Source organism: Rhizobium sp. PP-F2F-G48 (assembly GCF_004342335.1).
In the GTDB taxonomy this organism is placed as follows: domain Bacteria; phylum Pseudomonadota; class Alphaproteobacteria; order Rhizobiales; family Rhizobiaceae; genus Ferranicluibacter.
In genome coordinates, this window is the sequence record NZ_SLVH01000004.1 from 340,820 (window position 1) to 392,165 (window position 51,346).

Consider the following 51,346-nt stretch of genomic DNA (forward strand, 5'->3'; position numbering starts at 1 on the left):
CGGCCATGCCGAGCGTGGCGCGCAGTCCCGCGCCGCCGGCGCCGACGACGATCACGTCGTAGGAATGATCGACATACTGGTAGGCCTTACCGTTGATGGAAGTCGGGCCGTTGACGGACGGTGCTTCGGTCGATGCCATGGTTTTATCCTGCAAAGGCGAGCTTCAGGATGGCGAAAAGACAGAGCCCGCCAACCGCGATCGCGAAGAATGTATTGAGCATGAGAAGGACGATCTTGATGCCTTCGGCGTGAACGTAGTCCTCGACGATCACCTGCATGCCGATCCGCATGTGGGTCAGGGCGGAGATGACGACAAGGGCCATGATCACCGCGACGAACGGATTGCCGAGTGCTGCGACCACATCTGCGTGAGGCGCGCCGGCATGGGTCATGATGAAGATCACGAAGAAGACGAGAAGCGGCACGTTGGCGACCGCCGTCAGGCGCTGCCGCCAGAAATGGTCCGTGCCTTCCTTGGCCGAACCGAGACCGCGGACCTTGCCGAGGGGTGTGCGCATATCCATGGTCGAGGCCCTCAGCGAACGATGATGACGACGAGCCACAGAAGGACCGTCACGGTGATGGAGGCGATGGCACTGGCGATGGCGAGCTTGGTCGAGAATTCCTTCTCGTAGCCATAGCCCAGATCCCACATGAAGTGGCGCAGACCGCCGAACATGTGGTGGATCAGCGCCCAGGTATAGCCGAACAGGATGACCTGGCCGATGATGGTGCCGAAGAACCAGCTGGCCCAATCATAATAGGCCGGACCGCTGGCAGCCGCGATCAACCACCAGGCGACCAGAACCGTGCCGAAATAGAGTGCCGCGCCGGTGATGCGGTGCACAATCGACATGAGCATGGTCGGAATGAGCTTGTAGATTTGAAGATGCGGCGAAAGCGGCCGGCTTTTGGTGACATTCGTCATCTGAACCTCACGGAACGACCGGGCAATCGTCCAAAAACTAGACTCTTTATATCCGGTTTGCGCAGGGATTGCGCAGCATTCAGTTGTGGCGAGCTTTAATCTTCGGCAGGGGTCTTAACAAGCCTGTTTGCAGCGCGAAAAGAAATTAATCGATTAGAGACGGAGGTTTATCGGACAGGCGCTCGCGTTGCATTTTACACGTTAAACATATCCGGCGAAATTTGCGCCGACTGCCTGACTTTCGCGGCGTCCTGCGCCAGATTGGTCTTAACGCTTTGTTAAGATCCGTCGGAGGTTCATGATGTATCGGGAGATTTCCCTGCGGCCGATCGCCGTCGCCATCGTTCTCGCTGCAACCGCGATCGGCAGTGCCGAGGCCGGGGACGAAGGCTATCGCGGACAGTACGACCGCACGTATTCCGCGCAGGCGGAGCAGAGGGCACAGCGGTCCGGCGTTCGGCTTCGGGGCGGGCCCGTTCAGGGAAGCCTCTTTCGGGAAGGACCTGGCGCCGTACCGGACTACCGGGTCGTGCGCGGCTATTTCGATGGGGAGCGCCGGTATCGGCTGAGGCAGGATGCGACACGATGGGGCGGTGAGGGGGATGCGCGCCGCGACGCGCAGGCGCCATCGGCCGTCATCGTCGGGTCGGGCCGGTTCTCCGGCAATGCGAATGAATTGTATCGCCGGGGGGCCGGCAGCTATTTCACGATCACCACCTATGATGAGAACACCAGCTATGGCGCTTTCCAGCGCACCGCGTCGCCGGAGGTCGGCGGCTCCCGGAGCCGCGTCGTCACGGTGGGGCGCAGTGCGGTCCGGCGCAACGACGACGCCTGCAGCTTCGAAGCCGGCGTCTGCGTGATCCGCGGGCGCTGAGCCCGCAAAAGGGCGCGCTTGCCTGTCACGATCGTCCGAGAAACCGCCAGACGGTCGTCTTCTTCACCTCGCTGTCTTCGAGCGCACGCGTGACAGGCACCGCATAGGTGGCCAGCGCCACCATGCGGTCGCGCGGGCAATAGGTGCGGCCGGGGTCGCCGACGATGACGTCAATGCCGGCCAAAACCAGATCCTCGAACCAGGGCACCAGCCTGTCGGCAAATGCCTTGTCGTAGAACACGTCGCCTGCGAGAAACACGTCGCACGCGGTCGGCTGGCCGATCCGGTCGGCGTTCTCATGGGTCACGACAACATCGTTCCGCTGCGCGTTGAGCCCGATTGCGGCTGTCGTCCACGGGTCCGTGTCCATTGCGAGAACGGATGTCGCGCCGGCCTTCATGGCGGCGATCGCCACCAATCCGGAGCCGGAGGCAAAATCGACGACGGTCCTGCCGGCGACCAGATCGGGATGATCGAGCACGTATCGGGCAAGCCCCTGGCCACCGGCCCAGGCGAAGGCCCAGAAGGGCGGCGGCAGGCCGATCGCGTCCAGCTCGTCCTCCGTCTTCAGCCAGAGATCATGCGCCTCGCTCGCCAGGAAGAGGTTGACCTCGGGAACATGCGGTGGCGAAAGGATGCCGGTGTTCTCGCGGATGAAACGCTCGGGATCGGTTTTCACGCTGCGGACGAGAGCGGCGGGTTGTCGAGGCCGCCCATGCGGCAGACTTCGCGCCATTCCGCTTCCGTCACGGCCTGGACCGACAGGCGCATGGAGGTGACGAGCTGCATGTCCTTCAGTCGCTCGCTCGCCTTGACGTCCTTCAACGTCACGGGCTTCGGCAGATCGCAGACCGCGCGGATATCGACGCAGTCCCAGCGCGCATCGCCCTCGGCGGTCGAATCCGGGTGCGAAAGCGCGCAGACCTCGGCGATGCCGACGATCTCCAGGCCTTCGTTGGAGTGATAGAAGAAGCCTTTGTCGCCGATCGTCATGGCCCGCATATTGTTGCGGGCGAGGTAGTTGCGCACGCCGGTCCATTCGGTGCCGGCCGCGCCCGCATCCTTCTGCATGACCCAGGACCACTTGAACGGTTCGGATTTCCAGAGCCAGTAGCGCATGCCCGTCACTCCGGCTTGTTGAAGACCCAGTTCCAGGCCTTCACCTCGACGGAGGCGAAGAGGCCGGCTTTGGCGTAGGGGTCTTCGGCAAAGAGTGCGGTGGCCGCCGCTCTGGTTTCCGCGTCGATGATGACGAGGCTGCCGGTCGGCTTGCCGTCGTCGCCCAGGAACGGGCCGGCGACCTTCAGGATGCCGCGGGCGTTGAGGTCGTCGAGATAGGCGACATGGGCAGGCCGCGTATCGAGGCGGATCTGAAGCGCGCCTTCCTTATCGGTGCAGAGGGCTGCAAAGAGCATGGTCGTGCCTTTCCAAAGCTATTCGTGTGTGATGGGGCGGGACATGAGCTGTTCGAGCGCGGTTTCCACGTCGATCGCGCCGTCGATCATGGCCGCGACGGCAAAGGTCAGGGGCATGTCGAGACCGAGGCGACGGGCCTGCGCTGCCGCGACCGAGGCCGCAAGCGCGCCTTCCACGAGGTCGGCGGTCGGGCTGGCGGCGTGGCGTTCGCGCCCGAGCGCGATGCCGTATCGCAGATTGCGCGACTGGTGGCTGGTGGCGGTGAGCACGAGGTCGCCGAGACCGGAGAGGCCGCGCACCGTGTCGCCCTGACCGCCGCAGGCCGCGACATAGCGCGAGAGTTCGGCAAGGCCGCGGGCGATCATGGCGGCCCGGGCGGATTCGCCGAGGCCTGCGCCCTCGACGATGCCGCAGGCGATGGCCAGCACGTTCTTCAACGCGCCGCCGAGCTGCACGCCCGTGCGGTCGGCCGAGGGATAGAGGCGGAATGTCGGGCCGGACAGAGCGGTTGCAAGCCGTGCTGCGCGTTCCGACGACGTGGACGCGATGACCATGGCGGTCGGCAGGCCGGTGGCGATATCGGCGGCAAAGCCGGGTCCGGAGAGGACGGAGACGGCGTGGTCGCCCAGTTCCTCGGCCACCACCTCGGTCAGAAGACGGCCGGAGCGGCGTTCCAGACCCTTGGCGCAGATGACGATGTCGGCGTCCTTGGCAAGATAGGGCCGGAGCGCCTGCGCTGCCTCGCGCTGCGCCTGCGACGGCATGGCGAAGAGCACGATGCCTGCTGCCGAAACGGCGCTCGGCTCCGTCGTTGCAGACAGGGCTTTCGGCAGGTCGATCCCGGGCAGGGCCTCCTCGTGCCGGTGCCGGGTCAGGATCGCGTCCACCACGTCGCGTCGCCGGGCCAGCAGCGTGACCTCGGCGCGGCCTGTGCGGGCGATCACGGTCGCAAGCGCGGTGCCGAAGGCGCCGGCGCCGACGACGGCCACCTTGTCAGGGGACGAGATCGCCGTCGCGCTCATGCTTTTGCGCCCCGTTTGCCAAAGCCGAGCAAGGTCTGGGCATTGCCGTCGAGCGGCCAGCGCGCGCGGGGCGATACGGAGAGATCGTCCGCGGGCAGGCCCGCGGCCACGCGCTCGGCACCTGCCCAGGCGATCATCGCGGCGTTGTCGGTGCAGAGATGGAGGGGCGGCGCGACAAACGCAAAGCCGTTCCGCTCGCAGAGGCTGTCGAGCGTTGCGCGCAGCGCCTGATTGGCGGCGACGCCACCGGCAACGACGAGAGAAGGCTTGCCGACATCCGGATAGGTCTCGCGGAAACGCTGGAGACCGCGTCCGATCCGGTCCTTCAGCGTCCGCGACACCGCTTCCTGGAAAGAGGCGCAGATATCGGCGATGTCCTGGTCCGCCACCGGAGCGATCGACTGCGCGGCCTGCCGCACGGCGGTCTTGAGGCCGGAGAAGGAAAAGTCCAGCCGGGCCTCGCCGACCAGAGGCCGGGGAAAGGTGAACCGTGCCGGATTGCCGGTGCGCGCCGCACGTTCGACGGCGGGGCCGCCGGGATAGGGAAGGCCCAGGAGCTTTGCCGTCTTGTCGAAGGCCTCGCCCAGCGCGTCGTCGATGGTCGTGCCCCAGCGCTCGTAGTCGCCGGTGCCGCGCACCAGCACCAGCTGGGTATGGCCGCCGGAGACCAGCAGCATCAGATAGGGAAAGGAGAGGCCATGGGTCAAGCGCGCGGTCAGCGCATGGCCTTCCAGATGGTTGATGGCATAGAGCGGCTTGCCCGCTGCGCGCGCCATCGCCTTGCCGGTCATGAGGCCGACGATCAGCCCGCCGATGAGGCCGGGACCGCTGGTTGCGGCGATGGCATCGACCTCAGACAGCGACATTTGCGCGCGGTCGAGCGCCTCGGCAATCAGGGTATCCAGCGCTTCGACATGCGCGCGGGCCGCGATCTCGGGCACCACGCCGCCATAGAGGCTGTGTTCCTCGAGCTGGCTCAGCACCACGTCGCCCAGGATTTCGCCGCGCCCGTCCGGCTCGCGCAGCACGACGGAAGCGGCGGTTTCATCGCAGCTCGTCTCGATGCCGAGAATACGCAGGGGCCGGTTCATGGGTGGTCTACTCGAAGATTGCGGACGGGAATAAAGGGGGGTACACGGACCTCCGGTAACAATGGATCGTAGCGGATGCAAACGAAACCTTTCCGGATCGGCACGCGCGGCAGCCGGCTCGCGCTGGCTCAGGCCCATGAAACGCGCGACCGGCTGATGCTGGCGCATGGCCTGCCGGAGGAGATGTTCGAGATCGTGCCGCTATCGACGGCGGGCGACCGCATCACCGATCGCGCGCTGTCGGAAATCGGCGGCAAGGGACTTTTCACGCAGGAGCTGGAAGACCAGCTGCTGGCGGGTACGCTCGATTTTGCCGTCCATTCGGCCAAGGACATGGCGACGCGCCTGCCCGACGGCCTGTTTCTGTCCGCCTTCCTGCCGCGCGAGGACGCCCGCGACGCCTTTATCGGCGGCACGGCGCCGACGCTGCTGGCTTTGCCGGAAGGCGCGACGGTCGGTTCGGCATCGCTGCGCCGGCAGGCGCTGATCCGCCGATTGCGACCTGATATCAACGTCATCGTCTATCGCGGGCTGGTCGAGACCCGGTTGCGCAAGCTGGCCGAAGGTCAGGTGGACGGGACGCTGCTCGCCCTTGCCGGGCTGAAGCGGCTCAACCTCGAAGGTGTGGCGACCGAAATCCTCGACCCCACCTATTTTCCGCCGGCACCGGCACAGGGAGCGATCGCCGTCGAGAGCCGGATCGGCGACGGCCGGATGACCGCGTTCCTGTCGGCCATCGATGACCCCAGGACGCATGAGGCCGTGACCTGCGAACGCGCGTTTCTCGACACGCTGGACGGGTCGTGCCGGACGCCGATCGCCGGCTATGCGGTCTCGGACGGCGAGCAGATCTCGTTTTCGGGCATGATCCTGACGCCGGATGGAACGCAGCATCACCGGGTTTTTGCCGAGGGACGGGCCGCGGATGCGGCGAGAATCGGCGCGCAGGCGGGCGACGACATTCGCGCCGATGCGGCCCCCGGCTTCTTCTCCAGCTGGGCCTGAGCGGATGCGCGTCCTCGTCACGCGCCCGGAAACCACAGCGGACAGGACGCTCCGGCGGCTGGCGCTGGCCGGCCACGACACGCTGCTGCTGCCGCTGAGCGAGGCAGAGCACCTGCCGATCCGGGCGGGGCCCCTGTCCGCCTCGGCCGTCGTTGCAACGAGCGCGGAAGCGTTCCGGGCGCTGCGGCACTCTCCCGAAGCCCTGCCGTCGCTCGTCTCCCTGCCGGTCTACTGCGTCGGGGATGCGACCGCGGAGGCGGCGCTTGATCTCGGCTTTTCCCAGGTGCGGGTCGGGCCCGGAGATGCAGCCGGACTTGCGGAATTGATCCTTCATGATCGGGGGGCTGCCACGGGCATTCTGCTCTATCTCGCGGGCACCCCCCGGCTGCCGCAGCTGGAAACGCGCATGACCGTTGCCGGTGTCCCGCTCCAGGTTCGTCTCGTCTATCGCATGCGCCCCGTCGTTCGGCCGCCCGGCGCTTTTTCGGCGCAGGTTCGGGCCTTTTCTCCGGACGCGGTGCTGTTCTACTCGCGGGAGGCGGCACGACAGTTCTTTTTCGAGGTGGCCCCGGCAATGCTTGCCGATGCGGTGCGGATCCTCTGCCTCGGGCCGCGGATCGCCGACGCCGTGCCGCCCGGATGCCGGCATGTGGAGATTGCGCCCCGGCCGGATGAGGATGCCCTGCTTACGCTTCTCGACGCCTGAATCACGCAAATCGACCGGTGGGGCCTTTCCCTCGCCCAGGTCGGTGTCTAGGTTTATGCTGTTGACCTCACGCATAGAGAAGAGAGCATGGATCCGGAGAAACCGCCGCGCCGCACCAAGCCCGACCGGCAGCCGCTGACGATCGATCTGCCCGCCACGCCCGCTGCATCCGATGCGGCGAGACCGGAGGACACGGATGCTCGCCCAGATGCACGGGGGCCTGTCTCGTCCGACGTGGTCGTGCCCGATGCCGTCCTTGTGCCCGATAACGCTGTTGTGGCCGATGTTGCGAAGGACGCCGGGATCGCCGCTTCAGCGAATGATCCGCTGGAGAGCATCCCGTCCGATCGAGAAACGCCGCCCGATCCGCTGAGCGAAAAGGCCCGGGAGGCCGAGGCTGCAGAGGAGACGCGCGCCGAAGCGGACGCCGCCGCTTTCGCCGAGGAGCCTGCATCGTCGAGCCGGTCGGCCCGGACCTCCGTCCCGCCGACGCAGCCGGCCGGCGCATCGGCGACCATGCGCTCATCCGAACCTGCACATTCTTCGCGTGCTTCGAGCCCGTCGCGCGCGGGTGCTCTGGCGGCGGGCATCGTCGGTGGTCTGATCGCGCTTTCGGGCGCCGGCGTCCTGCAATATGCGGGCGTCCTGCCGGCGATCGGTCCATCGTCCTCGACCGGTGCTGCGTCGGGACGCGATCTCGGTGCCGAAATCGATGCCTTGAAGGCGCAGGTTTCGACAGGGGGATCGTCATCTAGCGAAGGCCTTGAGCAGAGGCTTGCCGCTCTCGAACAGACGATCGGCGTCAATGGAAGTGCATCCGGCGCGGAGGACCTGAAGGCGCAGGTCGAGAGCCTGACGCAGGAGCTCGTGAGCGTGAAATCCGGTCTTGCCGACCAGAGCCGCGCGACGCAGACGGCGACATCCGAGCTCTCGACACGCATCGAGGAAGCGGAAAAGAAGCTCGACGAGCCCGCCAGCGACGTGCAGCTCGCGCGCGCCATCGCGGTTACCGCGCTGAAGACCGGGATCGACCGTGGCGGACCGTTCCTTGCCGAGCTCGATGCCTTGAAGACGATCTCGCCGGACGACCCGGCCGTTGCCGGCCTTGCCGACATCGCACCGCGCGGCGTCTCGTCGCGCACGGATCTGACACGATCGTTCCCCGACACGGCCGACGCGATGCTGGCCGCCATTCGCGGCGCCGATCCGAACCAGGGCATTTTCTCGCGACTGATCGGAAGTGCGGCGTCCGCCGTGCGTGTCCGTCCTGTCGGCAGCGTCGAGGGTACGGGTCCGGAAGCCGTCGTCGCCCGGATCGAAGACCGCCTGACCAATGGCGACCTCAAGGGCGCGAGCCTCGAATGGGACGGCCTGCCGCAGCCTGCCAAGGATGCCGGCGCCGCGTTCCGCACGAAGCTCGATGAACGCATTGAGGTCGAAGCATTGATCGACGCCGCCGTGGCCGGAGCCGCAGCCGGCTCCGCACCCGCCAAACAGGGCTGAGGAGAGCCGATTTGATCCGTATTCTCATCTTCGTCCTGATCGTGCTTGCGCTCGGCGCAGGTTTTTCCTGGCTTGCCGATCGGCCGGGCGAGCTGTCGCTGGTCTGGATGGGCCAGCGTATCGAGACCAGCCTGATGGTCGGCGCCACGCTGCTCGTGGCCTTGATCGCGGCCATTCTGCTCGTCGTCTGGCTCGTCCGTCTCATCTGGTTCTCGCCGCACTCGATCGCGCGCTACTTCCGCGTTCGCAAGCGCGACCGGGGCTATCAGGCGCTGTCGACCGGGCTGATCGCCGCCGGTGCCGGCGATGCGATCCTCGCCCGCAAGATGACGGCGCGCACGCGCGGGCTTCTGTCGGCCGATCAGGAGCCGCTGATCCATCTTCTCGAAGCGCAGACCGCGCTGATCGAGGGCAAGCATGACGATGCCCGCCGCAAGTTCGAGCGGATGGCGGAAGACCCGGAGACCCGCGAACTCGGGCTCCGTGGCCTGTATCTCGAAGCCAAGCGTCTGGGTGCCAACGAGGCGGCGCGGCAATATGCCGAGCGTGCGGCCGACAAGGCGCCGCATCTGGCCTGGGCGACGCTTGCGACCCTCGATGAGCGCAGCCAGGCGGGACGCTGGGACGAGGCCGTGCATCTTCTCGACCAGAGCCGCACCAGCCATGTCATCGACCGCAAGGAGGCCGACCGCAAGAAGGCCGTGCTGCTCACGGCCCGGGCGCGAGAGCGGCTGGATGCCGACCCGAAGGCGGCGCGCGACGATGCGCTGGCCGCGCTGAAGCTCGACTCCACGCTGGTGCCGGCTGGCCTCATTGCGGCGAAAGCCTTGTTCCGGGAAGACAATCTGCGCAAGGCGGCGTCGGTGCTCGAAAAACTTTGGAAGCAGGAACCGCATCCCGACATCGCCAAGGCCTATGTTCGGGCACGGAGCGGCGATTCGGCGGTCGACCGGTTGAAGCGCGCCCGCAAGCTGGAAGCGTGGAAGCCGAACAATGCGGTGTCGCTGATGGCGGTTGCGGAAAGTGCGCTGGAGGCTCGCGAACTGGCGCTGGCGCGCTCCATGGCCGAGGCCGCCGCCCGCATTGCGCCGACGGAGAGCGTGTTTCTGCTGCTTGCCGATATCGAGGAAGCGGATACCGGAGACGAAGGGCGTATCCGCCACTGGATGAACCAGGCGCTGAAGAGCCCGCGCGATGCGGCCTGGATCGCCGACGGCGTCGTCTCCGAGGAATGGCTGCCGGTCTCTCCCGTCAGCGGCCGCCTGGATGCATTCGAGTGGAGGATGCCGGTCAACACGATCGACGGCCCGCTCGAGGAGGGTGGCGTCAGCCGCGGAGAGGCAGCGATCCGCAGCCTGCCGCCGGTCGCAGCGTCCGTTGTTGCTGCAACGCGCGACGCGCCGGAAACGACGGTGGCGACACCGCCGGCGCCGCCGACCATGCCTGCTGAGACGGTGGAGCGCCCGGCAGCGATCGCCGTCCCGGTTCCGACCGAATCGGTCATCGTTCACGAGCCGATCGAGCCGGCGCGGTCCGTGGTCGTCACGGACGCTGACGACGCGACGCACACGGCATTGGTCAAGAAGGATGAGGGGGCCGTGGCCGTCAAAGCGCCGGCGCAGCCCGTCTCCGGCGCGACATCTCCGGCCAAGCCGGCGGAGGCGCCGGTCGAGCCCTTCTTCGGCCGGCCGCCGGACGATCCCGGCGTTCGCACCGATAGAGTTGCAGAAAAGACGACATTCAAACTTTTCTGACGGTTCGGGGGCCCTTCGGGGCCCCTTTTCGCATTTGCGAAACGAATAGGGCTGGACCCGGCTTTGCGGCTCGTCTTTCCTGTCGGCATCAACGACCCTCCTTTCGTGAGCGCCGCGCAACCCATGTTTGACCGTATCCGCACCTTCATCGACAGTCTCACCGGTGCCGAGCACCCGAACCCGATCGAGGCGGGCGATCCGCGCATTGCGATCGTCGCTCTCTGCATCCAGGTCATGGAAGCCGACGGCCATGCCGACGACGTCGAGCGCCGCAAGGTTCGGTCGATGATCAAGGAGCACTACACGCTCGACGATGCGGCCCTCGATGCGCTGATTGCCGCCGGCGAGGACGCCGAGAGCGAGGCGATCGATTTCTTCCGCTTCACCTCCGACATCAAGCGGCACTTCAGCGAAGAGCAGCGGATCGATCTCGTCGGCATGCTGTGGGAGATCGTCTATGTCGATGGCGAGCGCAGCGAGATGGAAGATCACGTGATCTGGCGGATCGCCGACCTGCTCGGCGTCTCCGGCCGCGACCGCATCATGAAGCGGCAGGAAGCCGCGGCGAAATCCGACATCGTCGAGACGGCGGAGCACTGAGGCCTCTCACCCTCGCCGCTGGCGAAACGGAGTGAGCCTACCGTTTCGTCTCGGGTGCATCCAGCGTGTCGATCCGGCGCAGTTGCGAGAAGCCGAGCGACCAGATCACCGCCACCAGCAGCGTGCCCGCCCCGCCGATGACGACGGCGGGAACCGCACCGATGGCCGACGCCATCATGCCGGCTCGAAATTCTCCCAGCTCGTTCGACGCGCCGACGAACACCATGTTGACGGCGTTGACGCGACCACGCAGCTCGTCCGGAGTCCAGAGCGTGATCAGCGTTTCCCGGACATAGACCGAGATCATGTCGGAGGCGCCCATGATGACGAGCGCCACGATCGAGATCCACGGCGTGGCGGACAGCCCGAAGACGACCGTGCCGAGGCCGAAGAGAGCGACGCCCACGAACATCAGCACGCCGGCGCGGTGACGGATCGGGTGGGCGGCAAGCCACATGGCCATGCCGACCGCGCCGACGCCGGGGGCCGCGCGCAGGAGACCGAGGCCCCAGGGTCCGAGATCGAGGATATCGCGGGCGAACACCGGCATGAGCGCGATGGCCCCGCCGAGAAGAACGGCGAAGAGATCGAGCGAGATGGCGCCGAGCACGACCTTTTCTGCGCGGATATAGCGAAAGCCGGCTGTGATGGTCTGCCAGCTCTGGGCGATCTGGCTGTTCTTCTGTGCAGGCTTGGGGATCGCATAGACCATGACGACGCTGGCGGCGAAGAACAGAACGGCGACGCTATAGGGAACGGCCGGTCCGAGCGCGTAGATCAGGCCGCCGACGACGGGGCCGACAATCATCGCCGTCTGCCAGGAGGTGGAATTCCAGGCGATAGCGTTGGCGAGATCCCGCTCCGGCACGAGATTGGGTGCGAGCGACTGGGAGGCCGGCGCGAGAAAGGCCCGCTCGATGCCGAACACGACGAGAATGGTGTAGACCGGCCAGAGGGTGAAGGTGCCGGTGAGGGTGAGGACGAGGAGAGCCGCGGCGCAGAGCGTGCTGACGCCCATGCAGATGCCCATGATCATGCGCCGGTTGTAGCGGTCGGCGACCGAGCCGGTGACAAGGATGAGGACCAGCGACGGCAGGAACTGGAAGAGGCCGATCAGGCCGAGGTCGAACGGATCGCGCGTCAGATCGTAGATCTGCCAACCGACGGAGACGCTGACGATCTGGATGGCGAAATAGGCAAGGAAGCGCGCGAAGAAGTAGCGGCGATACCCGACATGCCGGAAGGCGGCGTAGCGGTCTCCGGTTTCGACGATGGACATGAACTGGTCTTTCCCGGCCTCTGATGCGTCGGCCCGTTCGTATGAGCGCCGGCCATCGCGAGCCATAGCGCCGTCTTAAACATGTTGTCACGCGGCACGGGCCGCAGGGTTGCCGCGTTGCGCGCCAGTGTCTACATGTCTTTCAACTACTGCATAATGTCGCGCTCCGGAATCGGTTCGCGGAGAAAATTATGCGACGCCATCAATGTTGGAACGACGGTTGCCCATCGCCGATGGCGCACGGCGGTCCATGAACCGGAGGCCCGGCATGCTCGCCGTCATCGCAACGCTGAATTTCATTATCAATATCGCCTGGTTTCTCATCATCGCCTCGGCGATCTTCTCCTGGCTCTATGCCTTCAACATCATCAACACGAACAATCAGGCGATCAGCATGATCGGCCGGTCGCTCTACCAGCTGACGGAGCCGCTCTACCGTCCGATCCGTCGTATCCTGCCCAATATGGGCGGTGTCGATCTGTCGCCGCTCGTCGTCCTGGTCATCCTGTTCTTTCTGCAGCAGTTTCTGAACACGACGATCGCTCCGGCGTTGCTCGCACCGACCTACTGACCCGACCTTCACGCTGTTTCAGATAAAAGGCCCTTCGCGCGGTGTATCGCACGAAGGGCCTTTCTCGTTCATCCGAAGAGCGCAAGGCTGGCCCGTACCGTAACCCAGACGCCCCAGGCGAGGGGTAGGCCGACGCAGGCCCAGGCGAGAAGGGCCTTGGCATCGAGGCCGCCCCGGCCGATGCCGAAGGAGCCGGACGGGCCGGCATTGACAGCGGCCGTCTTTGCCTGGAGCGCTGCGACGTCCGCATCCTTCATGAACCATTTGTCGGCAAGCGGCCGCACGAAGGCGTTGGCGACAAGGCCGAGTGCGAGCATGCCGGCAAGGATATACATGGTGGTGTTGTAGACTTGATCGCGCGGAAGCCCCGCGGCGATCTGCGCCTCGCGGATGTAGTTGACGACGACAGGCCCGATGATGCCGGCCGTTGCCCAGGCCGTCAGCAGCCTTCCATGAATGGCGCCGACGAACTGGGTGCCGAAGATATCGGCGAGATAGGCGGGGATGGTGGCGAAGCCGCCGCCATACATCGACAGGATGATGCAGAGCATGCCGACGAAGAGCAGCTTGCTCTGGATGCCGGCCGCCCAGGGGACGAGCGCATAGAGCACGATCCCGATCACGAAGAAGCAGAAGTAGGTGTTCTTGCGGCCGATCCTGTCGGACAGAGAGGCCCAGAAGAAGCGTCCCCCGATGTTGAAGAGCGAGATGAGCCCGGTGAAGCCGGCGGCGATCGCCGCGACGCTCGCCAGCTGCTCTTTCGACATGGCGGTGAAGGCGACGCCCGGCGCGCCGATGAGCGAGCCGGCGAAGATCTCCTGAAGCATGGGCGAGGCCATGCCGATGACGCCGATGCCGGCGGAAACGTTGAGGCAGAGCACGGCCCAGATCAGCCAGAACTGCTTCGTCTTGTGCGCATCGCGCAGGTGGACGTGGCGCGTGGTGATCATCGTGCTTTTCGCGGCAGGCGGGGCCCAGCCTTCCGGGCGCCATCCGGCGGGCGGAATGCGGTAGCCGAAGGCGCCGGCGAGCATGAAGACGAGATAACCGAGCGCCATGACGACGAAAGTCTGCCAGACGCCGACCTGGGTATCCGAGCGAAAATAGGTCATCAGGATGTTGGCGAGCGGCGCGCCGATCATGGCGCCGCCGCCAAAGCCCATGATGGCCATGCCCGTCGCCATGCCGCGCCGGTCGGGAAACCATTTGATGAGGGTGGACACGGGCGAGATATAGCCGAGGCCAAGCCCGATGCCGCCGATGACGCCGGCACCGAGCCACATCATCCAGAGCTGGTGCGTGGCGACGCCGAGGGCCGCAATGAGGATGCCGCCGCACCAGCAGAAGGCCGAGACGGTCGCGGCCTTGCGCGGGCCGGCCTTTTCCAGCCAGCCGCCCCAGAGTGCGGCGGATGAGCCGAGCAGCACGAAGAACAGGGTGTAGATCCAGCCGAGATCGCTCACCCGCCAGTCGCAGGTGGTGGTGAAAAGCGCGGAGCCGAGCGTGAGATCGGCGCAGGCTGCCGGTGCGGAGATGCCGATCGCCTTCGACAGAGGCAGCCAGAACACGCTGAAACCATAGGCCATGCCGATGCAAAGATGGATGGCAAGGGCGGCCGGCGGCACGAGCCAGCGGTTGAAGCCGGGTTTGGCGATGATGCGCTCCCGGTCGAGCAATCCTGCCGACACGGGAATGCCGAGTTGCGTCGTTGCCGACATGGTCGTCCTCCTCCTCTGAGCCCCTCCTCGGGCGGTTGGTCTGCGTCGTCAGGCGCGGGATCGACGGCGTGCAGCCTCCACACTGCAGGGTCGATCGCAGCGCACAGGGTTCACCTCTCGGGCATGTTCGGCTCCGACAGCGATTCGCCCGCGGCCGCGCCCTTGCCGCCGGGTGCGCCGCGCGCGGCATCCGCACCGGTGCCGATCGCATCCTCTTTCGAATGCGGTCGCTTGATCAGCGGGGCGGCCGCCAGCACCAGCGGATCGAAGCCTGCATCGCCCTTCTCGATCAGCGCGAAAAAGGCGCTGCGCATCCGGGTCTCCCAGAATTTGTTGATATGGATGGCGATGCCGGCCGGTCCGTCTTCATGCGGCTGGGAGCGAAAGAAGGTGGCGATCTGGTTTGCCATGCGCACGAGTTTGGCGTCCGTGCCATGCGGCGGGCCGTCTTCTCCGTGATGGGGAGGCTGTGCGGCATCAGGCGACATGGCTTGTCCTCTTGGTCGGCCGGATGGTCTCGGGAGGGGTGGCCTCGGAATGGCTGATCCCGGAATGGGTTGTCTCGGCGACGATGCGGTCCGCATGGGTGAAGACCTCGAACTCGTCCCCCCGCACCAGCGCCACGAGCGTCATGCCCGCCGTCTCGGCGGTGCGGATCGCGAGCGCTGTCGGGGCCGATATGGCGATGATGAAGGGGCTGCCGAGAATGGCCGTCTTCTGGACCATCTCGACCGAGACCCGGCTCGTCACCACGACGGCGCCGGAGGCGCCCGTGTAGCCCTGGCGGGCAGCGGCACCGGCCAGCTTGTCGAGCGCATTGTGCCGCCCGACATCCTCGCGCACGGCGATCAATCCCTCTTCGGGCGTATAGAAACCGGCGCCGTGGACCGCGCGGGTCTCTGCATGCAGCGGCTGGCGGGTGTCGAGCAAGGCGACGGCCTGCGCGATCTCGCCCGGCGTCAGGCTGAGGCGGGCGGCTGCGACCGACGGTGTCTGCCGCACGGCCTGCTCCAGGGATTCGATGCCGCAGAGGCCGCAGCCGACCGGACCGGCCATATGCCGGCGACGGGTGACCAGAGCCTCGTGCTGTGCGTCGCGCAAGGCGATCTGCAGATCGTAACCTTCCGGCGTCTCCACGGCCTCGATGCTCTCGATATCGGCCGGTTCCGTGATGATGCCTTCCGTCAGGCTGAAGCCGGTGGCGAAATCCTCGAAATCGGCGGGCGTCGCCATCATCACGGCATGGGTGGAACCGCCATAGCTGAAGGCGACGGGTATTTCTTCGGGAACGATGCGGCTGGCCGGGCGAACGCGACCGTTGCGGCGGGACAGCTGCGGGACGGTGCGGGCGAGGGGGATAGCGGTCGAGCGGGTCATCGGCATCATCTCGGCGCGATCCCTGCCGTGTCCACCGCCCGTCCGGTCGTCGCAAGCGTCATTCCGCGGCCTCCAGTTTGGCGGCGATGCGACGCGACTGGCGGGCCTGATCCTCGTATTCGGTCTGCCATTCCGACGGGCCGTTCGACGGCGAGATCTGCACCGCGGTGACCTTGTATTCCGGGCAATTGGTCGCCCAGTCGGAAAAGTCCGTGGTGATGACGTTGGCCTGCGTCGTCGGGTGGTGGAAGGTGGTGTAGACGACGCCTGTCGCGACCCGGTCGGTGATCAGCGCCCGCAGCGTCGTATCGCCCGAGCGGCTGGCCAGCCGCACCCAGTCGCCATCGCGGACGCCGCGCAGCTCGGCATCGTGCGGGTGAATCTCCAGCCGGTCCTCCTCATGCCAGACGACATTTTCGGTGCGCCGCGTCTGCGCGCCGACATTGTATTGGCTGAGAATACGGCCGGTGGTCAGAAGCAGCGGGAAGCGCGGCCCGGTCTTCTCGTCGGTCGCGACATATTCCGTGCGGATGAACTTGCCCTTGCCGCGCACGAAGCCGTCGACATGCATGATCGGCGAGCCTTCGGGCGCCTGTTCGTTGCAGGGCCACTGCACGGAGCCCTTCTCGTCCAGATAGGCATAGGAGACCTTGGCAAAGCTCGGGGTGGTCGCCGCAATCTCGTCCATGATCTCGGACGGGTGCGTGTAATCCCAGCCAAGGCCCATGGCGCGGGCGAGGTTCTGCGTCACTTCCCAGTCGGCATAGCCGTTGCGCGGGGTCATGACCCGGCGCACGCGATTGATGCGGCGCTCGGCATTGGTGAAGGTGCCATCCTTTTCAAGGAAGGTGGAGCCCGGCAGGAAGACGTGGGCGTAGTTCGCGGTTTCGTTGAGGAACAGGTCCTGCACGACGACGCATTCCATGGCGGCGAGACCGGCTGCGACATGTTTCGTGTCCGGATCGGACTGGAGAATGTCCTCGCCCTGGATGTAGAGCCCCTTGAAGGAGCCATCGACGGCGGCGTCCAGCATGTTGGGAATGCGCAGGCCCGGCTCGTCGGAGAGCGTGACGCCCCAGAGCTTTTCGAAGATATCGCGCGTCGCATCGTCCGAGACGTGGCGGTAGCCGGGAAGCTCGTGCGGGAACGAGCCCATGTCGCAGGAGCCCTGCACGTTGTTCTGCCCGCGCAAGGGGTTCACGCCGACACCGGGGCGGCCGATATTGCCGGTCGCCATGGCGAGGTTGGCAATCGCCATGACGGTGGTCGAGCCCTGGCTGTGCTCGGTCACGCCCAAGCCGTAATAGATCGAGCCGTTGCCGCCGGTGGCAAACAGGCGGGCGGCGCCGCGCAGCGCCTCGGCCGGAACGCCGGTCAGCGCTTCGGTTGCTTCGGGGCTGTGGCGCTCTTCCGCGACAAAGCCTGCCCAGTCCTCGAACTCAGACCAGTCGCAGCGGGTGCGGATAAACGCTTCGTCGCAGAGGCCCTCGGTGACGATGACATGAGCGAGTGCGGTGACGACCGCGACATTGGTGCCGGGGCGCAGCGGCAGGTGATAGGCGGCCTCGACATGGGGCGTGCGGACGAGATCGATCCGGCGGGGATCGATGACGATGAGCTTGGCACCCTGCCGCAGCCGCTTCTTCAGCCGCGAGCCGAAGACAGGGTGTCCGTCGGTCGGGTTCGCGCCGATGACGATGACGACATCGGTATTCTCGACCGAGTCGAAATTCTGCGTGCCGGCCGACGTGCCGAAGGCCTGCCCGAGACCGTAGCCGGTCGGCGAATGGCAGACGCGGGCGCAGGTATCGACATTGTTGTTGCCGAAGCCGGCGCGGATCAGCTTCTGGACGAGGTAGGTTTCCTCGTTGGTGCAGCGCGACGAGGTGATGCCGCCGATCGACTCGCGTCCGTACTGGTACTGGATGCGTCGGAACTCTGCCGCGGTATGGGCGAGCGCCTCGTCCCAGCTGACCTCCCGCCAGGGGTCGGTTACCTTCTCGCGGATCATCGGGTTGAGGATACGCTCCTTGTGCGTGGAATAGCCGTAGGCGAAGCGGCCCTTGACGCAGGAGTGGCCGCGATTGGCCTGTCCGTCCTTCCAGGGCACCATGCGCACCAGTTCCTCGCCCCGCATTTCCGCCTTGAACGAGCAGCCGACGCCGCAATAGGCGCAGGTGGTGACGACCGAATGCTCCGGCTGGCCGATGGATATGACCGATTTTTCGGTGAGCGTGGCGGTCGGGCAGGCCTGGACGCAGGCGCCGCAGGAGACGCATTCCGAGGAGAGAAAGTCTTCATGCTGGCCGGGCGACACGCGACTGTCGAAGCCGCGGCCCTCGATCGTCAGCGCGAACGTGCCCTGCACTTCCTCGCAGGCCCGCACGCAGCGCGAACAGACGATGCATTTGGAGGGATCATAGGTGAAGTAGGGGTTGGATTCGTCCTTCGGCATCCAGCGGGCATTGAGGCCGTCGCTGTCGCGCGTCTTCACGTGATTGTCGCCCTCATAGCCGTAGCGCACGTCGCGCAGGCCGACCGCGCCAGCCATGTCCTGCAATTCGCAGTCGCCATTGGCCGCGCAGGTGAGACAGTCGAGCGGATGATCGGAGATGTAGAGCTCCATCACGCCCTTGCGGATGTCTTTCAGCCGCGCCGTCTGGGTGTGGACGATAAGACCGGGCGCGACGGGCGTGGTGCAGGAGGCCGGCGTGCCGTTGCGGCCCTCGATCTCGATCAGACAGAGCCGGCAGGAGCCGAAGGCATCGACCATATCCGTGGCGCAGAGCTTCGGCACTTGGATACCCGCTTCCATCGATGCCCGCATGATGGAAGTGCCCTCGGGCACGGTGATCTCGCGACCGTCGATGGTCAGCGTCACCAGCGTTTCCGCCCGGGAGGCGGGGGTGCCGAAATCGGTTTCAGGAACGAGAAGCATGTTGGTCTCCTGAAAGGTGAGGGTCGTTCTGGGCGGTGTTACCTTGGGGTTGCCCCTCATCCGGCTGCCGCCATCTTCTCCGCGTTTCGATGGGGAGAAGGGACGTTTGGCGAGGCGTTTCCCTGTTCGAAAACGGTGAGCCGACCACGTCCCCTCGCCGCGCAAGCGGTGAGAGGGCTCGGGTGAGGGGCGGCCTACGAGCCGCAGTCGTGCTCGACGCGCGCATCATTCCGCCGCCTCCACGACCGGTGCCGCAACGAAATCGTCCGGGAAATGCGTGACCGCGCTCATGACCGGATAGGGCGTGAAGCCGCCCAGCGCGCAGAGCGAGCCGAACTTCATGGTGTTGCAGAGGTCCGAGAGCAGCGCCAGATTCTTCTCCGGCTCGATGCCGCGACCAATGCGATCGACGACCTCGACGCCACGGGTCGAGCCGATGCGGCAGGGCGTGCATTTGCCGCAGCTTTCCACGGCGCAGAATTCCATGGCGAAGCGGGCCTGTTTCAGCATGTCGGCGGTGTCGTCGAAGATGGTGATGCCCGCGTGGCCGATGAGACCCCCGGCTGCGGCGAAGGCCTCGTAGTCGAAGGGCGTGTCGAACAGCGCGCGCGGGAAGTAGGCGCCGAGCGGGCCGCCGACCTGCACCGCCTTGATGGGGCGTCCCGTTGCGGTGCCGCCGGCGATCGTATCGACGATTTCGCCGAGGGTGAGACCGAAGGCGACCTCATAGAGGCCGGTCTGCCGGGCATTGCCTGCAATCTGGATGGGGATGGTGCCGCGCGAGCGGCCCATGCCGAAATCGCGATAATGCTCGGGGCCTTCGTCGAGGATAACGGGCACCGAGGCGAGCGAGATGACGTTGTTGATGACGGTGGGTTGGCCGAACAGGCCTTTGTGCGCCGGCAGCGGCGGCTTTGCCCGCACCACGCCGCGCTTGCCTTCGAGCGAGTTGAGGAGCGCCGTTTCCTCGCCGCAGACGTAAGCGCCGGCCCCGGTGCGGATCTCGATGTCGAAGCCGGCGCCCTGACCGAGCACCGACAGGCCGAGGATGCCCGCACGCCGGGCGATGCCGACGGCTTTCGTCATGGTGTCGATGGCGTGGGGATATTCCGAGCGGATGTAGACGAAGCCCTTGGTGGCGCCGGTCGCGAGACCCGCAATCGCCATGCCCTCGATGACGACGAAGGGATCGCCTTCCATGATCATCCGGTCGGCAAAGGTGCCGCTGTCACCTTCGTCGGCATTGCAGACGATGTATTTGCGGGGGTCCGCGCAATCGAGAACGGTCTTCCACTTGATGCCGGTCGGAAAGCCCGCGCCGCCACGGCCGCGCAGGCCGGACAGCGTGACGGCCTCGACGATCGCTGCGGGGGACATCGCGACGGCCTTCGCAAGGCCGGCGAGCCCGCCATGGGCGCGGTAATCCTCCAGCGACAAAGGGTCGATGACGCCGCAACGGGCGAAGGTGAGGCGGGTCTGGTTCTTGAGGAAGGGAATTTCCTCCGTCGGCCCGAGGCAGAGCGGATGGTCGATACCGGTCGATGTGTCGCCATGCAGAAAACCCGCATCGAGCAGGGCGCCGACATCGGCTGGCGTTACCGGGCCGAAAGCGATGCGGCCGTTGGGTGTTTCCACCTCCACCAGCGGCTCCAGCCAATGCAGGCCGCGCGACCCCGTGCGCACGATGGCAAGGTCGAGCCCGCGGGCCGTCGCCTCCTGCGCCAGGCGCGCTGCGACGCGATCGGCTCCGACGGCAAGGGCCGCGGCATCGCGGGGGATGAAGATCCGGATCACGCCGCCACCTCCGCAAGAAGGCTATCCAGTGCCGAGGCATCCAGGCGCCCGTGCACCGCGCCGTCCAGCATGGCGGCGGGTGCGGTGGAACAGAGCCCGAGACAGAAGACGGGCTCCAGCGTGACCGCGCCGTCCGCCGTCGTCTCGTGGAAATCGATGCCGAGGCGGGCTCTTGCCTGTTCGCCAAGGCGGTCGCCGCCCATGGCCTGGCACGCCTCGGCGCGACAGAGCTTGAGCACATGCCGGCCGGCCGGATGGCTGCGATAGTCGTGATAGAAGGTGACCACGCCGTGGACTTCGGCGCGCGACAGGTTGAGGCCGGTGGCGATCATCGGGACGGCGTCGTCCGGGACATGGCCGAATGTCTGCTGGACCGCATGCAGGATCGGCAGAAGCGGTCCTTCCAGATGCTTCAACTCGGAAACGATTGCAGCGATGCTCGTTTCAAGATCGCTCTTCTCAAGGTGTCGATCCACCGGGCTCCTCCGTGCATGTCTGCGACGCGCCAGCGATTGCACCGGCCTCCTCCAAGCAGGTCGTGTGGTGAGGACACGAACCTGGCGTCGAATAAGGAAGGTCTCAGAGATGCGCCCTGCGGGCAATATGGAAGAATCGTGGAGCGATAGAAGATTTCTATCAAAACTCCTGTTGCTCTGCCAGCTTTCGCGCTTCATGCAGGAGTGCCGAGACCAGGGGCGTGTAGGGCTCGCGATGGGTGGCAACCAGGCCGACGAGATGGCCGGCATCCGGCTCTTCGATCGGGATCACCTGGATGTCGTCGTGAAAGCCGAAGGATTTCGCGACGTTGAACGGCATGATGCTCGCCCACTGGCCGGTCCGGATGTGGGAGAACAGAACGATCATCGAGTTGGATTCGAGCGTCGGGCGCGCCTGCACACCCGCCGCGCTGAAATGCTGATTGATGATGCGCCGGTTCTGCATGTCGTTGGTCAATAGACAAAGCCGAATGGCGCTCGCCTCCGCCCAGGTCACCGAGGCTCGGTCGGACAGCGGCGATCCGGTGGCGGCCACGAGATGATAGCGTTCCATGACGAGAGGCACGCTGGTCACCCGTCCGACCGGCTCGTTGTCGAGATAGGTGAGGCCCGCATCGATCTCGAGATTTTCGAGAAGCCCGAGCATTTTCGAGGAGGTGGTAGAGAGAACTGAGAAGGTGACGTCGGGATGTTTTTCCTGAAAGGGAGCGGTGAGCCGCGGGACCATCGCCAGTGTTGTCGGGACGGCCGCGAGGCGGATGTGGCCGGCAAGGCCTTTCTTCGCCGCCCGCATTTCCTCCCGCATCGTGCGGGCATCGCCGACGATGCGACGGGCCCATTCCAGCACACGCTGGCCTTCCGGCGTCAGACCCTGGAAGCGGGCGCCACGATTGACGAGCATCACCCCGAGCGTGTCCTCCAGCTGGCGGATGGCGGCAGAAAGCGTCGGCTGGGTGATGCCGCATTGTTCGGCGGCGCGGCCGAAATGCCGTTCCTGCGAGAGAGCGATGAAGAATTCGAGCTTGTCGATCATGCCGGGGGATCATGCGCTTTCCCGGCTCTCTGAGCAACAGAGGGCCCGGCTCCCTGAGCAACAGAGGCCATGTTCCCCGAGCAACAGGGGGTCGGCTCCCGGATAACCTCAGGGGGTCAGGAACCGGTGCCGCCGCGGACTTCGTTGATGATCGTGCGGACGAGAATGCGGGTGTCGAGAAGGACGGAGAAGGTCTCGATGTATTCGACATCGCTCAGGATACGGCGAACGGCCATGTCACGGTTGGTCGTCGGTCCGCGCAGGCCGCGGCACTGGGCAAGGCCGGTCAGTCCCGGGCGAACCAGATGGCGGGCTTCATAGCCGCGCACGAGGTCTGCATAGTTCATGCCGCCGGCGACCATGTCGGGGACGTGCGGTCTCGGTCCGACGAGCGACATATGCCCGACGACGACGTTCCAGAGCTGCGGGATCTCATCGAGGCTGGTTCTGCGCAGGATGCGACCGATCCGTGTGACGCGGGGATCGCCATCGACCGTCAGCCGCACGCCGGCGTGATCGCACTGCTCGACATACATCGATCGGAATTTCAGGATTTCGAACGGAACTTCGTTTCGGCCGGTCCGCAGCTGGCGGAAGAAGATCGGGCCCCTGCTCTCGAGCCTGATGAGGATGGCGACCAGAAGAAGAAGCGGTGCGAGCATGATCAAACCCGCAACCGCGCCGCTCACGTCCATCGCTCGCTTCAGGGCGAAATTGATCGGTCGCCGCGGAAGCGTGCGGGTCGAAAGCGTGGGCGTATTGTCATTCGCCAGCACCGTATCGTTCAGCTTTGCGTCCCGCAGGGGTGGGCGTGCACCAGGGCGCGTGCTTGCGACGCCGGGTGTTCCGGAACGACCTTTTTTCTGCAGTAAGGAATTGGGGCTCATTGGCTGGTTCCCTGCAATCGAGGTTCTTATGGATCTGAAATGACGAAGGTTTAATATGCGCTTGGCTTATACTGAACCGGCACAGTTGCGTGCCAAATTGATACGTAAAGCTTCGTAATAAACCCGGCTTCGAAGTGCTGTTCCGCCGATCAATAGTCGCAATTAATCATCTATTAAAGATAAGGGTGTTTGGCAACCGGCCGATCCAAAAGACGAGTCTATTGGTTAACTCTAATATTGAAGACGAGCGCCGCTCGCAAGGGAACCTATGTTCGGGGGAATGGCGGTGGCTCGAAGGCGCGCAGCGCGCTCTTCGGCATCCAGAGCGATGCATCGGCATCGCTCAAAGGCAGCCAGGCGGATGGATCGAAGAAGGCGTCGCTGATCTTGCGGCGCGGCTTTTCGCTCTTGCGGGCGAGAAAGTTGAACCGCGGCAGATCGACCCGTTCCCGCTTGAATGCGATACGGCTCCCGAATTCGTCCTTGTCGAACTCCTGAAGCGCTGCGATCTGACGGAGCATCTCGCCATCGTCCTGCCAGCGCACCTCCTGCAGAAACGCTTCGACGGCACGGCTGCCGGCTTGGAGGACGGCCGTGCTGTCCGCTTCCAGCTCGATGTTGAACTTGACGCGGAATGTCAGGACGCGGCCTTGCAGATCACCCTTCAAGAGCACGAAGACGGAGGATTGTTGCGGCGGCGGCGGCTCGTCCGGCGGCGCCTCGATCAGGGGTTCGTTGTCCGGATCGAAATTCTCGCCCGATGGCTCTTTGGGCAGCGCTTTGGAGGCGGCGACCTCCGGCCGTGGTGCCGGTCCCGCACCGGCTGGCGCGCCGCGGCCGATCGGCAGGAAAGAGGAGCATTCGGAGCCCTGGCCGCCGACGGCGCTCGCGGTCCAGGCGATGTCGGGGAAGCCGTTCGCGCGGAGCGTTTCGCAGAGGCGGCGGGGATCCATCCGGATCGATCGGACGAAGGTGGTCGGGATCCCATCGAGATTGGCGCGGGCGTAGCGCGGAACCCGGATCGTCGGCGACGGCAGGCGGATGCCCTTGACGACGCGGATGACGGGCAGATCGACACCTTGCGCATCGCGGACCGTCGGCTCCGCGAAGGGGAAAAGCTGTTCGAACTTGACCGGCGGATAGCCGAAACGGGCCAGGACAATATTGAGGTTGCGCAGGTCGTTGGCCCCCAGCACCGTGCCGAGGATCGCCGTGAAGACGACGAGAACCGCGATGGCAAAGAATACGCGTCCCGAACGGCCTCTCGTCACCTGCGTCATGCCGCTTCTTCGTCTCCGTCTGGTCGTCGCTCGCCTGGTAAAGCCCTATGAGCTTGTCTTTGCCCGGAGTCCAGTGCGGTGACGATGCGCGAGGAAGGGGACGTCGGTCTCTCGGCGCTAGAAACGGTCGCCGCGATCGACAGGGTCAGCGGGCATGCCGATCACGATAGGCAACAATGCTGACGTGTACAATCAGGAGCGGCCATGCCAGGCAGTACAACAGGCCGACGACGCGCATGACATCCCAGCCCCCCGCCAGCGACATCTCGCCTTCGCGATAGGTCATCTCGAGGAAAAGCACTGCGACGAGCGCGTAGAGTGTCAGCAGGATCGTTTCTGTCATGACGGTTTCCGCATATCAAATTAACAGGAGCGGGCGTTCTTGCCAAGAATCAAGCCTGTGCCATAGCGGCACAATGTGTCCTGATTTCGCAACCGGATGCGATTCTCGGGAAACACGCCCCATCAAGCCTGCGGAGGCTTGCGCGGGTCTGGATGCCCGAGATCCTCCTCGTCGGATCACATGCCTTCGTCGGGAATGTTGAGAATGTGGCCGCAGGCCTTGCAGTGGACGGCGTCGGCGTCGTGCCGGTTCAATCCGCACTGGGGGCAGGAAAATCGCACCTTGTTGGGCCGGACGATGGCTTGTGCCAAGCGCACGAACAGGGAGATGCCGAAGATCATCGTGACGATGGAGGTAAGCTTGCCGAGCGTGCCGGGCAGGGTGATATCGCCGAAGCCCGTTGTGGTGATGGTCGCCACCGTGAAATAGAGCGCATCGACAAAGCCGGAGATGCCGGATTCCGTCGCGAAGAAGGCGGTGTAGACGAAGCCCGTGACGAGAAAGAGGAACGTGACGAAATTGATGCAGGCGCCGATGACCTCCTGGTACTCGCGGCAGCCGGCCCGGTGCACCAGAATGCCGAAGACGCGGCTCTGGCTGAAGGACCAGATGCGCAGCGCCCGGAGGAAGGCGAAGTTCGAAAACGTCTCGGGAAAGAGCAGCGTCGCGAGAATGACGATATCCACCAGCGTCATCGGCCGGACGAGAAACCGCCAGGGATTGTTGGCGATCAGCGCCCGGGCCGTGAGTTCGAAGGCGATCAGGGCCGCAATTGCATAGTCGATGACGAGATATGTGCCGTGCCGCGCCAGATAGGGGCCGGCGAGGAAAAACAGGATGACGGCGAGATCGACGATGCCGATCGTCACCTGGAAGCCGACAGCCTGGCCGTCGGTGCCGTAATAGAGCCGTCTCAGCGTGCCGCGCAGGCCGGACTGCGGAGCATCTTCGCGCGGGAGATCCTCGGCGTCTCTCGTCGTCACGGGGCTTGCGACCGGGTCCCGATCGTTCGCCTCGTCACCCATGTCTGCGCCGCCGCTCTTGCTGTTCGTCATTCTGCCCGCCTGAACTGCGTCGAGACATAGCCGGGTCTGGCGCCTCTTCAAGAGATCGCGCCGCGCTCTGCCCTCGTATTGCCGGAATTGCTGATGAAAGCCATGAGCAACCTCGACGTCGCCATGCGCCCGCTCCGTGTCGCACTGCATCCGAACGTTACAGGAAGTTCACTGTCAAGCAGCGCAGCCCGGCGATATAGAGCATTGCGATATAGCGCTTTTCCGGTTTCCATTACACGCATGTGGTTCCATGACCCTTCCCGATCCGACGCCTTCGACCCCTGCATCCGCCGGCGCACCTCTCATGGATGCGGGACCTGACGAACCTCAAGGCATTCTCGCGCGCTTCGGGGGGATCAGCCGGTTTGCCGCCGGCGGTGCCATCCTCCTGATCGCCGCCATCGTCGTCATCGCCATCGTGCACCTGACGTCGGAAGTCCGCTACGAGGACGTCATGGCGGCGCTCGATTCCACGCGCTGGACGGCGATCGCGCTCGCGCTCGTGTTCACCGGTCTCAGCTTCTTCGCCCTGACCTTCTACGATGTCAGCGCGCTGTCCTACGTCAAGCATCGCCTGCCTTACAACGATGTCGCCTTGACCGCCTTTGCGGCCTATGCGGTCGGCAATACCGCGGGCTTCGGACCCTTGAGCGGCGGGGCGATCCGTTATCGCGCCTATTCGCGGCTCGGCCTGAAGCCGGAAGAGATCGGCGGTGTCATCGCCTTCGTGACGCTTGCCTTCGGGCTCGGCCTTGCCGCCGTCGGGTCGCTCAGCATTCTCGCCATTGCGCCGGAAATCGCGCCGCTGACCTGGCTTCCGGCCTCCGGCCTGCGGGTCGTCGCCATTCTCGTCCTGACCGGCATCGTCGCGCTGATGGTCGCGGGTCGCGATGGACAGCCCTTGGTTTTCAGCCGCATCTCCGTGCGCCTGCCGGATTCCCGCACCGCATCGCGGCAGTTCCTGGTCACGGTTCTCGATCTCGCGGCCTCGGCTTCCGTCCTCTATGTGCTGCTGCCCGACGGCACGATCGGCTGGCCGGCCTTCCTCGCCATCTATGCGGTCGCGGTCGGGCTCGGCGTCCTCAGCCACGTGCCGGCAGGTCTCGGCGTGTTCGAGACCGTGATCGTCGCAGCGCTCGGCCAGACGGCGAGCGTCGATACGGTTCTCGGGGCGCTGGCGCTCTACCGGCTGATCTACCATGTCGTGCCGCTGCTCCTCGCCGTCCTGTTCGTCGTCATCGCCGAGGTGCGCACGCTTGCGAAGAAGCCGGTGGGGTCCAGTCTGCGACGGGTTGCAGGACGGCTGACGCCGCTGCTTCTTTCGGCGCTGGCCCTGGTCCTTGCCGCCATGCTGGTGTTTTCCAGCGTCACGCCGACGCCGGACGAAAACCTCGCCTTCCTTGCGGACTACGTGCCGCTGCCGGTCATCGAGGGTGCGCATTTCCTTGCAAGCGTGCTCGGCCTTGCCTTGTTGATCGCCGCGCGCGGGCTTGCCCGCCGGCTCGATGGCGCCTGGTGGGCAGCGCTCGGACTTTCGCTGGCAGCGCTTCTCCTATCGCTGGTCAAGGCCGTGGCCCTGTTCGAGGCGGGGCTGCTCGGGTTCTTCATCATCAGCCTGCTGATCAGTCGTCGTGTGTTCACCCGGCCGGCAACGATGACGAGCACGGCCCTGACGGTGCCGTGGCTGACCGCCATGGGCGCGCTCTGCCTGTTTGCCGTGGCGCTGCTGCTGTTCGTCTATCGCGACGTCGAATATTCCAACCGGCTCTGGTGGGAGTTCGAGCTATCGGCGGAAGCGCCGCGTGGCCTGCGCGCCGTGCTCGGCCTCGTGCTCTTCTCCGGCGCCGTCGCCTTCTGGAGCCTCATGCGACCGGCGCGCGGGACGATCGAAACGCCTTCGCCCGAGGATCTCGACAGGGCGATGGCGATCATCGCGCAGCAGGGGATGTCGGATGCCAATCTCGTCCTGATGGGCGACAAGAGCCTGATGTTTTCCCATGATGCGCGGGCTTTCATCATGTACGGCCGGCAGGCGCGCTCATGGATCGCGCTGTTCGATCCGGTGGGTCCGCGGGACGCCTGGCCGGATCTGATCTGGCAGTTCGTCGAAAGCGCCCGCGCCGTCGGGTGCCGCCCGGTGTTCTATCAGGTCTCGCCGGCCGGGCTCTCCTATTATGCCGATGCCGGCTTGCGGGCCTTCCGCCTCGGGGAAATCGCTACGATGGACCTGACCAGCTTTTCGCTGAAAGGCGGCAAATGGGCGACGCTGCGCCAGACGGTAAGCCGGGCACAGCGCGACGGGCTCTCGTTCGAACTCGTCGAGGCGGCCGACGTGCCGGCGATCCTCGATGATCTCCAGGCGGTCTCGGATGGCTGGCTTGCCCACCACGATGCCAAGGAGAAGGGTTTTTCGCTCGGCGCATTTTCGCGCGACTATCTCTGCCGCCAGCCGGTGGCGGTTCTCAAGGTCGACGGCAGGATCGTCGCCTTTGCCAATATTCTTGTCACCGATACGCTGGAAGAGGGCTCGGTGGACCTGATGCGGTTTTCGCCGGACGCGCCCAAGGGGTCGATGGACTTTCTGTTCGTGTCGGTCATGGAGCATCTGCGCGATCGCGGCTTCAAGCGCTTCAACCTCGGCATGGCGCCGCTCGCCGGCCTCTCGGAACGGCGATCCTCGCCGGTCTGGGACAAGGTCGGGCGGACGGTGTTCGAGCACGGCGAGCGCTTCTACAACTTCAAGGGCCTGAAGGCCTTCAAAACGAAATTCCATCCTCGATGGGAGCCTCGTTACATGGCAGCCGGTGGGGGGATCAGTCCGATCCTGTCGCTGATGGACGCCACGTTCCTGATCGGCGGCGGCGTGAAAGGGCTTGTGAAGAAATGAGACTGTTGAAGACGTTGACCGTTTTAAGTCTGCTGGCGACCGCGCCTTGCGCTGTCCTCGCCCAGGATGCCTCCGGTTTCGATACCGGCATGATCCCTTCGCCGCGCATCTTGAAGCCGGCCGGCGAGGTGAAGGCCGCCGTGGTTCTCGTGTCGGATGCGCCCGGATGGGGTGCGAAGGAAGACGGCGTTGCCGCGCGGATGACGGGGGAGGGCGCGCTGGTGATCGGGATAGACCTTCCGTCCTATCTCGCCGACCTTGCCAAGGACGATGGCGACTGCGTCTATATGGTCTCCGACATCGAGGCGCTCAGCCAGCAGATCCAGCGCTCGCTCGACAATTCGGATTACGATCTTCCCATCGTCGCCGGTGTCGGCGCGGGCGGTGCGCTGGCGCTGGCAATCGCCGCGCAGACGCCGCCGGCCACGATCGGCCACACGCTGGCCGCCGATCCGGACGCCGGCATTGCGCTGATGCGCGAGCTTTGCACACCGGCCGACAAGCGCACCGTCGGCAACCGGATGGAATACGGCCTGACGGATGGACCGCTGCCCGATCCGGTGACCGTGCTCCTCGGCGCGGCGGCCCCGGCCGATGGCCGGACGCATGTCGATGCGCTGAAGGCCAAGCATGACGACATCGACGTTCAGGATAGCGACGGCGACATCTGGCAGGATTTTTCCGATACGCTGTCGGATCTCGTGGCCAACAGCGGGGGTGACGACAATCCGCTCGGCCTGCCCCTGACCGTTCTCGACACCAAGCCGACGCGCGACACGATGGCCATCGTGCTTTCGGGCGACGGCGGCTGGCGCGACATCGACAAGGAGGTGGGCGACGTTCTGCAGCAGCAGGGCATGCCGGTCGTCGGCCTGGATTCGCTGCGATATTTCTGGGCCGAACGCGAACCGCAGGAGGTGGCGAACGACGTGTCGCGGATCATCGGGCTCTATGCCAAGCGCTGGAACGTCAAACGCGTCCTGCTGATCGGCTATTCCTTCGGTGCGGACGTGCTACCGCGGACCTATAATCTCCTGCCGGCTGCCGACCGCGCCCGCGTCTCGCAGATCTCGCTTCTCGCCGTATCGCATCAGGTGGACTACAAGATTTCCGTCCTCGGCTGGCTGGGTGCGGCGGCGGCCGATGGCCACGGTGATCCGGCCGACGACCTGAAGACCATCAACCCCGCGCTCGTCCAGTGCGTCTACGGCACCGACGAAGAGGACGATGTCTGCCCCACACTGAAGGACACCGGCATCGAGGTGATCCCGATCGAGGGAGGCCATCATTTCGACGAGGATTACCCTGCTTTGGTCGAGCGGATCCTCGATGGCTACGACAGGCGGCTGGGCAAGCCCGCGCCATAGCGCGTCTTCGCCGTTCTTCGGATCTTAAAAACACTCTATGTCTTCGGCTGCTGGTCCAACCCGTCAAGCGTTGCCTCGAAGTCTTTCCAGCTTTCGTCCATGGCATAGGCCGAAGACAGGAAGGGAACGGCAAAGTGGCCGAAGGCGATGGAGAGCTGGCGTTCTGCCGTCTTTTCGTCTTTGCCGGCGATCTGGCTCTCGTAGATGACGCTTGCCAGACCGGTGCGATCGGCGCCCGACTTGCAGTGGATGAGGATGGGTTTCGGCGCATCCCGCAGGATCGCGACCAGTGCGCGGCTCTCTTCCAGCGTGAGGGCCCGGTAGGCCGACATCCGGAAGTTGATCAATACCATGCCCTCGCGCGCGGTCGTTTCGGCTTCCTCGCGATACCAGGCAGATCTGCCTTCGCCCCGGAGGTTGACGACGGTGCGGATGCCGTAGCGGGATTTGTAGTCCGAGAGATCGGCGCCCGAGGGCTGGGCCGAGCGATAGAGCTGCCCCGGCACGACCTCATGAAAATTATCGGTGAGAATGATCCGGCTGAAATGGATGCCGGTCATCAATGTGGCGGGTAGAAAGGCCATAAACAACAGGGCTGCCAGTGACGGCTTCTTGTGTCTCCACATGCTCCAACATCTCCGGATCGCGGTGGCGCGGGGATGGTCCCGCGCCGCCGTCCGGTCTTCTCATGGGCATGTAACAGCAAGATGTAAAATAGCTGTCCGACAGCTGTCAGGCGGCCATTTCCTCGACGTCGCGTTCCTTGAACATGCGCGCGAGATTGAGGAAGCAGATCATGCCGTTCTCGTTGGCGATGATGCCTTCGGCATAGGCCTTGTCGAAGGAGGTCGTGACCTCCGGAACCGGCTGGACCTGGCTGCCCTGGACGGTCAGGATGTCGGAGACGCGATCGACCACGAGGCCGACGACCATCGAGTGCACTTCGGCCACCACGATGGCGCTGCGCTCGTTGGCGACGGTCGATTTCATGCCGAGCTTGTGCGCGAGATCGATGATCGGAATGACGGTGCCGCGCAGGTTCATCACGCCGATGACCTCCGGCGGGGAATGCGGGATCGGCGTCGACGGAGCCCAGCCGCGGATTTCGCGAATCGTCGTGGTCTTGACGCAGAATTCCTGATCGTGAAGCCGGAATGCGATGATTTCCAGCGTTTCGCCGCCAAAGCCGGCCATTGTCAATGCATTGCTCATGTCTGTTGTCCCCGGATTCAAAACCACAACGGATTTTCAGACTGCAGGATATCTCACCAATGGTTAAAAGAGCTTTTCATCCCTCGCGAATGCCGGTTCAACCGCTGCGGGTCGGGCGGTCGAGGATGCGGCGGCCGAACAGGCTGGCGGCAAGCTCCACCATGACGCGGGCGCTCTTGCCGCGATCGTCCAGGAAGGGATTGAGCTCCACGAGGTCGAGCGAGGACACGCGACCGCTGTCGCAGAGCATTTCCATGACCAGATGCGCTTCCCGGAAAGTGGCGCCGCCGGGAACGGTGGTGCCGACGCCGGGGGCGATGTCGGGCTCGAGGAAATCGACGTCGAGGCTGACATGCAGCAGTCCGTTCTCCCGCTCCACGGCCTTCAGGATCTCCTTGACGATGGCGGCGACGCCCATTTCGTCGAGCGCGCGCATGTCGTAGACATTGACGCCGTGCCGGTTGATCTCCTGGCGTTCGGTCTCATCGACCGAGCGGATGCCGACCTGATAGACGCGCTTCGGATCGACGAGGGGACGTCCGGACGGCAGGATGTCTGCGAATTCGGCCTGGCCGCAGAAAAAGGCGACGGGCATGCCGTGCATGTTGCCCGACGGCGATGTCTCCGGCGTGTTGAAGTCGGCATGGGCATCGAGCCACAGAACGAAGAGCGGCCGTTTGGCCTCGGCGGCATGGCGGGCCATGCCCGAGACGCTGCCCATGGAGAGTGCATGGTCGCCCCCGAGGATGACCGGCACGGCACCTTTAGACGCTGTGTCATAGGTCGCTTCCTCCAGCGCCCTGACATAGCCAGCGACGACGGAGAGATGTTTTGCGCCCGGATGCCGCCCGAGGCCTTCGACGGGTGTCGGGCGAAGATCTCCGTGGTCTGCGACGTCGAAGCCGAGATCGGCCATGACCTGGTCGATGCCCGCAATCCGGAGCGCCGTCGGGCCCATGCTGCAGCCCCGGCGCCCGGAGCCCTCTTCCAGCGGTACGCCAATCAACCCGATCGAAACCATATGCGTCTTCCCTCAGCCAAACGTGTCGCGGCGGACTTTGCACCGTCAGCGCCACCGCAGAAAGAGACAAGATTGGTAAATTTGCGTTGCCGTTCGCGCAAATTGCAAGCGCCCTCTTGGCAGATTGCGCATCGCAGATCCCTCAGCGCATACACGTGCTCCGCCGCCGTACCGATCGTTCCGGCGCGTCAATACTCCTTCTCGTAGAAAACGCCGGCGCCGCCGCCTTCCGAACCCGCTTCGCCGCGCAGCTTGACACCGCGGCCGACGTCGAGATTGATGACGGCCTTGGCGCCTTCGTCCGAACTCTGTTGCAGTTCGAGATAGGTGCGATCGTTGATGTAGCGGCCGGCCCGGAACACCGCGCCGCCGCCGTCGTCCGTGGAAACGTCGAGATCGTCGACGCCGAGCTTGTTGCGCAGGCCATCGAACAGGGACCCGCCTTGTCCTCCGGCAAGCTGCGCCACAGCGCTGGCGAGCTGCGCGATCTGCACGGCCGACAATTTGGAAAGCGATCGGTTGAAGATCAGCTGGGCAAGGATTTCGTCCTGCGGCAGGGCCGGGGACGAGCTGAAGGTGACGTTGGGGCTGTTGGCAAGGCCCGCGACGTTGACGGTGACGGTGGTCGAGCCGGCCGTCGAGGTCGCATCGAGATCGAGCGCGGGGATGAGGTTGCCGCCGAAGGTGATGGTCCCCTCGGTAAAGTCGATCCGTTTGCCGAGGATCTCCAGCCGCCCGCGCTTCATCTGGAACCCGCCGGTCACGGCCGGGCTCGCCGCAGTTCCGCGGATGACGAGATCGCCGCCCAGTTCGGCATCGACGCCGCGGCCGCGCACGAAGATGCGGGAGGCCGCAACCGTCATGTCGAAGCCGATGCCGCCGCTCTTCTGGGTGGTGCCGCCATCGCCGGCATCCTTCTGCACCTCCGCCTGCATGCGGCGCACGTCGGCCGGCGCATTGCGATGCTTGATGTTGATCTCCGACAGGGAGGCCGGAAGCTTTTCGGGGATGGTGATGGATGCCTTGGGAATGACGACGCGGCCGCTGAGGATCGGCGATCCGGTCAGAGGTCCGGTGAGTTTCAGCGTGCCATCGAGGTTCGCGGTCAGCAGGCTGCCATCGACATAGGTTGCCTTTGCGAGGCGGATGTCGAGATCGGCCGGGAAGCCCGAGCTCGGCTCGATGCCGATCGTGCCGGTGACGGCGAGAGAGCCGCCGGTCGAGAGCGTGCCTGTCAGCCGTTCGATCCGCGCCTGCTGTCCCGCCAGCACGACATTGGCGGTGAGGCCGTTGATCGAGAGGTTGCGGCGCGCATCGAGAAGGCGTGCGCCGGAGGTGGTCACCGAGCCGTTGACGATCGGGGCGGAGACGGCGCCGGAGATCGCCGCATCGACTTTGGCCGTTCCGGTCAGCACGAAACCGTTCTGCGCGAGGATCGGGCCGAGCAGCGAGAAGGGCAGGTCGCCGTTGAACTTCATGTCGATCGGCCGGTTTCCGGTGACCCCGAGCCGTCCGCCGCCCCTGAAGGCAAGCCCGCCACCGCCGCGAATGTCGGTGTCCAAGGTCACGCTATTGTCGGCAAAGCCGCCCTTCGCGACGATGGTCAGCGCGCCGACGCCGGCAGATTTTGCCTGGGCGACGGTGGCATTGGCCCAGCGCAGGTCATAGGTGACATTGGGTGCCGACGCCGTGCCCTTGGCGACGATCGAGCCGTCGATCGTCCCGTCCGCGCCGAGCGTCGGCGAGACGGTATTGATCAGTCGGGCGGGAAGGCGGTCGAGGCGGACGGAGAGGTCGAGCGTGTCCCCAGCCGTGCCGGTGACCGCAAGCGTGCCGCCGGACGCGCCGATGCGCAGATCGGAGACGCGAACCGTGCCGTTCTCGATGATGATGGTGGAGGGCGCAGCAAGCTTGAGGGCGATCTGGCGCGGGGCGGCCGATAGCGTCGCAAGCCGGACGGTCGTCCGTGCGGCCCCGGTCTCGATCGCGCCGCGAAAGACGAGCGGCGCGTTGTCGTAGACGGCGTCGAGGCGGACATCGGTGAGGCCCGCCTGCTTCTGGTCGAAGGCGAGGTTGAGATTGGAAAGGCGGTTTGCCCCTTGCGCGATCGTCTCCACCTTTGCCGTGCCGCGGATGGCCAGAGCCTTCAGGTCATCGACGGTGATGTCGGCCTCCGGCTTTGTGATGACGAGATCGCCCCGTTTGATGCCCGAGCCGGAGGCCTTCAGCGCGAGGGATGTCTTGCCATTGGTGCTGGCAATGGTGGCAGAGCCCGCAAGATCGCCCGATGCCCGCTCGCCGGCCATCGCCGCGATCAGGCCGACATCCGGCAGGTTGAAGGTGATGGTGCCGTTCGGCTCGTAGGCCTCGGTGAGGTCGATGCTGCCGTCCAGCCGGTTGTCGCCGATGCGGGCGGCAAGTTCGGGGATGCGGATGCGTCCGTTCGTCGTTGCCAGCTGCGTGCGGATGTCGATCGCCTGGCCGCCGAGCGCGCCGGTGGCGGTGATCGCGGCCTGCGGGTTTTCAGGGTCGGCGGTCACGGTGGCAGCGGCTACGAGATCGCTCAGTGTCCTCCCGGCGAGCGTCGCACCGCTGGAGCGGACCTCGGCCTTGACGAGAGGACGCTCGACCGGGCCTGTCGCGTCCAGCGTGAAGCGGGCACTCCCCTTGGCGTCGGCGAGGACCTTGCCGAGATCGGGCAGCGTGCCGGCCGTTGCCGCCGTCACTTGTCCATCGACAAGCGATAGAGAGCCGTTGGCCGTGATGGTGCCCGACTCCACCGCGATGTTGGTGACGTTGAGAGCCCCGGCTGCATCCCGCGTGACGTTTGCCGAGAGCGCGAGGTTGGTGTCGAACCGCGACGCGAGCGCTGCGGGCAGGGCCGCCGGCGGCGCGCTGAGGCGCAGCGCAGCGCGCAGGCTGCTGTCGCCCATCTGGAAGCGACCGTTGACGGCACCGTCGAGACCGGCGCTGTCGATGGTGACGGGATCGAAAGCGACCGCATCGGGCGCCACGGTGATGGTTGCATCGAGCTTCAGGGGGCTCGGCAGGAGACGGCCGAGATCGGCATTGACGAAGCGGGTCGCGCCGGCGTCGATGCTTGCGCGGATCGCCCCCTGGCGGCCCGTGATGTCGAAACGGTCGCTGTGGGCGACGACGCCGACCGTCTCGAGCCGACCCTGCGGGACGGCGACGTAGGCGAGCTTGCCCTTCACGTCGATGACGGCGCCGGTCATGGGTCCGCGAGCGGTGATATCGGCCGTCGAGATGGCGACGCGCGCCTCGCCGCCTTCGATGGGTTGGGCATATTCGACGGCGGGGTTGCCGCGCACGGCGACCGTCACGTCGAGCGTCTGGCCGACGAGGCCGGTCACGCTCGCCGTGCCGCCGGGAAGCTGGATGGCAAAATTGTCGAGGCGAACGCCGCCCTGATCGAGTGCCAGCGTCTTCGGATCGGAGAGTTCGAGCGGGATGCCGCGCGGGGCTGCGTTCAACGACTGGATCGTGAAGGACGGCGCGCCACCCTGCGTGGTCACCGCGCCTTTCAGCGAAAGCGGCGCATTGTCGAAGGTGCCGTCGAGCGCGATGGTCGTGTCGGCGCCCAGCTTGTTCAGGGTGATCGTTGCGCCTGTGGCGCGATTGGCGCCCTGGCCGAGCGAATCCGCCGTGATCTTGCCCTCGACGGTGAGGTTCTTGAGGTCGCTGATCACCACTTGTGCGCGCGGCTGGACGATCGAGAGGTCGCCGCGCGACAGGCCGCTGCCAGTGGCATCGATCGCAACGGAGGTCTTGCCGTCGCGGCTGACGATATCGGCCTTGCCGGCGAGGTCGCCGGCCGCCGTCTGGCCGGCCAGCGATGCGAGGGCACCGACATTCGGCAAGGCGAAGTTCAAGGTGCCGTTCGGTTGAAAGTCCGGCGTGAAGGTGAGTGCGCCGGTGATCCGGTTTTCCGCCACCGTCGCCTCGAGCGCCGGAATGGCCAGCCCACCGTTTTCGGAGGTAAGGTCTGCCGTTGCCGTGACCGTCTGGCCATCGACCGCGCCATTGGCTGTGAGCTTGCCGACCGGCAGGCCGCCCCGCAAGGTGGTATCGGCCCCGATCGTCAGGCCGGTGACGGACTTTCCGGCAAGGGTCGCCTGATCGGTCTTGGCTTCCACCTTGATGCCCAGCGCGCTCAACGGGCCGGAGATGTCCGCGGCGACGGTGGCGCGACCGCTCGCATTGGCGGCAAAGGCGCCAATGTCGGGAACGGTGGCGTCGATCCGCCCGGTCAGGCTTCCCGACTGGAGGGCAAGATTGCCCGTGGCGTCGAGCGTCGGCGCCTTCAGCGACAGGCCGGAGAGCGACAGGGCACCATCGGCGCCCGTTTCGATCCGTCCATCGAGCGTGACCGGGCCACCTGTGCGGCTGGCGACGGCCGGCGGCAAGGCGTCTGCCGGTGCCGTCAGGCGAAGATCGGTGGCAAAGGTGCCGTTCGTCAGGTCGTAGCGGCCGGTGAGGGTGCCGTCGGTTGCTGCGGTGTCGATCGTCAGCGGATCGAATGCAATGGCGTCCGGGCGCACGTCGAGGCGACCGTCGATCGTCAGAGGCCCCCGGATGAGACGGTCGAGATCGGCATTGGCGAGCCGCGTCGCACCCGTCGTCAGCGAAAGTGTGACGGCACCGCTGCGGTCCGCGATATTGAACGCATCGCTATGCGCCTTGAGCGCCGCCGTCTCGACGGTTCCTTGCGGCAGCACGGCGCGATCGAGTGCGGCATTGAGATCGAGCACGGCAGAGCGGGCGTCGCCGAGGAGGGACAGATCGGCCGAACGAACGGCAAATTCGGCCGTGCCGCCGGCAAGCGGCAGGCGCAGGGGCGCGGGGCCATCGACGCCGGCAAGCGTCACCTTGAGGTCGTTCTTGCCGACCGTGCTCACGGTACCGGCCGCATTGATGTCGATCGCCGCGGTGGAGATGCGACCGCGATCGATGCGAAATGCCGTGCCGTCCTGCAGGGCGGCCGCGATGTCGATCGCGGTCGTGCCCTGGAACAGCGGGCGCAGGCTTTCCGGCAGGAGGGCCGCGAAGGTGCCACCGCCATTGAGCGCCACCGTCCGATACCCGTCCGGCGCCAAAGTGTGGGCACCGTCGAGCTTCAGGACCTCCTGGCCGTCGAGGGCGGCGGTCGCGGTTCCGGTCCAGCGCGACAGCGGGCCATCGCCCGTCAGGCGAACGGTGACGGCGGGCTCGCCGGGCAGGCGCAGGGCGCGGGCGAGCATGCCGCCCTTCGGCTCATCGATGCTGGCTTCGAGCTTCAGCGCGTTGGCGGCGGGGTCGTAGACGATATCGGCGAGGGCCTTTGCATCCGGCCGGTCGCGCTGGGCGACGGCGACCGTCGCCGCGATGCTGGAGTTCGTGGCATTGACCGTGCCACCCGCGTTCAACACCTGATCCTCGCCGGCAATCGCCTTGCCGATGACCACTTCCTTGAGGTCGAAGCGGTCGATCTTCACGTCGAGAGGCAGCGCGAAGCTGGAGCGGACCTCTTCCGTCTGCTGCGAGGGAATGGGAAGGCGGTCGATGCGGATGTAACCGGCTTTGAGGCTTGCGGCGTCGAAACGCTTGGAGAACAGCGCGGTCGGCGTCCAGTCGAGTGTCAGTTCGCGGATTTCGGCGTAGGCGCCCTTGCTGTCGTAGAGTGCAATGGAACCGGCCTTGAAACTGCCGGTGAGGAGCGCGCTCGGATCATTGATCTGGACGATCTGGTCCGGCGTCGAGGCGTATTTCTCGATCAGGTTCCCAACCATGCGGGCGCCCGGCGCCGTGAAGCCCGCAAACAGCACGAAGGCCAGCGCGAGGACGACCACGAGGCCGAGGAGATAGGCAAAGCCGCGCAAGGCGATCGAGAAAATCCGTGTCATCGTCTGCTCCATGCCAGGTCGGCGTCTCGCCCTGGCTGCTCGAGCCTTTCGGTGAATGTCGGTTCACGGAAAAGGCTCTATCTCTCTGCCATTGCCATATCGTCTCAAGTCAGAGCGAACTTGCCCTGCCGAGGTGCTGTCTCGGTCGTCATCATGTCCCCGACGCCTATGTCGCGATCATGTCATTGCAACGGCAGCGTGCCGCCGGGGACGGCCGAGACAGGCTCCGCTCGACCCTTGGCCGACGTTTAGAACGTCTGGCCGATCCCGGCATAGATGCCGTAGCGCGTTCCCCCCTCATAGGGGTTCAGAGGCACGGCAAAATCCACGCGAATCGGTCCGACCGACGTCAGGTAGCGCACGCCGATGCCGGCGCCGATCTTGACGCCCGAAAAGTCCGGAACCGTCTTGGCCGACACGGTCGCGGCATCGATGAAGGGCACGACGCTGATCGTCTTCGTCACGCCGATGCGGGCTTCGACATTGGCATTGACGTAGGAGCGGCCGCCGAGAAGGTCGTTGTCGGCATTGCGCGGGCTGATTTCCTGATAGGAAAAGCCGCGCACCGTGCCGCCGCCGCCCAAGAAGAAGCGGCGCGTCGCCGGAATGTCGTCCAACCCGCCATCGGCCGCGATGGTGCCGGCGCCGAGACGACCGGCCAGGACGTATTTGTCGTCTTCGCCAAAACCGAGATAGCCGGTGGCCGAGCCTTCGAAGGTCGAGAAGAACGTCTGGCCGTAGATATCGTAGCTCGGCTTGATGCTGAGCGTCGCCCGATAGCCTTCGGTCGGGTTGAGCTTGTCGTTGCGGGCGTCGCGGACATAGTCGAGCGGGATGGACGGCGTGAGATAGGTCCGCTCTCCGAACGCGTCCTCGATGTTGTTCCAGGCGAGTTCCGCACCGACCGAGACGGTATCGACCTCGGACAGTTCGTAGGCGATGCCGACGGCGCCGGTCACCACCTGCGCCTTGTAGGCATCGGGATCCATCAGAGACGCCTTCACGCTGGCGGTCAGCGTCGAATAGGGATCGAAGACGCCGGGCTTGGTGAAGAGGATGCCGGCGGTATAGTCGAGATCGGTGATCTCCTTGGTCTCGCCCAGCCGGTCGATCGAGCCTTCGATGCGCAGCGATTCGGCCTCGCCGAACAGGTTGCGATGCCCCCAATATCCCTGGACGCCGAAACCGTCGGTCGACGAAAACTTGGCGCCTGCGCCGAAATAACGGTGCTTGCCTTCGGAAACCTCGATCGTCAGCGGCAGCGAGCCGTCCGGCGCCAGCTGCTCGGCCTCGCGGATGGTGATGCTGGAGAAGACGCCGAGCTGGCGCAGACGCTCGGAGGCCTTGCGCATTTCCTCCGGCGAATATTGCCGGCGGGTGTTGAGGCGCGAGTAATCCGCGATGAAATCCGCGTTGACCGTGCGTGCGCCCTTGATGGCGACGGCGCCGAACGGGGCGACCGGGCCGCCTTCCGCGCCGATCGTGACATCGACCGTGTTGGTCTTGTGATCGGCGACGGCGGTGCGCGTTTTCAAGGTCGCGAGCGGCCTTCCTTCCGTCTTCAGGTCCTCGACGATCTTCTCTCCGGCCTTGATGATCAGGGTGGAGTCGGCGCGGTTGCCCGGCTCAAGCGCATAGACCTTGGGGTCGCGCCCGCCTGCATCGCTTTCGAGAAGAATGTTGCCGAAGGTGAAAACCGGGCCGGGATCGACGGTGATGACGACCGGAATAGGCGCCCCGGCGGGAAAGACCGGGTCGGGCGGAAGGCTCTCGAGCGCCTTCCCGGCGACCGTCACCTGCACGGTGCCGCCATAGCGGGCCTTTTCGTAGAGCGCCGCCAGCAACCGGTCGCGGTCGTCCCGGGCCTTGATGGCGAGGCCGAGATTGCCGGACACGGGCTTGTCCTTGTCTTGCACCAGCCGCGAGCTGCCGGACAGCGCGCTCTTCAGCTCGTCGTCCTCCGTGCCCTCGTTCAAGGTCACGGTATAGGTCACGGGATCGATGACCTCGGCGGCTTCCTCGTCCTTGTCCTTGCCGAAAAAATTGATGCCGAACAGCTTGAACGCAGCGGCGTCCTGCACGGAGACGGGCCCGCACAGCGCGAGCGCGGCGACGCCGAGGGCTAGGCCGGCCTTACGGTACGCGAGACTGAAAGTCGGCAAACGCATTCGATTCCGCATCCCGTGTCGGCTGACAGTCCTGTAGCGATCGCCCACGGAAAGCGATGCCGTCTCCTCAAACGTTTGCACGCTTGCGATGTCCCATGACACTACACATCCTCGTGAACGGGATGAAGTCTCCAACGCCTCGTGACGTGAGAAACCGTCGTTAGTGTGACGTTACAGAAACAAAAGCCCCGCCGGAACGGGGCTTTTGCGTTACGTGTCCTGTCGAAGGACCGTTACCTGCGCAATCAGCGCGGGCAGTCGTCGATGTAGCGGCCGCCGTCGCGGTCGCGGTAGTAGCACTGGCCCGGCTGTTCCGAGACATTGCCGATGACGGCGCCGGAAACGCCGCCAATGGCCGCACCCACGGCCGCGCCACGGACATTGCCCGTCACGGCGCCGCCGATGACCGCACCCGAGACGGCGCCGATACCGGCACCCTTTTCCGTCTGGCTGCAGCTTGCAACCGTCATGGCGAGAACCGCCAGCACAATGGCTTTCTTCATACGCATCTCTCCTGTTGGGACGTGACGATGATCGACCGCCGCGTCCGACGTGAGTCTTCAAATGGCAGAACCCTGCCGTTTCCCGAACCTTAACCAGAGAAGTTAAATGCGACCTACCGAAAGTCCAATCGGAGGCCATAAAAAACGTCCCTAACGGAATGGACGACAGTTATGATGAATAAAAGCTGAAGACCACGAACCCGATCCTCGCTTCCGTCACGTCGACTTCGACAGGGTTGGTCGCGATATCGTGTCACAGGTCTGTTTTCGGTCCCGGTCTTGACTTGATCCGGAGGAGAGTGGAATGAAATCTTCACGATAATCTGGAACCATTCAAAACAAAGCCCAGACTGCCGCCCGAACGAAGGGTGTGCGCCGCCGGCATGGATTTGGTTCGATCAAGAGACGGGCAAGGGTCTGGAGACACGCATGAACTTCGAGCACTTCTTCAGATCGGAACTGGACGGTCTTCACGCCGAAGGCCGCTACCGCGTCTTTGCCGATCTCGAGCGCCAGCGGGGCGCGTTCCCCAAGGCGCGGCGGCATACGGCGGACGGCGTCAAGGACGTGACCGTCTGGTGCTCGAACGACTATCTCGGCATGGGCCAGCATCCCAAGGTGATCGATGCGATGAAGCAGGCGATCGACCACTGTGGCGCGGGTGCTGGCGGCACCCGCAACATCTCGGGCACGACGCACTACCATGTTCTGCTGGAGCAGGAACTTGCCGATCTGCACGGCAAGGAGTCCGCGCTGCTGTTCACCTCCGGCTACGTATCCAACTGGGCCGCCCTCGGGACGCTCTGTTCGCGCATCCCCGGCATCATCGTCTTTTCGGACGCCGGGAATCACGCCTCCATGATCGAGGGCATCCGCCATGCCAAGTGCGAGCGGGTGATCTTCAAGCACAATTCCGTGGCCGATCTCGAGGCGAAGCTGGCGGCGGCCGATCCGGCGGCGCCCAAGCTGGTCGCCTTCGAATCGGTCTACTCCATGGATGGCGACATCGCCCCCATCAAGGAAATCTGCGACGTCGCCGAGCGCTACGGCGCGATGACCTATCTCGACGAGGTGCATGCGGTCGGCATGTACGGTCCGCGCGGTGGCGGCATCGCCGAGCGCGAGGGGCTGATGCACCGGCTCACCGTGATCGAGGGCACGCTCGGCAAGGCCTTCGGCGTGATGGGCGGCTATATCGCCGCTTCCGCTGCGCTCTGCGACTATATCCGCTCGTTCGCCTCGGGCTTCATCTTCACCACCGCCCTGCCGCCGGCGCTGGCCGCCGGTGCGCTCGCCTCCATCCGTCACCTGAAGGAAAGCCAGGTCGAGCGCTTCGCCCACCAGGAACGGGTGCGCCGGTTGCGCTCGGCGCTCGATCGCAACGGCATTCCGCATCTCCCCAATCCGAGCCATATCGTGCCGGTGATCGTCGGGGATGCGGCCAAGTGCAAGTGGATCTCGGATCTGCTGCTCGACAATTGCAACATCTATGTCCAGCCGATCAACTATCCGACCGTACCGAAGAAGACCGAGCGCCTGCGCATCACGCCGACGCCGCTGCATTCGGATCATGATATCGATCATCTGGTCGGCGCGCTGCATCAACTGTGGTCGCGTTGTGCGCTGGCGCGGGCCGTCGCCTGAGGCGGCTGGCCGGCACGAAACGCCCGTTCGGCCCGTCCCGCATATTCCGCTTCGCAGCCTTCGGATTCTGATCTAGAAGACGCAGATCGGGGAAGAGCAGGGGACGGATGATGATGATGGAACTGATCTGGCGCGGGCTGGCGCTCGGTGTGGGCGCAACGCTTGCCATGGATCTCTGGGCGATCCTGCTCGCCGCGGTCTTCGGGCAGCCAAAGGCCAACTGGGCGCCGGTCGGACGTTGGTTCTACCATGCCGGTCGCGGCCGGCTGTTTCACGACTCCATCAGCGATGCCGCACCCTTTTCCAACGAGACTGCGCTCGGCTGGATCGGCCATTACGCCGTCGGCATCCTTTATGGGATCATGCTTGCCTTTTTCGTCGGTCTCGACTGGTTCAGGACGCCGACGCTGATGCCGGCTCTGGTTTGGGGCATCGTTACCGTGGCGGCGGGCTGGTTCCTGCTGCAGCCGGGGCTCGGCCTCGGCATCGCGGCCTCACGGCTGCCGAACCCGAACCGGGTGCGGGCCCTCAACCTTGCCGCGCATGTGGTCTTCGGGCTCGGTCTTTACGCGACAGCGCTGCTCATTCGATAGGTCATCGTCGTCCCCTTCAGGCCGCGGCGCGGATGTCGATCGCCTCGACCGCAAACCGGCGCGCTGCCGCATCGCCGGCAAAGACGTCGTCCATGTCGGCGGCGGCCGGCCAGTCGATCATCCGCTCCATCACCGTTTCCGCGATATCGGCCATGTCGAGAAAGCCGAGCCGCCCGTCCACGAAGGCCTCGAAGGCTGTCTCTTCGGCCGCGTTCATGGCGGCGCCCTGCAGTCCGCCCCGCGTCAACGCGGTGCGGGCGAGCCGGAGTGCGGGAAAACGGGCCTCGTCGGGCGCCTCGAAATCGAGCCGCGCGAGCCTTGCGAAATCGAGCCGCTCGACATTCAGCGCCGGACGCTCGGGATAGGTCAAGGCATAGCCGATCGCCGTGCGCATATCGGGCGCCCCGAGCTGGGCGAGCACCGAGCCATCGGTATAGCCGACCATGGAATGGATGATCGATTGCGGATGGACGATCACCTCGATCTGCTCCGGCGCCACATCGAACAGGTGCTTGGCCTCGATCATCTCCAGCGCCTTGTTGAACATGGAAGCGCTGCCGATCGAGATTTTCAGCCCCATGGACCAGTTGGGATGGGCCCGGGCGACCTCGGCCGTCACGCCCGCCATCGCTTCGCGCGACCAGGTGCGGAACGGTCCGCCGGACGCGGTGAGGATGATGCGCTCGACCGCGTGGCGCTGGTCTTCCTCCAGCGCCTGGAAGATGGCAGAGTGCTCGCTGTCGACCGGGATGAGCCGCCCGCCGCCCGTTGAGACGGCGTCCACGAAGAGAGCCCCGGCCGAAACCAGGCATTCCTTGTTGGCGAGCGCGATATCCGCGCCGCGGCGCGCCGCCGTCAGCGTCGGGGCGAGGCCGGCCGTGCCGACGATCGCCGCCATGACCCACTCCGCTTCGCGCCCCGCCGCCTCCTGCAGCCCGCTTTCGCCGGCCGCAACCGCGATGCCGGTGCCGGCCAGCGCCGATTTCAGTTCGGCATAGCGGCTCTCATCCGCGGTGACCGCCAGCCGCGCGCCGACAGCGCGGGCCTGCTCGCAGAGAAGCGCGATATTGCCGTTTCCGGTCAGAGCCTCCACCACGAACCGCTCCCGCCCTCCCAGCTGCGCCACCACGTCGAGCGTGCTGCAGCCGATAGAGCCCGTGGACCCGAGAATGGTGATGTGATGATGCTCAGACTTCGTCATTCCGCTTCCGTCGACCTTACTGTTCAAGCGTCAACGTCGTACAAGCGGAAAAAATCCCAAACAAGGCTTAACCTCGCAGGGCGTCGCAAGGACCGTCCGAATTCGCCATGGAGAGTGGTGATCCCGACTGGACTCGAACCAGTGGCCTACAGATTAGGAATCTGTCGCTCTATCCACCTGAGCTACGGGACCGTGGTTTGCATCCTTACAAAAGCTTGCCGGGGAAGCCAAGAGGTTTGGCGGAGATTGCGGTTTGGCGGGGATTGGCGATTTGGATGGGTCGTCGGCGTGTGTGGCAGGGCTTCAAACGTGGGGGCCGGGATGATATGCAGGCCCGCCTGCGCTTTTCCGCAGGCGGTATGGTCTGCAGGCTGGGATGGCCTTGAGGCCAAGATGGGGGCGTGATGTTTATCGGGATCGACTGGGGCGGCACCAAGATGGAAGTGGTGGCGCTGGATGAAGCGGGCGCGCTGCGGGCGCGCGAGCGCGTGCCGACGCCGACCTCCTATGATGCCTGCCTCGATGCCGTGCGGTCTCTGGTGCACGCGGCCGAGGCTGCTGCCGGCGCTCCCGGCAGCGTCGGCATCGGCATTCCCGGCAGTCCCAACCCGCGCACCGGCCTCGTGCGCAATTCCAACGCCGTCATCCTCAACGGCCGTCCGCTCGGGCGCGATCTCGAGGTCGTGCTCGGCCGTCCCGTGCGGATTGCCAATGACGCGAACTGCCTTGCGGTTTCCGAGGCCGTCGATGGGGCTGGCGCAGGGGCCGAGACGGTGTTCGGCATCATCATCGGCACAGGCCATGGCGGGGGGCTTGCGATCGGGCGGAAAGTGCATGCCGGCTTCCAGGGCGTTGCCGCCGAAGTCGGTCACTATCCGCTGCCCTGGATGCGGCCGGAGGAATATCCCGGCCACCGCTGCTGGTGCGGAAAGACGGGCTGCCTGGAAAAATATGCCTGCGGAACCGGCGTCGAACTCGATTACCGCCTGACGACGGGACGCGAGCGCCTGGCGCGCGACATTATTTCCGACATGCGCGGCGGGGACGCCGTGGCCCGCGGCGTGTACGAGCGCTTTACCGACCGTCTGGCCCGCAGCCTGGCCCTTCTGACCAATGTCGTCGATCCCGATGTGTTCGTGCTCGGCGGCGGCATGTCGAATGTCGACGAGATCTATGACGACCTGCCGGGTCTCGTCGCGCAGTACATCTTCGGCGATTCGTTCGAGACGCCGATCCGCAAGGCGGTCCATGGGGACAGCTCGGGCGTGCGCGGCGCCGCATGGCTCTGGAAGGAATAGACGGATGACGGCTTCCCTTGACAATGACATCGCCCGCGTCGCCCATCAGGAGACGACGCTGACCTTTGCCCGTTTCGACGCCGATATCGCCTGGGCGATCGGATCGCGGCTGCGCGATCTGGCCGTGGCCGACCGTCTCGGCATCGTCATCGATGTCAGCCTGTTTTCCATGCCGCTGTTCTACGCGGCGCTGGAGGGGACCTCGCCCGACAACGCGAACTGGGTTCGCCGCAAGCGCAACTGCGTCGCCCGCTTCTTCCGCAGCAGCTATGCCACCGGGCTTTCGCTTGCCCGCGACGGGCGCAGCCTGCAGGACAAGTTCGGGCTCTCCGAGGCGGATTTCGCGGCGCATGGCGGCAGTTTCCCCATTACGGTGACAGGGGCCGGCTGCATCGGGGCCGTCACCGTTTCCGGCCTGCCGCAGCGGCAGGATCATGCGATGGTGGTCGAGGCGCTGGCGGCCCATCTCGGTCACGATCTCGCAAGCCTCCGCCTCGACGCCTGAGTCGCTCTTCCATTTCTTCTCCGCAAAGGTGCCGTCCATGGCCGTTTCCGCGCTTTCCGCCTCGCTTGAACATTGGTTGACCGAACAGGCCCTGCCGCTCTGGCGCGCTAAGGGTTTCGTCGATCCGGATGGCGGTTTCGTCGAAACGATCGACCTCACCGGCCAGCCGACGCGCGCCAATCTGCGCTCCCGCGTGCAGCCGCGTCAGACCTACTGCTTTGCGGAAGCGGGCCTGCGTGGCTGGACCGGCGACTGGCAGGGGGCAAGCACCGGCGGCCTTGCTTTTTTCGATCGGGTCTTCCTGCAGCCGAGCGGTTTCTACGGCGCGCTTGCGGATGCCGACGGAACACTGCTCGATCCGTCCTTCGACATCTACAATCAGGCTTTCGCTCTGCTCGCCTTCGCCTATATGGCGCGCGCCTTCCCCGAGCGCCTCGCCGAAATGGCGGAAAGAAGCACAACGCTGAAGGCTCGGCTTGAGGACTGGTGCAAGCACCCGGTCGCCGGTTTCGAGGAGGACAACCCGCCGCGCCTGCCGCTCTGCTCCAATCCGCATATGCATCTCTTCGAGGCCTGCCTTGCCAGCGAAGAGGTCGAAGGCTTCGACCAGGTCGGCTGGACCAATCTCGCCGACGAGATCGCCTCGCTCTGCATGGACCGCTTCATCGATCCGCAGACCGGCGCCCTCCGCGAATTCTTCGACCATGACTGGGCGCCGATGCCCGGAGATCTCGGTCGCGTGGTGGAGCCGGGGCACCAGTTCGAATGGGCCTGGCTGTTGCTGCGCTGGGGCGAGCGACGCGGCGATGCGGGTGCGATCGTCAAGGCACGGCGTCTGTTCGAGATCGGCGAGGACCACGGCATCTGCGCGACGCGCAAGGTCGCCATCATGCAGCTCAACGACGATTTTTCCGTGCGCGACCCGCTGGCGCGGCTCTGGCCGCAGACAGAGTGGCTGAAGGCCGCGATCCGGCTGGCGGCGCTCAGCGAAGGCGAGGCGCAGGCACGCTATCTCGGCTCGGCCGAACGGGCGATCGCAGCCTTGAACCTGTTCCTGGATGTGCCCGTGAAGGGTCTCTGGCGAGACAAGCTGCCGGAAAGCGGCGGCTTCATCGAAGAGCCCGCCCCGGCCAGCACGTTCTACCACATCCTCTGCGCGATCTACGAACTGCAGGACTGCCTTGCACGCATCGGAAAGTAACATATATTGACATAAATATATCTTTATGTCACTCCGGAGCCTGTCCAGCAGGCGAAAGGTTGTCCCATGTCCGCCATCACGGCCCTTTTCGGCGAACCGTCCCCGGCGCCAGACGGCACCGAGGTCGCCCGCGCTTTGCGCCAGGCTGCATCCGAGCGCATCCTCATCATGGATGGCGCGATGGGCACCGAGATCCAGACGCTCGGCCTGACGGAAGACCATTTTCGTGGCGAACGCTTTCAGGGCTGCGAGTGCCATTTGCAGGGCAATAACGACCTTCTGACGCTGACGCAGCCGGCAGCGATCGAGGATATCCACTATCGCTATGCGCTGGCGGGTGCGGATATTCTGGAAACCAACACGTTCTCCTCCACCACCATCGCGCAGGCCGATTACGGCATGGAAGACGCCGTCTACGAGCTCAACCGCGACGGTGCACGGCTTGCCCGGCGCGCCGGACTGCGCGCGCAGGACAAGGATGGCCGCCGCCGGTTCGTGGCGGGCGCGCTCGGGCCGACCAACCGCACCGCGTCGATTTCGCCGGATGTCAACAATCCCGGCTACCGCGCCGTCGGCTTCGACGATTTGCGCCTTGCCTATGGGCAGCAGCTGCGCGGGTTGATCGACGGCGGCACGGATATCGTGTTGATCGAGACGATCTTCGACACGCTGAACGCCAAGGCCGCCGTGTTTGCGACGCTGGAAGTGTTTGCCGAGCGCGGCATCACGCTGCCGGTGATGATCTCCGGCACGATCACCGACCTCTCGGGCCGCACGCTTTCCGGCCAGACGCCGACGGCCTTCTGGTACTCGCTGCGCCATGCGCGGCCCTTCTCGATCGGGCTGAATTGCGCGCTCGGGGCCAATGCCATGCGACCGCACCTGGCCGAACTGTCCGGCGTCGCCGATACGCTGATCTGCGCCTATCCGAATGCCGGCCTGCCCAATGAATTCGGCGGCTATGACGAAAGTCCGGACGAAATGGCCGCACAGATCGCCGGATTCGCGCAGGACGGCCTCGTCAACATCGTCGGTGGTTGCTGCGGCTCGACGCCGGCGCATATCAAGGCCATCGCAGAGGCCGTCGTCGGGCATGTCCCGCGCCCCTCTCTCGACAATGCCTCCCTTGACGGCAACGCACAGGCGAGGCTCTGACCATGGCTCCTTTTCCACCCCGGCAGATCCCGGCCGTCGCTCCGCAGATGCGGCTCTCCGGGCTGGAGCCTTTCACGCTGACGAAGGATATTCCCTTCATCAACGTGGGGGAGCGCACGAACGTCACCGGCTCGGCGAAATTTCGCAAGCTGATCACGGCCGGCGATTATGCCGCGGCGCTCGATGTCGCCCGCGACCAGGTGGCGAACGGTGCGCAGGTCATCGACATCAACATGGACGAAGGCCTGATCGATTCGAAACAGGCGATGATCGAGTTCCTCAACCTGATCGCCGCCGAGCCCGATATCGCCCGTGTCCCCGTGATGATCGACAGCTCCAAATGGGAGGTGATCGAGGCCGGGCTGAAATGCGTCCAGGGCAAGTCCATCGTCAACTCCATCTCGCTGAAGGAAGGCGAGGAGAGCTTTCTGCACCAGGCGCGGCTGTGTCGGGCCTATGGCGCCTCCGTCGTGGTCATGGCCTTCGACGAGCAGGGGCAGGCCGACAGCCGCCAGCGCAAGGTGGAGATCTGCACCCGCGCCTACCGCATCCTCACGGAGGAGGTCGGCTTTCCGCCCGAGGACATCATCTTCGATCCGAATATCTTCGCGGTGGCGACGGGCATCGAGGAGCACAACAATTACGGGGTCGATTTCATCGAGGCGACGCGCGAGATCGTCGCGACCCTGCCGCATGTCCACATCTCTGGCGGCGTGTCCAACCTGTCCTTCTCGTTTCGCGGCAACGAGCCGGTGCGCGAGGCCATGCATGCGGTGTTCCTCTACCACGCCATCCAGGCGGGCATGGATATGGGCATCGTCAATGCCGGGCAGCTGATCGTCTATGACGCGATCGAGCCGGACCTGCGCGAGGCCTGCGAGGACGTCGTCCTCAACCAGCGGCCGGACGCGACGGACCGGCTGCTGACGCTGGCCGAGAGGTTCAAGGGGGCGGCCGGCCGCGAGGCGAAGGAGCGCGATCTGCGCTGGCGCGAATGGAGCGTGGACAAGCGGCTGGAACATGCGCTGGTCAACGGCATCACCGAATTCATCGCCGACGATACGGAGGAAGCGCGGCTAGCCGCCGCCCGTCCGCTGCATGTCATCGAGGGGCCGCTGATGGCCGGCATGAACGTCGTCGGCGACCTTTTCGGCGCGGGGAAGATGTTCCTGCCGCAAGTGGTCAAATCGGCCCGCGTGATGAAGCAGGCGGTCGCCGTGCTCCTGCCTTACATGGAGGCGGAAAAGCTCGCCGAAGGCGGCGAGGCACGTCGATCCGCCGGCAAGGTGCTGATGGCGACCGTCAAGGGCGACGTGCACGATATCGGCAAGAACATCGTCGGCGTCGTGCTTGCCTGCAACAATTACGAGATCATCGATCTCGGCGTCATGGTGCCTGCGACCAAGATCCTTGAGGTGGCCAAGGCGGAAAAGGTCGACATTATCGGCCTCTCCGGTCTGATCACGCCGTCGCTCGACGAAATGGTGCATGTCGCCGCGGAAATGCAGCGCGAGGGCATGAACCTGCCGCTGCTGATCGGCGGGGCCACGACCAGCCGCGTGCATACGGCGGTCAAGATTCATCCGCGCTACGATCTGGGGCAGGCGGTCTACGTCACCGATGCCAGCCGGGCGGTCGGCGTCGTGTCGAACCTGCTCTCGCCCGACGCGCGCGATCCCTATATCGAGACCATCCGGGCCGAGTATCGCAAGGTGGCCGATGCGCATGCCCGTTCCGAGCGCGAAAAGCAGCGTCTGCCGCTGGAGCGGGCCCGGGCGAACCGTCATCGCGCCGACTGGGCGGCCTATCGCCCGACGCGCCCCTCCTTCCTCGGGACCCGCGTGTTCGACGGCTGGGACCTCGGCGAACTCGCCCGCTATATCGACTGGACACCCTTCTTCCAGACCTGGGAGATGAAAGGGGTCTATCCGAAAATTCTCGATGACGAACGCCAGGGAGCGGCAGCCCGCCAGCTCTTTGCCGATGCGCAGGCCATGCTGGCGCAGATCATTGCGGAGAAATGGTTCGCGCCGAAGGCCGTGATCGGCTTCTGGCCGGCGGGATCCACGGGCGACGATATCCAGCTCTTCACGGACGAGACACGCGAGACGTCGCTTGCCACCCTGCACACGCTGCGCCAGCAGATGGCCAAACGCGATGGCCGGGCGAATATGGCGCTTGCCGACTTCGTCGCGCCGACGGAAAGCGGTGTGGGCGACTATGTCGGCGGCTTCGTGGTCACCGCGGGGATCGAGGAAGTCGCGATCGCCGAGCGGTTCGAGCGTGCAAATGACGATTACGCCGCGATTTTGGTCAAGGCACTAGCCGATCGCTTCGCCGAGGCTTTTGCCGAACGGATGCACGAGGTCGTGCGCAAGGAGCTCTGGGGCTATGCGCTCGACGAGGCCTTCGAACCTGAAGCGTTGGTTGCGGAGCCCTATGCCGGCATCCGTCCCGCGCCGGGCTATCCCGCGCAGCCGGATCACACCGAAAAAACCACGCTCTTCGACGTGCTGAACGCGGAAGACGCGATCGGTGTCCGCCTGACGGAGAGCTTTGCCATGTGGCCGGGCTCCTCGGTGTCCGGCCTCTATATCGCGCACCCCGACGCCTATTATTTCGGCGTCGCCAAGGTTGAGCGGGATCAGGTCGAAGATTACGCGCGTCGAAAGGGCATGTCGGTGCTGGAGGTCGAGCGATGGCTGGGGCCGATCCTGAACTATGTCCCGAAGCCGGCGGAAGCGGCCGAATAGGGAGGTCCGTCCGCGCCTCGCACAATCCGTCAGTCTCTCTTCAACGACGCCCGTGCTTTCGCTCCGGGCGTCGTTTTCGTCCGTGGAATCGGGTTTCGTGGATTTGTGTGTCGAATTCCCGTAAGATTACAGTCACTTGTCAGTTTTATGAAGTTTTCCCGCCACCCCCTGTTGACGAAGCGGTGAAGTGGGATCTATAAACCGCACACCAACGAGGGCGGCGGCGCTGCTGGCGACCGACGAACTCGCTCTGAAGTTTCT

The 51,346-nt window shown here is 65.3% G+C and carries 41 protein-coding genes, 1 tRNA gene and 1 pseudogene (1 of these 43 only partly in view); 15 read left to right on the plus strand and 28 right to left on the minus strand.

The genetic code is table 11. From position 1 onward, the window contains the following. The 3 genes in view from sdhA to sdhC are tightly spaced (at most 11 nt apart) and all read right to left on the minus strand, a layout consistent with a single transcriptional unit that may run on beyond the window. Positions 1-139, minus strand: partial view of a succinate dehydrogenase flavoprotein subunit gene (sdhA, locus tag C8J36_RS12800; protein WP_132535372.1) — the 5' portion only. 1,724 nt of this gene lie to the left of the window's left edge; only the first 139 of its 1,863 coding nucleotides appear in the window; it begins with the start codon at positions 137-139; its stop codon lies off the left edge, out of view. A gap of 4 nt (positions 140-143) precedes the next feature. Then, positions 144-524 (minus strand): succinate dehydrogenase, hydrophobic membrane anchor protein, encoded by a 381-nt coding sequence (sdhD, locus tag C8J36_RS12805; protein ID WP_062596271.1) that lies wholly within the window; start codon positions 522-524, stop codon positions 144-146. 11 nt (positions 525-535) lie between these two features. After that, positions 536-928, minus strand: coding sequence for a succinate dehydrogenase, cytochrome b556 subunit (gene sdhC, locus C8J36_RS12810; protein ID WP_062596270.1), 393 nt, complete (start codon positions 926-928; stop codon positions 536-538). Positions 929-1,229: 301 nt separating this feature from the next. Between sdhC and C8J36_RS12815 the strand changes: the two genes are divergently transcribed. Next, positions 1,230-1,805 carry a hypothetical protein gene (locus tag C8J36_RS12815; RefSeq protein WP_207897495.1) on the plus strand — a complete coding sequence of 192 codons (576 nt, stop codon included), beginning with the start codon at positions 1,230-1,232 and terminating at the stop codon, positions 1,803-1,805. Between the two features lie 25 nt (positions 1,806-1,830). Here the strand turns inward: C8J36_RS12815 and C8J36_RS12820 are convergent, their stop codons facing one another. Genes C8J36_RS12820 through tsaD form a run of 5 tightly spaced genes read right to left on the minus strand, consistent with a single transcriptional unit; the run spans position 1,831 to position 5,334 of the window. Then, a complete protein-coding gene (locus C8J36_RS12820; RefSeq protein WP_132535376.1) occupies positions 1,831-2,484 on the minus strand; it encodes a methyltransferase in 654 nt (217 codons plus the stop codon). Next, positions 2,481-2,924: an EVE domain-containing protein gene (locus tag C8J36_RS12825; protein WP_132535378.1), complete on the minus strand. Its 444-nt coding sequence runs from the start codon at positions 2,922-2,924 to the stop codon at positions 2,481-2,483. Before C8J36_RS12825 ends, C8J36_RS12820 begins: the two co-directional genes overlap by 4 nt. A gap of 5 nt (positions 2,925-2,929) precedes the next feature. Next, positions 2,930-3,220, minus strand: coding sequence for a YciI-like protein (locus C8J36_RS12830; RefSeq protein WP_132535380.1), 291 nt, complete (start codon positions 3,218-3,220; stop codon positions 2,930-2,932). Between the two features lie 18 nt (positions 3,221-3,238). Further along, entirely contained in the window at positions 3,239-4,243 is a 1,005-nt protein-coding gene (locus C8J36_RS12835; RefSeq protein ID WP_132535382.1) for an NAD(P)H-dependent glycerol-3-phosphate dehydrogenase, read from the minus strand. Further along, a complete protein-coding gene (gene tsaD, locus C8J36_RS12840; RefSeq protein ID WP_132535384.1) occupies positions 4,240-5,334 on the minus strand; it encodes a tRNA (adenosine(37)-N6)-threonylcarbamoyltransferase complex transferase subunit TsaD in 1,095 nt (364 codons plus the stop codon). Before tsaD ends, C8J36_RS12835 begins: the two co-directional genes overlap by 4 nt. Before the next feature lie 75 nt (positions 5,335-5,409). Between tsaD and hemC the strand changes: the two genes are divergently transcribed. From hemC to C8J36_RS12865, 5 genes are all read left to right on the plus strand, one after another. Next, the gene (hemC, locus tag C8J36_RS12845; protein ID WP_132535386.1) at positions 5,410-6,339 is read left to right on the plus strand and encodes a hydroxymethylbilane synthase; all 930 of its coding nucleotides are present in this window, start codon (positions 5,410-5,412) and stop codon (positions 6,337-6,339) included. Positions 6,340-6,343: 4 nt separating this feature from the next. Then, positions 6,344-7,045 (plus strand): uroporphyrinogen-III synthase, encoded by a 702-nt coding sequence (locus C8J36_RS12850; RefSeq protein WP_165915041.1) that lies wholly within the window; start codon positions 6,344-6,346, stop codon positions 7,043-7,045. Between the two features lie 87 nt (positions 7,046-7,132). Continuing rightward, complete coding sequence (locus C8J36_RS12855; RefSeq protein WP_132535390.1) at positions 7,133-8,548, plus strand: COG4223 family protein; 1,416 nt, start codon at positions 7,133-7,135, stop codon at positions 8,546-8,548. Between the two features lie 11 nt (positions 8,549-8,559). Then, a complete protein-coding gene (locus C8J36_RS12860) occupies positions 8,560-10,302 on the plus strand; it encodes a heme biosynthesis protein HemY (protein WP_132535392.1) in 1,743 nt (580 codons plus the stop codon). A gap of 123 nt (positions 10,303-10,425) precedes the next feature. Continuing rightward, entirely contained in the window at positions 10,426-10,902 is a 477-nt protein-coding gene (locus tag C8J36_RS12865; RefSeq protein WP_062596397.1) for a TerB family tellurite resistance protein, read from the plus strand. 37 nt (positions 10,903-10,939) lie between these two features. Here the strand turns inward: C8J36_RS12865 and C8J36_RS12870 are convergent, their stop codons facing one another. Further along, the gene (locus tag C8J36_RS12870; protein WP_132535394.1) at positions 10,940-12,181 is read right to left on the minus strand and encodes an MFS transporter; all 1,242 of its coding nucleotides are present in this window, start codon (positions 12,179-12,181) and stop codon (positions 10,940-10,942) included. Between the two features lie 268 nt (positions 12,182-12,449). On the opposite strand from C8J36_RS12870, the gene C8J36_RS12875 reads away from it, so the two are divergent. After that, positions 12,450-12,752, plus strand: coding sequence for a YggT family protein (locus C8J36_RS12875; RefSeq protein ID WP_062477929.1), 303 nt, complete (start codon positions 12,450-12,452; stop codon positions 12,750-12,752). Positions 12,753-12,820: 68 nt separating this feature from the next. Here C8J36_RS12875 and C8J36_RS12880 read toward each other — a convergent pair whose 3' ends face one another. From C8J36_RS12880 to C8J36_RS12935, 11 genes are all read right to left on the minus strand, one after another. Then, entirely contained in the window at positions 12,821-14,470 is a 1,650-nt protein-coding gene (locus C8J36_RS12880) for an OFA family MFS transporter (protein ID WP_132535396.1), read from the minus strand. A gap of 110 nt (positions 14,471-14,580) precedes the next feature. Next, entirely contained in the window at positions 14,581-14,958 is a 378-nt protein-coding gene (locus C8J36_RS12885; RefSeq protein ID WP_132535398.1) for a formate dehydrogenase subunit delta, read from the minus strand. Further along, positions 14,948-15,847 (minus strand): formate dehydrogenase accessory sulfurtransferase FdhD, encoded by a 900-nt coding sequence (gene fdhD, locus C8J36_RS12890; RefSeq protein WP_165915047.1) that lies wholly within the window; start codon positions 15,845-15,847, stop codon positions 14,948-14,950. Before fdhD ends, C8J36_RS12885 begins: the two co-directional genes overlap by 11 nt. Before the next feature lie 58 nt (positions 15,848-15,905). Beyond that, positions 15,906-18,785: a formate dehydrogenase subunit alpha gene (gene fdhF / locus C8J36_RS12895; RefSeq protein ID WP_132535402.1), complete on the minus strand. Its 2,880-nt coding sequence runs from the start codon at positions 18,783-18,785 to the stop codon at positions 15,906-15,908. Between the two features lie 225 nt (positions 18,786-19,010). Continuing rightward, positions 19,011-20,579, minus strand: a complete 1,569-nt coding sequence (locus C8J36_RS12905) for an NADH-quinone oxidoreductase subunit NuoF (RefSeq protein WP_132535404.1) — start codon at positions 20,577-20,579, stop codon at positions 19,011-19,013. Beyond that, positions 20,576-21,055: a formate dehydrogenase subunit gamma gene (locus C8J36_RS12910; protein ID WP_245506542.1), complete on the minus strand. Its 480-nt coding sequence runs from the start codon at positions 21,053-21,055 to the stop codon at positions 20,576-20,578. The genes C8J36_RS12905 and C8J36_RS12910 overlap by 4 nt, the downstream gene beginning before the upstream one ends. Positions 21,056-21,215: 160 nt before the next feature. Further along, positions 21,216-22,109: a LysR family transcriptional regulator gene (locus C8J36_RS12915; protein ID WP_132535408.1), complete on the minus strand. Its 894-nt coding sequence runs from the start codon at positions 22,107-22,109 to the stop codon at positions 21,216-21,218. Between the two features lie 116 nt (positions 22,110-22,225). Next, on the minus strand, positions 22,226-22,885 hold the full coding sequence (locus tag C8J36_RS12920; protein ID WP_245506543.1) for a sugar transferase: 660 nt from the start codon (positions 22,883-22,885) through the stop codon (positions 22,226-22,228). Between the two features lie 377 nt (positions 22,886-23,262). After that, positions 23,263-24,276: a DUF6030 family protein gene (locus tag C8J36_RS12925; protein ID WP_132535412.1), complete on the minus strand. Its 1,014-nt coding sequence runs from the start codon at positions 24,274-24,276 to the stop codon at positions 23,263-23,265. 145 nt (positions 24,277-24,421) lie between these two features. Next, positions 24,422-24,619 (minus strand): hypothetical protein, encoded by a 198-nt coding sequence (locus C8J36_RS12930; RefSeq protein ID WP_132535414.1) that lies wholly within the window; start codon positions 24,617-24,619, stop codon positions 24,422-24,424. A 176-nt stretch (positions 24,620-24,795) separates the two neighbouring features. Beyond that, the gene (locus C8J36_RS12935) at positions 24,796-25,674 is read right to left on the minus strand and encodes a potassium channel family protein (RefSeq protein WP_082477338.1); all 879 of its coding nucleotides are present in this window, start codon (positions 25,672-25,674) and stop codon (positions 24,796-24,798) included. A 250-nt stretch (positions 25,675-25,924) separates the two neighbouring features. Between C8J36_RS12935 and mprF the strand changes: the two genes are divergently transcribed. Both mprF and C8J36_RS12945 read left to right on the plus strand, forming a co-directional pair. Next, the gene (gene mprF / locus C8J36_RS12940; RefSeq protein ID WP_281029233.1) at positions 25,925-28,561 is read left to right on the plus strand and encodes a bifunctional lysylphosphatidylglycerol flippase/synthetase MprF; all 2,637 of its coding nucleotides are present in this window, start codon (positions 25,925-25,927) and stop codon (positions 28,559-28,561) included. After that, a complete protein-coding gene (locus C8J36_RS12945) occupies positions 28,558-29,928 on the plus strand; it encodes an AcvB/VirJ family lysyl-phosphatidylglycerol hydrolase (protein WP_132535416.1) in 1,371 nt (456 codons plus the stop codon). Before mprF ends, C8J36_RS12945 begins: the two co-directional genes overlap by 4 nt. Before the next feature lie 35 nt (positions 29,929-29,963). Here the strand turns inward: C8J36_RS12945 and C8J36_RS12950 are convergent, their stop codons facing one another. From C8J36_RS12950 to C8J36_RS12975, 6 genes are all read right to left on the minus strand, one after another. After that, positions 29,964-30,554 carry a dual specificity protein phosphatase family protein gene (locus C8J36_RS12950; protein ID WP_245506544.1) on the minus strand — a complete coding sequence of 197 codons (591 nt, stop codon included), beginning with the start codon at positions 30,552-30,554 and terminating at the stop codon, positions 29,964-29,966. Positions 30,555-30,660: 106 nt separating this feature from the next. Then, complete coding sequence (locus C8J36_RS12955; protein WP_062477976.1) at positions 30,661-31,140, minus strand: chemotaxis protein CheW; 480 nt, start codon at positions 31,138-31,140, stop codon at positions 30,661-30,663. 97 nt (positions 31,141-31,237) lie between these two features. Next, a complete protein-coding gene (rocF, locus tag C8J36_RS12960) occupies positions 31,238-32,161 on the minus strand; it encodes an arginase (protein ID WP_132535418.1) in 924 nt (307 codons plus the stop codon). A 188-nt stretch (positions 32,162-32,349) separates the two neighbouring features. Continuing rightward, a complete protein-coding gene (locus C8J36_RS12965) occupies positions 32,350-38,064 on the minus strand; it encodes a translocation/assembly module TamB domain-containing protein (RefSeq protein ID WP_165915042.1) in 5,715 nt (1,904 codons plus the stop codon). Between the two features lie 248 nt (positions 38,065-38,312). Continuing rightward, on the minus strand, positions 38,313-40,232 hold the full coding sequence (locus C8J36_RS12970; RefSeq protein ID WP_132535422.1) for an autotransporter assembly complex family protein: 1,920 nt from the start codon (positions 40,230-40,232) through the stop codon (positions 38,313-38,315). A 245-nt stretch (positions 40,233-40,477) separates the two neighbouring features. Then, entirely contained in the window at positions 40,478-40,735 is a 258-nt protein-coding gene (locus C8J36_RS12975) for a YMGG-like glycine zipper-containing protein (protein ID WP_062477987.1), read from the minus strand. A gap of 429 nt (positions 40,736-41,164) precedes the next feature. Here C8J36_RS12975 and hemA point away from each other — a divergent pair, with 429 nt between their 5' ends. Both hemA and C8J36_RS12985 read left to right on the plus strand, forming a co-directional pair. Then, a complete protein-coding gene (gene hemA / locus C8J36_RS12980; RefSeq protein ID WP_132535424.1) occupies positions 41,165-42,379 on the plus strand; it encodes a 5-aminolevulinate synthase in 1,215 nt (404 codons plus the stop codon). 113 nt (positions 42,380-42,492) lie between these two features. Then, positions 42,493-42,972: a DUF2938 domain-containing protein gene (locus C8J36_RS12985; RefSeq protein WP_132535480.1), complete on the plus strand. Its 480-nt coding sequence runs from the start codon at positions 42,493-42,495 to the stop codon at positions 42,970-42,972. A gap of 16 nt (positions 42,973-42,988) precedes the next feature. On the opposite strand, the gene dxr is transcribed toward C8J36_RS12985, so the two are convergent. Further along, complete coding sequence (gene dxr / locus C8J36_RS12990) at positions 42,989-44,173, minus strand: 1-deoxy-D-xylulose-5-phosphate reductoisomerase (protein WP_132535426.1); 1,185 nt, start codon at positions 44,171-44,173, stop codon at positions 42,989-42,991. 115 nt (positions 44,174-44,288) lie between these two features. After that, positions 44,289-44,365: transfer RNA gene (locus C8J36_RS12995), tRNA-Arg, on the minus strand. A gap of 212 nt (positions 44,366-44,577) precedes the next feature. Between C8J36_RS12995 and C8J36_RS13000 the strand changes: the two genes are divergently transcribed. The 4 genes and pseudogenes from C8J36_RS13000 to metH all read left to right on the plus strand — a co-directional run bounded on the left by C8J36_RS13000 (position 44,578) and on the right by metH (position 51,085). Then, the gene (locus C8J36_RS13000; protein WP_132535482.1) at positions 44,578-45,471 is read left to right on the plus strand and encodes an ROK family protein; all 894 of its coding nucleotides are present in this window, start codon (positions 44,578-44,580) and stop codon (positions 45,469-45,471) included. Between the two features lie 4 nt (positions 45,472-45,475). Next, positions 45,476-45,976, plus strand: a complete 501-nt coding sequence (locus C8J36_RS13005; protein ID WP_062596242.1) for a heme-degrading domain-containing protein — start codon at positions 45,476-45,478, stop codon at positions 45,974-45,976. 37 nt (positions 45,977-46,013) lie between these two features. Further along, positions 46,014-47,177 (plus strand): AGE family epimerase/isomerase, encoded by a 1,164-nt coding sequence (locus C8J36_RS13010; protein WP_132535428.1) that lies wholly within the window; start codon positions 46,014-46,016, stop codon positions 47,175-47,177. A 66-nt stretch (positions 47,178-47,243) separates the two neighbouring features. After that, positions 47,244-51,085: pseudogene (metH, locus tag C8J36_RS13015) on the plus strand (methionine synthase). Positions 51,086-51,346 lie beyond the last annotated feature (261 nt).

Bases quoted from the DNA above. Each gene is read 5' to 3' on its own strand.
- sdhD (WP_062596271.1), bottom strand. From the start codon at position 524: ATGGATATGCGCACACCCCTCGGCAAGGTCCGCGGTCTCGGTTCGGCC.
- sdhC (WP_062596270.1), bottom strand. From the start codon at position 928: ATGACGAATGTCACCAAAAGCCGGCCGCTTTCGCCGCATCTTCAAATC.
- C8J36_RS12815 (WP_207897495.1), top strand. From the start codon at position 1,230: ATGTATCGGGAGATTTCCCTGCGGCCGATCGCCGTCGCCATCGTTCTC.
- C8J36_RS12825 (WP_132535378.1), bottom strand. From the start codon at position 2,924: ATGCGCTACTGGCTCTGGAAATCCGAACCGTTCAAGTGGTCCTGGGTC.
- C8J36_RS12830 (WP_132535380.1), bottom strand. From the start codon at position 3,220: ATGCTCTTTGCAGCCCTCTGCACCGATAAGGAAGGCGCGCTTCAGATC.
- C8J36_RS12835 (WP_132535382.1), bottom strand. From the start codon at position 4,243: ATGAGCGCGACGGCGATCTCGTCCCCTGACAAGGTGGCCGTCGTCGGC.
- tsaD (WP_132535384.1), bottom strand. From the start codon at position 5,334: ATGAACCGGCCCCTGCGTATTCTCGGCATCGAGACGAGCTGCGATGAA.
- hemC (WP_132535386.1), top strand. From the start codon at position 5,410: ATGCAAACGAAACCTTTCCGGATCGGCACGCGCGGCAGCCGGCTCGCG.
- C8J36_RS12850 (WP_165915041.1), top strand. From the start codon at position 6,344: ATGCGCGTCCTCGTCACGCGCCCGGAAACCACAGCGGACAGGACGCTC.
- C8J36_RS12855 (WP_132535390.1), top strand. From the start codon at position 7,133: ATGGATCCGGAGAAACCGCCGCGCCGCACCAAGCCCGACCGGCAGCCG.
- C8J36_RS12865 (WP_062596397.1), top strand. From the start codon at position 10,426: ATGTTTGACCGTATCCGCACCTTCATCGACAGTCTCACCGGTGCCGAG.
- C8J36_RS12870 (WP_132535394.1), bottom strand. From the start codon at position 12,181: ATGTCCATCGTCGAAACCGGAGACCGCTACGCCGCCTTCCGGCATGTC.
- C8J36_RS12875 (WP_062477929.1), top strand. From the start codon at position 12,450: ATGCTCGCCGTCATCGCAACGCTGAATTTCATTATCAATATCGCCTGG.
- C8J36_RS12880 (WP_132535396.1), bottom strand. From the start codon at position 14,470: ATGTCGGCAACGACGCAACTCGGCATTCCCGTGTCGGCAGGATTGCTC.
- C8J36_RS12885 (WP_132535398.1), bottom strand. From the start codon at position 14,958: ATGTCGCCTGATGCCGCACAGCCTCCCCATCACGGAGAAGACGGCCCG.
- fdhD (WP_165915047.1), bottom strand. From the start codon at position 15,847: ATGACCCGCTCGACCGCTATCCCCCTCGCCCGCACCGTCCCGCAGCTG.
- fdhF (WP_132535402.1), bottom strand. From the start codon at position 18,785: ATGCTTCTCGTTCCTGAAACCGATTTCGGCACCCCCGCCTCCCGGGCG.
- C8J36_RS12915 (WP_132535408.1), bottom strand. From the start codon at position 22,109: ATGATCGACAAGCTCGAATTCTTCATCGCTCTCTCGCAGGAACGGCAT.
- C8J36_RS12925 (WP_132535412.1), bottom strand. From the start codon at position 24,276: ATGACGCAGGTGACGAGAGGCCGTTCGGGACGCGTATTCTTTGCCATC.
- C8J36_RS12930 (WP_132535414.1), bottom strand. From the start codon at position 24,619: ATGACAGAAACGATCCTGCTGACACTCTACGCGCTCGTCGCAGTGCTT.
- C8J36_RS12935 (WP_082477338.1), bottom strand. From the start codon at position 25,674: ATGACGAACAGCAAGAGCGGCGGCGCAGACATGGGTGACGAGGCGAAC.
- mprF (WP_281029233.1), top strand. From the start codon at position 25,925: ATGACCCTTCCCGATCCGACGCCTTCGACCCCTGCATCCGCCGGCGCA.
- C8J36_RS12945 (WP_132535416.1), top strand. From the start codon at position 28,558: ATGAGACTGTTGAAGACGTTGACCGTTTTAAGTCTGCTGGCGACCGCG.
- C8J36_RS12950 (WP_245506544.1), bottom strand. From the start codon at position 30,554: ATGTGGAGACACAAGAAGCCGTCACTGGCAGCCCTGTTGTTTATGGCC.
- C8J36_RS12955 (WP_062477976.1), bottom strand. From the start codon at position 31,140: ATGAGCAATGCATTGACAATGGCCGGCTTTGGCGGCGAAACGCTGGAA.
- rocF (WP_132535418.1), bottom strand. From the start codon at position 32,161: ATGGTTTCGATCGGGTTGATTGGCGTACCGCTGGAAGAGGGCTCCGGG.
- C8J36_RS12965 (WP_165915042.1), bottom strand. From the start codon at position 38,064: ATGACACGGATTTTCTCGATCGCCTTGCGCGGCTTTGCCTATCTCCTC.
- C8J36_RS12970 (WP_132535422.1), bottom strand. From the start codon at position 40,232: ATGCGTTTGCCGACTTTCAGTCTCGCGTACCGTAAGGCCGGCCTAGCC.
- C8J36_RS12975 (WP_062477987.1), bottom strand. From the start codon at position 40,735: ATGAAGAAAGCCATTGTGCTGGCGGTTCTCGCCATGACGGTTGCAAGC.
- hemA (WP_132535424.1), top strand. From the start codon at position 41,165: ATGAACTTCGAGCACTTCTTCAGATCGGAACTGGACGGTCTTCACGCC.
- C8J36_RS12985 (WP_132535480.1), top strand. From the start codon at position 42,493: ATGATGGAACTGATCTGGCGCGGGCTGGCGCTCGGTGTGGGCGCAACG.
- dxr (WP_132535426.1), bottom strand. From the start codon at position 44,173: ATGACGAAGTCTGAGCATCATCACATCACCATTCTCGGGTCCACGGGC.
- C8J36_RS13000 (WP_132535482.1), top strand. From the start codon at position 44,578: ATGTTTATCGGGATCGACTGGGGCGGCACCAAGATGGAAGTGGTGGCG.
- C8J36_RS13005 (WP_062596242.1), top strand. From the start codon at position 45,476: ATGACGGCTTCCCTTGACAATGACATCGCCCGCGTCGCCCATCAGGAG.
- C8J36_RS13010 (WP_132535428.1), top strand. From the start codon at position 46,014: ATGGCCGTTTCCGCGCTTTCCGCCTCGCTTGAACATTGGTTGACCGAA.